The sequence below is a fragment of the Actinoallomurus spadix genome (assembly GCF_024055725.1).
In the GTDB taxonomy this organism is placed as follows: domain Bacteria; phylum Actinomycetota; class Actinomycetes; order Streptosporangiales; family Streptosporangiaceae; genus Actinoallomurus; species Actinoallomurus spadix.
Window position 1 is genome coordinate 1 of the sequence record NZ_JAMXMX010000014.1, and the last position, 55,589, is coordinate 55,589.

General features: G+C 72.2%; 56 protein-coding genes and 1 pseudogene. 39 read left to right on the top strand and 18 right to left on the bottom strand.

Translation table 11 applies throughout. From position 1 onward, the window contains the following. Window positions 1–996: pseudogene (locus NE235_RS21365) on the bottom strand (serine/threonine protein phosphatase); the annotation flags it as partial. 281 nt (window positions 997–1,277) lie between these two features. On the opposite strand from NE235_RS21365, the gene NE235_RS21370 reads away from it, so the two are divergent. The 3 genes from NE235_RS21370 to NE235_RS21380 all read left to right on the top strand — a co-directional run bounded on the left by NE235_RS21370 (window position 1,278) and on the right by NE235_RS21380 (window position 6,055). Continuing rightward, window positions 1,278–2,297 carry an SLAC1 family transporter gene (locus tag NE235_RS21370; protein WP_252805707.1) on the top strand — a complete coding sequence of 340 codons (1,020 nt, stop codon included), beginning with the start codon at window positions 1,278–1,280 and terminating at the stop codon, window positions 2,295–2,297. An 11-nt stretch (window positions 2,298–2,308) separates the two neighbouring features. Next, window positions 2,309–3,130: an alpha/beta fold hydrolase gene (locus NE235_RS21375; RefSeq protein ID WP_252805709.1), complete on the top strand. Its 822-nt coding sequence runs from the start codon at window positions 2,309–2,311 to the stop codon at window positions 3,128–3,130. Between the two features lie 126 nt (window positions 3,131–3,256). Then, window positions 3,257–6,055, top strand: coding sequence for a LuxR family transcriptional regulator (locus tag NE235_RS21380; protein ID WP_252805710.1), 2,799 nt, complete (start codon window positions 3,257–3,259; stop codon window positions 6,053–6,055). A 93-nt stretch (window positions 6,056–6,148) separates the two neighbouring features. Here NE235_RS21380 and NE235_RS21385 read toward each other — a convergent pair whose 3' ends face one another. From NE235_RS21385 to NE235_RS21395, 3 genes are all read right to left on the bottom strand, one after another. Further along, window positions 6,149–6,655 carry a PepSY domain-containing protein gene (locus NE235_RS21385; RefSeq protein WP_252805713.1) on the bottom strand — a complete coding sequence of 169 codons (507 nt, stop codon included), beginning with the start codon at window positions 6,653–6,655 and terminating at the stop codon, window positions 6,149–6,151. Window positions 6,656–6,747: 92 nt separating this feature from the next. Further along, window positions 6,748–8,028: a HAMP domain-containing sensor histidine kinase gene (locus tag NE235_RS21390; RefSeq protein WP_252805716.1), complete on the bottom strand. Its 1,281-nt coding sequence runs from the start codon at window positions 8,026–8,028 to the stop codon at window positions 6,748–6,750. Continuing rightward, the gene (locus NE235_RS21395) at window positions 8,025–8,711 is read right to left on the bottom strand and encodes a response regulator transcription factor (RefSeq protein ID WP_252805718.1); all 687 of its coding nucleotides are present in this window, start codon (window positions 8,709–8,711) and stop codon (window positions 8,025–8,027) included. Before NE235_RS21395 ends, NE235_RS21390 begins: the two co-directional genes overlap by 4 nt. Before the next feature lie 100 nt (window positions 8,712–8,811). Here NE235_RS21395 and NE235_RS21400 point away from each other — a divergent pair, with 100 nt between their 5' ends. The 4 genes from NE235_RS21400 (at window position 8,812) to NE235_RS21415 (ending at window position 11,888) form a co-directional block, all read left to right on the top strand. Next, window positions 8,812–9,303, top strand: a complete 492-nt coding sequence (locus tag NE235_RS21400; protein WP_252805720.1) for a hypothetical protein — start codon at window positions 8,812–8,814, stop codon at window positions 9,301–9,303. Window positions 9,304–9,530: 227 nt separating this feature from the next. Next, complete coding sequence (locus NE235_RS21405; RefSeq protein ID WP_252805721.1) at window positions 9,531–9,998, top strand: DoxX family protein; 468 nt, start codon at window positions 9,531–9,533, stop codon at window positions 9,996–9,998. Between the two features lie 70 nt (window positions 9,999–10,068). Beyond that, on the top strand, window positions 10,069–10,431 hold the full coding sequence (locus tag NE235_RS21410) for a GNAT family N-acetyltransferase (RefSeq protein ID WP_343886471.1): 363 nt from the start codon (window positions 10,069–10,071) through the stop codon (window positions 10,429–10,431). 227 nt (window positions 10,432–10,658) lie between these two features. Beyond that, complete coding sequence (locus NE235_RS21415) at window positions 10,659–11,888, top strand: acyltransferase family protein (RefSeq protein WP_252805725.1); 1,230 nt, start codon at window positions 10,659–10,661, stop codon at window positions 11,886–11,888. A 29-nt stretch (window positions 11,889–11,917) separates the two neighbouring features. On the opposite strand, the gene NE235_RS38735 is transcribed toward NE235_RS21415, so the two are convergent. Both NE235_RS38735 and NE235_RS21420 read right to left on the bottom strand, forming a co-directional pair. Beyond that, complete coding sequence (locus NE235_RS38735; RefSeq protein WP_406567613.1) at window positions 11,918–12,019, bottom strand: DUF397 domain-containing protein; 102 nt, start codon at window positions 12,017–12,019, stop codon at window positions 11,918–11,920. A 17-nt stretch (window positions 12,020–12,036) separates the two neighbouring features. Continuing rightward, window positions 12,037–12,921: a helix-turn-helix domain-containing protein gene (locus NE235_RS21420; protein WP_252805727.1), complete on the bottom strand. Its 885-nt coding sequence runs from the start codon at window positions 12,919–12,921 to the stop codon at window positions 12,037–12,039. Window positions 12,922–13,157: 236 nt separating this feature from the next. Between NE235_RS21420 and NE235_RS21425 the strand changes: the two genes are divergently transcribed. From NE235_RS21425 to NE235_RS21450, 6 genes are all read left to right on the top strand, one after another. Beyond that, complete coding sequence (locus NE235_RS21425) at window positions 13,158–13,463, top strand: hypothetical protein (protein WP_252805729.1); 306 nt, start codon at window positions 13,158–13,160, stop codon at window positions 13,461–13,463. 76 nt (window positions 13,464–13,539) lie between these two features. Continuing rightward, on the top strand, window positions 13,540–14,055 hold the full coding sequence (locus NE235_RS21430) for an ATP-binding protein (protein ID WP_252805732.1): 516 nt from the start codon (window positions 13,540–13,542) through the stop codon (window positions 14,053–14,055). A 6-nt stretch (window positions 14,056–14,061) separates the two neighbouring features. After that, window positions 14,062–15,465: an AAA family ATPase gene (locus NE235_RS21435; RefSeq protein WP_252805734.1), complete on the top strand. Its 1,404-nt coding sequence runs from the start codon at window positions 14,062–14,064 to the stop codon at window positions 15,463–15,465. Beyond that, window positions 15,462–16,103, top strand: a complete 642-nt coding sequence (locus NE235_RS21440; RefSeq protein ID WP_252805736.1) for a DUF4276 family protein — start codon at window positions 15,462–15,464, stop codon at window positions 16,101–16,103. The genes NE235_RS21435 and NE235_RS21440 overlap by 4 nt, the downstream gene beginning before the upstream one ends. A 459-nt stretch (window positions 16,104–16,562) precedes the next feature. Next, window positions 16,563–17,021: a universal stress protein gene (locus tag NE235_RS21445; protein ID WP_252805739.1), complete on the top strand. Its 459-nt coding sequence runs from the start codon at window positions 16,563–16,565 to the stop codon at window positions 17,019–17,021. 243 nt (window positions 17,022–17,264) lie between these two features. Beyond that, window positions 17,265–18,680 (top strand): dihydrolipoyl dehydrogenase family protein, encoded by a 1,416-nt coding sequence (locus tag NE235_RS21450; RefSeq protein ID WP_252805740.1) that lies wholly within the window; start codon window positions 17,265–17,267, stop codon window positions 18,678–18,680. A gap of 60 nt (window positions 18,681–18,740) precedes the next feature. On the opposite strand, the gene NE235_RS21455 is transcribed toward NE235_RS21450, so the two are convergent. The 3 genes from NE235_RS21455 to NE235_RS21465 form a co-directional block, all read right to left on the bottom strand. Continuing rightward, window positions 18,741–20,393: a beta-N-acetylhexosaminidase gene (locus NE235_RS21455; protein WP_289849000.1), complete on the bottom strand. Its 1,653-nt coding sequence runs from the start codon at window positions 20,391–20,393 to the stop codon at window positions 18,741–18,743. A 145-nt stretch (window positions 20,394–20,538) separates the two neighbouring features. After that, entirely contained in the window at window positions 20,539–21,159 is a 621-nt protein-coding gene (locus NE235_RS21460) for a DedA family protein (protein ID WP_252805741.1), read from the bottom strand. 62 nt (window positions 21,160–21,221) lie between these two features. Then, entirely contained in the window at window positions 21,222–21,467 is a 246-nt protein-coding gene (locus NE235_RS21465; protein ID WP_252805743.1) for a hypothetical protein, read from the bottom strand. Between the two features lie 128 nt (window positions 21,468–21,595). On the opposite strand from NE235_RS21465, the gene NE235_RS21470 reads away from it, so the two are divergent. The 3 genes from NE235_RS21470 to NE235_RS21480 all read left to right on the top strand — a co-directional run bounded on the left by NE235_RS21470 (window position 21,596) and on the right by NE235_RS21480 (window position 23,761). Then, a complete protein-coding gene (locus NE235_RS21470) occupies window positions 21,596–22,519 on the top strand; it encodes an aminoglycoside phosphotransferase family protein (RefSeq protein ID WP_252805745.1) in 924 nt (307 codons plus the stop codon). Between the two features lie 118 nt (window positions 22,520–22,637). Then, window positions 22,638–23,264 carry a hypothetical protein gene (locus tag NE235_RS21475; protein ID WP_252805747.1) on the top strand — a complete coding sequence of 209 codons (627 nt, stop codon included), beginning with the start codon at window positions 22,638–22,640 and terminating at the stop codon, window positions 23,262–23,264. Window positions 23,265–23,482: 218 nt separating this feature from the next. Next, the gene (locus tag NE235_RS21480; RefSeq protein WP_252805751.1) at window positions 23,483–23,761 is read left to right on the top strand and encodes a hypothetical protein; all 279 of its coding nucleotides are present in this window, start codon (window positions 23,483–23,485) and stop codon (window positions 23,759–23,761) included. Between the two features lie 31 nt (window positions 23,762–23,792). Here NE235_RS21480 and NE235_RS21485 read toward each other — a convergent pair whose 3' ends face one another. Further along, window positions 23,793–24,350, bottom strand: a complete 558-nt coding sequence (locus tag NE235_RS21485) for a hypothetical protein (protein ID WP_252805753.1) — start codon at window positions 24,348–24,350, stop codon at window positions 23,793–23,795. Between the two features lie 56 nt (window positions 24,351–24,406). Next, window positions 24,407–24,988, bottom strand: a complete 582-nt coding sequence (locus tag NE235_RS21490) for a helix-turn-helix domain-containing protein (protein WP_252805755.1) — start codon at window positions 24,986–24,988, stop codon at window positions 24,407–24,409. Window positions 24,989–25,131: 143 nt separating this feature from the next. On the opposite strand from NE235_RS21490, the gene speB reads away from it, so the two are divergent. The 14 genes from speB to NE235_RS21560 all read left to right on the top strand — a co-directional run bounded on the left by speB (window position 25,132) and on the right by NE235_RS21560 (window position 41,255). Continuing rightward, complete coding sequence (gene speB, locus NE235_RS21495) at window positions 25,132–26,106, top strand: agmatinase (protein ID WP_252805757.1); 975 nt, start codon at window positions 25,132–25,134, stop codon at window positions 26,104–26,106. A gap of 105 nt (window positions 26,107–26,211) precedes the next feature. After that, window positions 26,212–27,558, top strand: coding sequence for a 4-aminobutyrate--2-oxoglutarate transaminase (gene gabT / locus NE235_RS21500; protein WP_252805759.1), 1,347 nt, complete (start codon window positions 26,212–26,214; stop codon window positions 27,556–27,558). A gap of 20 nt (window positions 27,559–27,578) precedes the next feature. Continuing rightward, on the top strand, window positions 27,579–29,012 hold the full coding sequence (locus tag NE235_RS21505; protein WP_252805761.1) for an aldehyde dehydrogenase family protein: 1,434 nt from the start codon (window positions 27,579–27,581) through the stop codon (window positions 29,010–29,012). A gap of 175 nt (window positions 29,013–29,187) precedes the next feature. Then, window positions 29,188–30,141, top strand: a complete 954-nt coding sequence (locus NE235_RS21510; protein ID WP_252805763.1) for a hypothetical protein — start codon at window positions 29,188–29,190, stop codon at window positions 30,139–30,141. Between the two features lie 315 nt (window positions 30,142–30,456). Next, the gene (locus NE235_RS21515) at window positions 30,457–31,353 is read left to right on the top strand and encodes a hypothetical protein (RefSeq protein WP_252805765.1); all 897 of its coding nucleotides are present in this window, start codon (window positions 30,457–30,459) and stop codon (window positions 31,351–31,353) included. Window positions 31,354–31,575: 222 nt separating this feature from the next. Further along, window positions 31,576–33,834, top strand: a complete 2,259-nt coding sequence (locus NE235_RS21520; protein WP_252805767.1) for an Orn/Lys/Arg family decarboxylase — start codon at window positions 31,576–31,578, stop codon at window positions 33,832–33,834. Window positions 33,835–34,008: 174 nt separating this feature from the next. Then, window positions 34,009–36,144, top strand: coding sequence for a SpoIIE family protein phosphatase (locus tag NE235_RS21525; RefSeq protein WP_252805769.1), 2,136 nt, complete (start codon window positions 34,009–34,011; stop codon window positions 36,142–36,144). Window positions 36,145–36,182: 38 nt separating this feature from the next. Then, the gene (locus NE235_RS21530; RefSeq protein ID WP_252805771.1) at window positions 36,183–36,977 is read left to right on the top strand and encodes an SDR family NAD(P)-dependent oxidoreductase; all 795 of its coding nucleotides are present in this window, start codon (window positions 36,183–36,185) and stop codon (window positions 36,975–36,977) included. A gap of 59 nt (window positions 36,978–37,036) precedes the next feature. Next, entirely contained in the window at window positions 37,037–37,468 is a 432-nt protein-coding gene (locus NE235_RS21535) for a hypothetical protein (protein WP_252805773.1), read from the top strand. Then, a complete protein-coding gene (locus NE235_RS38285; RefSeq protein ID WP_252805775.1) occupies window positions 37,446–37,823 on the top strand; it encodes a hypothetical protein in 378 nt (125 codons plus the stop codon). The genes NE235_RS21535 and NE235_RS38285 overlap by 23 nt, the downstream gene beginning before the upstream one ends. Before the next feature lie 173 nt (window positions 37,824–37,996). After that, on the top strand, window positions 37,997–39,019 hold the full coding sequence (locus NE235_RS21545) for a S8 family serine peptidase (RefSeq protein WP_252805776.1): 1,023 nt from the start codon (window positions 37,997–37,999) through the stop codon (window positions 39,017–39,019). Between the two features lie 141 nt (window positions 39,020–39,160). Beyond that, complete coding sequence (locus NE235_RS21550; protein ID WP_252805778.1) at window positions 39,161–39,742, top strand: snapalysin family zinc-dependent metalloprotease; 582 nt, start codon at window positions 39,161–39,163, stop codon at window positions 39,740–39,742. Window positions 39,743–40,006: 264 nt separating this feature from the next. Continuing rightward, on the top strand, window positions 40,007–40,531 hold the full coding sequence (locus tag NE235_RS21555) for a response regulator (protein ID WP_252805780.1): 525 nt from the start codon (window positions 40,007–40,009) through the stop codon (window positions 40,529–40,531). Between the two features lie 31 nt (window positions 40,532–40,562). Further along, window positions 40,563–41,255, top strand: a complete 693-nt coding sequence (locus NE235_RS21560) for a TetR/AcrR family transcriptional regulator (protein WP_252805782.1) — start codon at window positions 40,563–40,565, stop codon at window positions 41,253–41,255. A gap of 45 nt (window positions 41,256–41,300) precedes the next feature. Here the strand turns inward: NE235_RS21560 and NE235_RS21565 are convergent, their stop codons facing one another. Continuing rightward, window positions 41,301–42,434 (bottom strand): FAD-dependent oxidoreductase, encoded by a 1,134-nt coding sequence (locus NE235_RS21565; RefSeq protein WP_252805784.1) that lies wholly within the window; start codon window positions 42,432–42,434, stop codon window positions 41,301–41,303. Window positions 42,435–42,676: 242 nt separating this feature from the next. Here NE235_RS21565 and NE235_RS21570 point away from each other — a divergent pair, with 242 nt between their 5' ends. Together NE235_RS21570 and NE235_RS21575 are read left to right on the top strand one after the other, a co-directional pair. Continuing rightward, window positions 42,677–42,850: a hypothetical protein gene (locus tag NE235_RS21570; RefSeq protein WP_252805786.1), complete on the top strand. Its 174-nt coding sequence runs from the start codon at window positions 42,677–42,679 to the stop codon at window positions 42,848–42,850. Between the two features lie 91 nt (window positions 42,851–42,941). Then, window positions 42,942–43,298 carry an arsenate reductase family protein gene (locus NE235_RS21575; RefSeq protein ID WP_252805788.1) on the top strand — a complete coding sequence of 119 codons (357 nt, stop codon included), beginning with the start codon at window positions 42,942–42,944 and terminating at the stop codon, window positions 43,296–43,298. Window positions 43,299–43,346: 48 nt separating this feature from the next. Here NE235_RS21575 and NE235_RS21580 read toward each other — a convergent pair whose 3' ends face one another. Both NE235_RS21580 and NE235_RS21585 read right to left on the bottom strand, forming a co-directional pair. Beyond that, window positions 43,347–44,069, bottom strand: coding sequence for a CHAP domain-containing protein (locus NE235_RS21580; RefSeq protein WP_252805790.1), 723 nt, complete (start codon window positions 44,067–44,069; stop codon window positions 43,347–43,349). A 158-nt stretch (window positions 44,070–44,227) separates the two neighbouring features. Then, on the bottom strand, window positions 44,228–45,211 hold the full coding sequence (locus NE235_RS21585) for an AraC family transcriptional regulator (RefSeq protein WP_252805792.1): 984 nt from the start codon (window positions 45,209–45,211) through the stop codon (window positions 44,228–44,230). Between the two features lie 80 nt (window positions 45,212–45,291). On the opposite strand from NE235_RS21585, the gene NE235_RS21590 reads away from it, so the two are divergent. From NE235_RS21590 to NE235_RS21600, 3 genes are all read left to right on the top strand, one after another. After that, complete coding sequence (locus NE235_RS21590; RefSeq protein WP_252805799.1) at window positions 45,292–45,897, top strand: anthrone oxygenase family protein; 606 nt, start codon at window positions 45,292–45,294, stop codon at window positions 45,895–45,897. Between the two features lie 77 nt (window positions 45,898–45,974). Continuing rightward, window positions 45,975–46,613, top strand: a complete 639-nt coding sequence (locus NE235_RS21595; RefSeq protein ID WP_252805802.1) for a maleylpyruvate isomerase N-terminal domain-containing protein — start codon at window positions 45,975–45,977, stop codon at window positions 46,611–46,613. Between the two features lie 37 nt (window positions 46,614–46,650). Beyond that, on the top strand, window positions 46,651–47,358 hold the full coding sequence (locus NE235_RS21600; RefSeq protein ID WP_252805804.1) for an RraA family protein: 708 nt from the start codon (window positions 46,651–46,653) through the stop codon (window positions 47,356–47,358). 24 nt (window positions 47,359–47,382) lie between these two features. Here NE235_RS21600 and NE235_RS21605 read toward each other — a convergent pair whose 3' ends face one another. Together NE235_RS21605 and NE235_RS21610 are read right to left on the bottom strand one after the other, a co-directional pair. Then, on the bottom strand, window positions 47,383–49,335 hold the full coding sequence (locus tag NE235_RS21605) for a potassium transporter Kup (RefSeq protein ID WP_252805806.1): 1,953 nt from the start codon (window positions 49,333–49,335) through the stop codon (window positions 47,383–47,385). Between the two features lie 76 nt (window positions 49,336–49,411). Next, window positions 49,412–50,485, bottom strand: coding sequence for an alkene reductase (locus NE235_RS21610; RefSeq protein ID WP_252805808.1), 1,074 nt, complete (start codon window positions 50,483–50,485; stop codon window positions 49,412–49,414). A 114-nt stretch (window positions 50,486–50,599) separates the two neighbouring features. Here NE235_RS21610 and NE235_RS21615 point away from each other — a divergent pair, with 114 nt between their 5' ends. Beyond that, entirely contained in the window at window positions 50,600–50,977 is a 378-nt protein-coding gene (locus NE235_RS21615; RefSeq protein ID WP_252805810.1) for a MerR family transcriptional regulator, read from the top strand. A 55-nt stretch (window positions 50,978–51,032) separates the two neighbouring features. Here the strand turns inward: NE235_RS21615 and NE235_RS21620 are convergent, their stop codons facing one another. Beyond that, window positions 51,033–51,407: a Rossmann-fold NAD(P)-binding domain-containing protein gene (locus NE235_RS21620; protein WP_252805812.1), complete on the bottom strand. Its 375-nt coding sequence runs from the start codon at window positions 51,405–51,407 to the stop codon at window positions 51,033–51,035. 194 nt (window positions 51,408–51,601) lie between these two features. After that, window positions 51,602–52,252 carry a TetR/AcrR family transcriptional regulator gene (locus NE235_RS21625; RefSeq protein ID WP_252805814.1) on the bottom strand — a complete coding sequence of 217 codons (651 nt, stop codon included), beginning with the start codon at window positions 52,250–52,252 and terminating at the stop codon, window positions 51,602–51,604. A 61-nt stretch (window positions 52,253–52,313) separates the two neighbouring features. On the opposite strand from NE235_RS21625, the gene paaZ reads away from it, so the two are divergent. The 3 genes from paaZ to paaB are packed head-to-tail and all read left to right on the top strand — an operon-like array spanning window position 52,314 to window position 55,581. After that, complete coding sequence (gene paaZ, locus NE235_RS21630) at window positions 52,314–54,368, top strand: phenylacetic acid degradation bifunctional protein PaaZ (protein WP_252805816.1); 2,055 nt, start codon at window positions 52,314–52,316, stop codon at window positions 54,366–54,368. Then, window positions 54,365–55,303 carry a 1,2-phenylacetyl-CoA epoxidase subunit PaaA gene (gene paaA / locus NE235_RS21635; RefSeq protein ID WP_252805818.1) on the top strand — a complete coding sequence of 313 codons (939 nt, stop codon included), beginning with the start codon at window positions 54,365–54,367 and terminating at the stop codon, window positions 55,301–55,303. The genes paaZ and paaA overlap by 4 nt, the downstream gene beginning before the upstream one ends. Continuing rightward, a complete protein-coding gene (gene paaB / locus NE235_RS21640; RefSeq protein WP_252805821.1) occupies window positions 55,300–55,581 on the top strand; it encodes a 1,2-phenylacetyl-CoA epoxidase subunit PaaB in 282 nt (93 codons plus the stop codon). Before paaA ends, paaB begins: the two co-directional genes overlap by 4 nt. Window positions 55,582–55,589 lie beyond the last annotated feature (8 nt).

Below are 55,589 nucleotides of genomic sequence, written 5' to 3' on the forward strand. Positions count from 1 at the left end.
GTAGAAGTCACCGCCGATCAGCTCGCTGCGCACCGACGCGCGGTACCCACCGGCGTATGCCACCCCGTGGACGAGCCGCAGTTGTGGCGGTAGCAGCTCGCGCATGAGGATCGCGGTGATCCCCGCCTGGTCGGCGTACACGCGGGCCGCCGACAGCGCCGCGCCCGCCCGCGCCGCGAACAGCCGGGCGAAGACCTCCTCATCGTCGTCGAATCCCCGCCGGTCGCTACGGCGCAGCAGGATGAGGGCGCCGGCCGGGAGGCCGTGCCCGGGCAGCGGCATCACCGCCACGGCGCCGGCCGGCCCGCCGAACCCCTCCGGCACGGCCCACGGCGCCAGGTCGCGCGGATCGATCCACCGGCATGGAGTGGGCGGGAAACCCTGCAGCGCCTCGCCCAGGCCCGGCACATCGGCGGGGTCCGCCCGCACCGTGCGGCGGGAGACCCGGCCCCCGCGGATCGCCTGCGCCACCGGCAGCCGTTTCCCGGCGAGGGGCGCGACGAGGACCGCGGCGTCGGCCAGGTGCTCGGTCGCCAGCCGGACCGCGACCTCCAGGCACCGGTCGAAGTTCAGCGTCGTCAGCAGGGCACCCGCCGCCTCCGCCCGAAGCGTCGCGCGCCTGCGCTCCGCCGCCAGCGCCTTCTCGGCCCGCCGCCGGGCGGTGTCCTCGACCAGCCACCAGATCACGTCGCCGTCCGGCGAGAAGGTCGCACGCGCCTCGAATCCGCGTTCCCCCGCCTCGCCCCGTACGGGCTCGCCCGGGGTTCCCGAGCGCACCACGGCGCGGTGCGCCTCCGCGAGCCACCCGGGCATCGTCTCGTCGAGGCTCGCCCCCGGCTCCGCGCGCGGGAACAGCCGGGCGGCCGCCTCGTTGAGTTCGACGACCCGGCCGCCGGCGTCGGCCGCCACCGCGGGGTACGGGGTCGCGGTCCAGGAGGTACCGGTCACCCGCCCGGTGACCTGCCGTTCCGTGGAGGCAGCGCTGGAGACGTCCACGCGTCGGGCCCACGGACGCGCGAGCCCTCACCACCTTCCCGATCGAGCGCCTTGCCGGACGACAACCGTCCCCCAAGTGAGGTATGGCGGATTTCGGTCTTTCCCCTGCCACGCTAGCCGCTCCTCCCGCGTGCCCGGTCCAGCGGCGTGGCCACCCACCATCAGGAGTCGCAAGTCATTCGACTTATGGACGTTTCACCATGTTGAGGGACATTAGGGACAACGGGACCCGCGGCCTCCGCCGACCCCACCTCCCCTCATCCGCATCACGAGGAGCCGCCGTGCCCGCCGACCACCCTGAGAACACGCGGCCCGCCACGGTCCGCCGGGTTCCGCTGAACCTGTTCGGCATGGCGTTCGGGATCGCCGGGCTGGCGGTCACCTGGCTCACCACCGCCCGCTACGGTCACGCCCCGCTGTGGGCGGGGCGGGCGCTCCTGGCGGTCTCGGCCGTGGTCTGGGCGATCACCGTGGTGCGCTACGCGCGGTACGCACTGTCGGTGCGCGGCGCGTTCGCCGCCGATTTGACCGACCCGGTCGCCGCCCCCTTCGCCTCCCTCGCGGTGATCACTCCGATGCTGCCGGCGGCGCAGGGCCTCCACGCCTACGACTCCCGCGCCGGAACGATCGTCTTCGACGTGTTCCTCGTGCTGACCGTGCTGTTCGGCGGATGGCTGACCGGCCAATGGATCTACGGATCCCTGAATCTCGACCAGCTCCACCCGGGGTACTTCCTGCCGACCGTGGCCGGCGGCCTGGTCGCGGCGGCCGGCGCCGCGGCGGTCGGACAGCGGACGCTGGGCTACGCCATGCTCGGCCTCGGTCTGATCTGCTGGTTCATCCTCGGCTCAATGATCCTCGCGCGGCTGTTCTTCCGCCCCGCGCTGCCGCCGGCCCTCTACCCGACGCTGGCGATCGAAGTCGCGCCCGCCGCCGTGGCGACCGTCGCCTACCTGTCACTGCGCGGCCCTCACGTGGACGTCTTCGCCGCGATCCTGGCCGGCTACGGCGTGCTGATGGTGCTCGCGCAACTGCGGCTGCTGCCCGCCTTCCTCCGGCTGCGGTTCGCCCCGAGCTTCTGGGCGTTCACCTTCTCCTGGGCCGCGGTCGCCACCGGCGTCGTGCACTGGACGCAGATCCTCCGCCCGCCCGGGTACCTCATCTACACCTACGCCGCGCTCAGCGCGGTCACCCTCCTGATCGCCGGCATCGCCGCCCGTACCGTGCTCGCCGCCTTCTCAGGGGGCGGTGTCCGCACCGGGCCACCCCATACCTCCACCGCGCTCGCCGAAGAACACTGAGAGGACCTTCCATGCCCACCATCACGACCGCCGACGGCACCCGCATCTTCTACAAGGACTGGGGCAGCGGGCGGCCCGTCGTGTTCAGCCACGGCTGGCCGCTGAACGCCGACGCCTGGGACGAGCAGCTGCGTCTGCTGGCCGAGAACGGCTACCGGGCCATCGCCCACGACCGCCGGGGGCACGGCCGCTCCGACCAGCCCTGGACCGGCAACGACATGGACACCTACGCCGACGACCTGGCCGCCCTCATCGAGCACCTGGACCTGCGGGACGCCGTTCTCGTCGGCCACTCGACCGGCGGCGGCGAGGTCACCCGCTACCTCGGCCGCCACGGCAGCGCCCGCGTCGCCAAGGCCGTCCTCCTCGGCGCCGTCCCGCCGGTGATGCTGCGGAGCGAGAGCAACCCCGAGGGCACCCCCATCGACGCGTTCGACGGCATCCGCGCCGGTGTGGACGCCGACCGCTCCCAGTTCTACTGGGACCTCAGCGAGAGTTTCTACGGTTTCAACCGCCCCGGGGCGGCCGTCTCCGAGGGCGCCCGCCGCGCCTTCTGGCTTTGGAGCATGCAGGTCGGCGTCAAGGCCGCCTACGACTGCGTCGAGCAGTTCTCCGAGACCGACTTCACCGAGGACCTCAAGGGCATCGACATCCCGGTGCTGATCGCCCACGGCGACGACGACCAGATCGTCCCCATCCAGGCCGCCGCCCTCAAGACCGCCGAACTGGTCAAGGACGCCACCCTCAAGGTCTACCCCGGCGCGCCCCACGGCCTCTACGGCACCTTCCGGACCGCATTCGAGAAGGACCTCCTGGAGTTCATCCGCGGCTGATCCGGCCCGAGCCGGGCCCGCGTCTCCTCCTCTGGACCGAACGCTCCTCGAACCATCTGAACCCGCCTTTTACTCTTGAAGCTCGCGATCGCGCGATTTCGCGGGTGACGGGACAGAGGAGCAGGAATGGTTCGCGGGGGCGATGCGGGCCCGCCCGTAATCGGGATCATCGGCCGGGAGGAGGAGCTCGCCCGCGTCCGCCGGCTGCTCGATCCGGCGGACACGGATCGTTCCCCCTCGCTGCTGGTCGTCGGCGAGCCCGGCTCCGGCAAGAGCACGCTGCTGGACGTCGCCGCCCATGAGGCCGAGGACCGGGGCCTGCGGGTCCTGCGGTGCCGGGGCCACGAGGCCGAGACCGGGCTCGTCTTCGCCGGACTGCACCAGTTGCTGGGCCCGAGGTCGGCCGAGATCCAGGAACTGCCCGGTCCCCAGCGCGACGCCCTCCTGCGGGCGTTCGGCCTGAACGAGGCCGAACCCGCCGGCGCGGCGGGAGAACCCGAGCGGCTGCTGATCAACCTCGCCGTGCTGACGCTCCTGTCCGACGCGGCCTACCGGCGACCGCTGCTGGTCGTCGTCGACGACGCGCAGTGGCTCGACGCGTGCTCGCTGGACGCGCTGGCCTTCGCCACCCGGCGGCTGGCCGGCGAACCGGTCTCCGTCCTCGCGGCCGCGCGGAGCGAGTCCGTACCCGAGCAGTTCGGGGCGGAGTTCCCCCGGCTGTTCGTACCCCCGCTCGCCGAGGCCGCCGCGGGCCGGCTGCTGGACGTCCAGCCGTTCCCCCCTGCGGGGCCGCTGCGCAGGCAGATCCTGCGGCAGGCGGCGGGCAACCCCCTGGCCCTGGTGGAGCTGGCCAGGGCGACGGCCGACTCGCCGGCCTCCCTCGCGGACGGCGCCGTCGAGAGACTCCCGATGACCGCCCGGCTGGAGCGCATCTTCGCCGACCGCCTGGCACGGCTCCCGGAGGACACCCGGCGCGCGCTGCTGTTCGCCGCCGCCGCGGACGACCCCGACCTGCCCGCCGCGCTCCTCGCGTCGTCGGCCGCCGCCCCGGACGGCGGGATCGAGGCGTGGCTGCTCGCGGAGAAGGCCGGCCTCGTCAGCCTGGACAGCGGCCGCGTCACCTTCCGTCATCCGCTGATGCGCTCCGCGGTGTACCAGGCCGCGTCGTTCGCGGCCCGCCGCGAGGTCCACCTCGCCCTGGCGGACGCGCTCGCCGGCAACCCCGACCGCCGCGCCTGGCACCTCGCGGCCGCGGCCCTCGCGCCCGACGAGACGATCGCCGCCGCCCTGGAGGCGACCGCGGACCGGGCGCGCCGGCGCGGCGGCTACCGCGTCGCCGCGGCGGCGCTCGAACGCGCCGCGCGGCTCAGCCCCGACCCCCACCGGCAGGCAGGACGCCTGCTGGAAGCCTGCGACCTGGCGATGCACGCGGGCCGGCCCCTGTGGGTGGAGCAGCTCACCACCGGAGTCGTCGCCGCCACCGACGACCCGGACCTGCTGACCGAGGCGGCGCTGTGGACCGGCTGGGCCCTGGGGGCCACCACGCGCCAGAAGGCCGCGCTGTCCCACCTGCTGCCGCTCGCCGCGTCGACCGCCGGCACCGCGCCGGCCGTCGCCCTCACCGCGGTCCGCCACGCGGCCATCGTCATCTACAACATGGGAGACGAGGGCTACCGCCGCGAGGCGCTGGACCTGCTGGCCCGGATACCGACGGACGCCGGAGAGGACCCCGATCAGACGTGGCCACGGGCGGCCCTCGACCCCTTCGGGGACCGGCCAGGCCACCTGCGCCTGCTGGACCGGGCCCTCGCCCTGCCGGACCTCGGCGCCAACGAGCTCAACGAGATGGGGGCGTGCGCCTGGGTCCTCGACGAGACCGCCACCGCCGTCCGGCTGTACGGCGAGTCCATGGAGCACCTGCGGCGCGTGACCACCGCCGGATCCAACGCCACCCTGGGACAGGCCCTTGCCATCGCCCAGTTCGAGAGCGGAGCGTGGGACGCGGCCGAGGTGACCGCCGACGACGCCCGCCGGGTGGCCGCCGAAAACGGCCTGGACATGGCAGGGCGGGCCGCGAGGTACGTCGGCGCGGCACTGCTGGCGCTGCGCGGCGACACCGGCCGGGCGCGCGAGCTGATCGACCGGGCGGTGGCCGGCATCGACCCCGCCGAGAGCCGCGCGCTGCAGGCACGCGCGCTGGCCGTACGGGGCGCCATCGCGACCGCCGAAGGCAACCACCCGCTGGCGTACGAGCTGCTGCGCGGCCTGTTCACGACGGATCCCGATCCGGTGCCGCTGCATTACCACGCCTCCTACTACGGCCTCGGCGACCTGGCCGCGGCGGCCGTACGCGCACGGCAGAGGAAGGACGCCGCGCACGTGGTCGACTCCGTCGAACGCCGGCTGGCGGGCCGGATGTCGACACGGCTGACCCTGCTGGTGCACCGGGCGCGGGCGCTGCTGGCCCCGGCCCACGAGGCCGAGGAGCACTTCCAGACCGCGCTGGCCGGCCCGGCGGGCGAGCAGTGGCCCTTCGAACGGGCGCAGACCCGCCTGGAGTACGCCGAGTGGCTCCGTCGCCGCCGCCGCACCGGCGAGGCCCGCACGGCGCTGACCCAGGCCCTGCCGGTGTTCGAGCGGCTCGGCGCGCGGCCGTGGGTCGCGCGCACCACCGCCGAGCTGCGCGCCTGCGGGGTGACGATGCCCGCCGGGAGGGAGCCGGCACGGCAGGTGGAGCGGCTCACCGCGCAGCAGCTGCAGATCGCACGGCTCGCGGCGAGCGGGCTGACGAACCGGGAGATCGGGGAACGCCTGCTCCTGTCCCCCCGCACGGTCGGCTTCCACCTGTACCAGGTGTTCCCGAAGCTCGGCGTCACGACGCGCGCGCAGCTACGCGACGCCCTGAACGACGCGGAGCTCGGCTGACGCGTCGCCGTGCCGGCCGGCGATCGCCGGAGGCCGATCGTCTCGATCGCTCCGTGCTGATCGCCGGCCGGATCCGGCCGACCGGCCGATGGCTCAGCGGCCGCCGCGGTGGTCGTCCCCGCCCGGGTGGTCGTGCCGGTGTCCGCGCGACGCGTGCCGGACCTCGTTCTTGATGATCTTCCCGGTGCGGGCGTCGATGAGGAGTTCCCGCTGGACGCCCTTCGCGGTCAGCTTGACCTCCCAGGCGGGAGCCCGCCGGTCGCCGTGGAACTCGGTCGAGGTGACGCGCGCTCCGGGGACCGCCTTGCGCGCGATCCTCCCGGCCTGCGCGGCGCTGATCCTGGCACTCGCCGCGGCGACCGTGTCGTCGTGGTGGCTTCCGGCGGTGTCGTCGTGGTGCCTTCCGGTGGTGGAGTCGTCCCGGTGACGGCCGGTGGTGGAGTCGTCGTGGTGCCTTCCGGCGGTGGTGGAGTCGTCACGCGTGGCGGCGACGGCGGTGGCCGGCCGGGGGTGGTGATCGTCGGCGAGTGCGATCCCGCCGGCGGTGGCGATGGCGGTGGCGGCGGCGAATCCGACGCCGAGGATGGTGAGACGGCCCATGGCGGGTGTCCTCCCGATGGTGGGGTTCGGTTACGGGAGTCAGATTGCCGCCGGGGACGATAAGCCCGTGCTGCGGCGTGGCTAAGGGCGGGCTAAGAGATCGCGGAAGGCGCGGGCAGCGTCATGGTGATCTGCGCGCCGCCGCTCGGGGAGCGGCCGAGGGTGAGGGCGCCGCCCGCGGCGTGGGCCGTACGCCGCGCGATGTCGAGGCCGAGTCCGGTGGAGGCGCGGCCGCTCCGGCCCCGGCCGGGCAGTCCGGCGCCGGGCAGGCCGGGGCCGTCGTCGCCGATGACGATCCGGGCCCCGCTCGTCGTCGCCTCCAGCCGCACGGTGAAGGCCGTGGCCTCCGGGGTGTGCGCGAAGACGTTCTCGAGCAGCGCGTCGACGGCGGCGGCCAGTTCGTCGCCGTCGACGGCGACCGGGACCGGGTGGCCGGGCAGGACGGTGCCGACGGGGCGGTCCTGTTCGTCGGCGAGCGCGGACCAGTAGGCGACGCGTTCGGTGAGGACCTGGCGCGCGTCGCACCGCCCGCCGGATCGGCGTGGGTGGCGCGTGTCGCTGATGATCTGGTTGACCGTCCGCTCCAGCGCGTCGACGACGGTGGTCACCCGCTCGGCCTCGGCGGGGTCCCGGAGCGATTCGGTCTCCAGCCGCAGCGCGGTCAGGGGGGTGCGCAGCCGGTGCGACAGGTCCGCGGCGGCCTCGCGTTCCCCGGTGAGCAGGTCGCCGATGCGGCCGGCCAGGTGATTCAGCGCGGCGCCGACGTCACGGATCTCCGGTGGCCCGCCGGGCTCGATCCGGGCGTCCAGGTCGCCGCCGGACAGCCGCTGGGACAGGGTGGCCAGGGCGGTGACGGGTACGAGCATCGACCGGGCGATCGCGTCGGCCACGACCAGCCCGACGCCCAGCAGCCCGATCCCGAGCAGGCCCAGGATCAGCCAGGCGCGCAGGACCCCGGCGCGCAGTTCGGCGGTGGTGACGAACGTGCGGATGACGATGGTGCCGGCCGGGGCGCCCTGCACCGCGACGAGGATCTCGCGTCCCCCCGGCGCCTCGGCGGTGACGCTACGCCCGCGCGCGGCCAGTTCCAGCGCCCGGCTGCGGGGCGCCGGCGCGCCGATGAGGCCACCGCCGGCGGGCCAGAACACCGTGATCGGGTACCGACTCGTCGCCCGGGCCTGGGACACGGTCAGCTCGACGGTTCCGCGATCGGCCGTCGCGACGACCGGTACGAGCGACTGGGCCGCGGTGGTGGCGGCCGTGGTCGCCCGGTCGGCGGCCACCTGGCGTACGAGAAGTGCCAGGGGCACCAGGAACGCGATGAGGACGAGGGAGGCGGTCGCGGCGACCAGCCGGAACAGGCGGCTCCTCATGCGCCCGGGTCAACGATCTTCACGCCTGCTCCCCGTATCGAGTGCAGGTAGCGGGGTTCTTTCGCGGTCTCGCCGAGTTTGCGGCGCAGCCATGCCACGTGCACGTCGACGGTCTTGTCCGCTCCCCCGTACGGGGTCCGCCAGACCTGGGTCAGCAGTTCACGCTTGCTCACCACCTGCCCGGCGCGGGCGGCCAGGTAGTGCAGGAGGTCGAACTCCTTGGGCGCCAGTTGGAGCGGCCGCCCGTCCAGGTCGGCCTCCCGGGCCCTCGGGTCGACGCGCAGCGCGCCGACGACGACCGGCCCCTGCTCGTCCTGACGGTCCTCGGCCCGGCGCAGCACCGCGCGGATCCGCGCGTCCAGTTGCCCGGCCCCGAAGGGCTTGACGAGGTAGTCGTCGGCCCCGGCGTCGAGTGCCCGGACGATCTCGCTCTCGTCGTCGCGCGCGGTGGCCACGATGACCGGCACCCGGCTGACCCCCCGCAGCATCCGCAGCACCTGCGTACCGTCCAGGTCCGGGAGGCCCAGATCGAGCACGACGAGGTCGGGCCGTGCGTCGACGGCCTGTTGCAGGCCGGTCATGGCGGTGGCGGCGGTGGTCACCGCGTGACCGCGTTCGGACAGCGCCCGTACCAGCGCCGTCCGCACCGACACGTCGTCCTCGATCAGCAGTAGTTGCGGCACAGACCAACCGTAACCAGGTGATCGGCGGCAGAGCAGGTCATAGCACTGCCTTATCAGCGTCTTATCAGGCTCTTAGCCGTGTTCGTGGCAGCCTGTCCCAATGACCAGACGCGTCCTGATCGGGATCACCGCCTGGGCGGCCGCCGCCGCGGTCTCGACCGGCATCGGCATCGCCGCGATCTCCGTGCTGGGCGCCGGCATCACCGATCGCGGTGTCCGCCCGCTGACGTCCGACCAGGTCGACCGGGCTCTGGCCGCCGCCACGACACCGGCGCCGGCGACCACGACGCCGGCCCCCCCGACCGCGACGCCGCCCCCTCACGCCACGGGCGGCGCTCCCACCGCCGGGACCACCCGGGCGCTGTCCACCTCGGGCGGAAGCGTGCTGGCCCGCTGCGGACCGGCCGACACCGCCTATCTGCTCTCCTGGACGCCGGCCCAGGGGTACGGGGTCGACGACGTCGACCGCGGGCCGGGAGCCCGCGCGTCGGTGAAGCTGGAGGCCGGCCACGGTCGCAAGCTCGTCATCCAGGTGACCTGCCGATCCGGCGTTCCGACCGCGACCACCACGGACGGCCGGCGGCACGACTGAGCGTGTGGCACGACCGAGCCGCGCGACGCGGTGCCGGGGCGCGCACGGGAACGCCCGGTACGGTTCCGCGTCGGTCAGACGATCTGTTCCGGCTCTTCCGCGTCCTGGGCGGGGGTGTCCGCGGGCCGGAGGCGGACGCAGCATTCGCCCGGCCGGGGGGCGAGGACGGCCCGGAGGCCGGTCAGCTGAGCGGCACCACGCTCCTCACCGCGAGGGATCGGGGATCCATGGACGCACTGGACCGCGCGCGACCGTACGTACTGGCGCTCTACCGGATCATCGTCGGCTTCCTGTTCGCCTGCCACGGCGCGGCCGCTCTGTTCGGCGTGCTCGGCGGCGCGCCCGGCCGCGGCACCGCGGTCCCGGCCGGCGTCTGGCCCTACTGGTGGGCGGCCCTGATCGAGTTCGGCGGCGGGATCCTGGTGCTCGTCGGCCTCGGTGGCAGGGCGACGGCGCTGCTCTGCTCGGGCACGATGGCGTACGCCTACCTCGTCGTGCACCAGCCCCGGGCGCTGTTCCCGCTCCAGAACGCCGGGGAGCCCGCCGTCCTGTTCTGCTGGTCCTTCCTGCTGCCCGCGGTGTTCGGCCCAGGCGCGTGGGCCCTCGACGGCGTGGTGCTGCGTTCGGCGGCCGTCACCGGGCACGGTCACGCCGGCGCGATCGAGCCCCGGCGGTTCCGGCCGGGCAGGCGATGACGCCACCGGCGTGAGACCGTGGTGCGGCATCACCGAGCGGGTGATGCGCGCGTCGAAGACCGGGAGCGGTATGCCGGTGTCGTGCCTCGACCGCACACCGTACGCAGGGAGGGAACGCTCCATGACCGCCACCGTCCGTGACAACCCGGCCGAGAACCGCTACGAGATCGAGGAGGACGGGCAACGGGTCGGGATCGCCGTCTACAGGCTCGACGGTGACACGATCGCCTTCACCCACACCGAGGTCGACCCCGCATTCGGCGGCCGCGGTCTGGCCCGGCGGCTCGTCACGACCGCGCTCGACGACGCCCGCCGGCGCGGGCTCGCCGTTCTCCCATTCTGCCCGTACGTCCGGAAGGTCATCGCCGAGAACGCCGAGACCTACCTCGACCTCGTCCCGCCTGCGCAGCGCCACCGCTTCCGGCCGGCCTGAGGCCACGGCCGCCCGCCCGCCGCACCCGGCGGCCGGCGGGCCGGCCCGCGTCCCGGACCGGCGCGACCTGCGGTGATGAGCGAACGCCCCGGTAAGGTGGCGCTAGATCAGCGCCGCAACGGCCGCTTCGGCGAAGCGGCTCTCACCGAAGGGGCCGTGGTATCCGCTTCGTCCTCCATCGCGCCGAGCCCGCCCGTGGGAGACCCCTCGCCTCGCCCGCTCCCCGGTTGGCCTGGCTCGACCTGCTGCGGGGGATCGCGGCCATGGTCGTCGCGCTGCACCACGCCACCTACTACTACGTCCCGCGATGGCGAGCGGGGCTGGGGATCGACTGGTTCGATCCAGGGCTGTACGGCGTCCTGGTCTTCTTCCTGGTCAGCGGCTTCATCATCCCCGCCTCGCTGGAGCGCCACGGGCAGGTCCGCCGCTTCTGGATCGGCCGGGTGCTGCGCATCCACCCCCTCCTGACGACCGCCTGCGCGATCACCCTGCTGCCCTACCTGCTCGGCGTCCGCGGCCTGCGCGCCGGACTGGAGGCGTACCGGCCGGGGACCGCCGTCCTGGCGCACCTCACCATGCTCCAGGACGTGCTCGCGGTGCCGAACGTGATCAACGTGCTGTGGACGCTGTCGTACGAGATGCTCTTCTACCTGCTGGTCGTCGCCCTGTTCGTCACCGGGACGCACCGGCTGTCCGCGCCGATCGCCGTGACGCTCGCGGCCGCCGCCGTCCTGGTCGGCGGGCTCCTGCCGATGGCGGCGCTGTCGCGAACGGCCGGGGTCGGGCCGGTCACCGCGCTGGCCGCGCTGGTCATGGTGACCGCGATCGCCGCGGCCGTCTCGGCCCGGCCGTCCGTACGGACCGCGGGCGGAATCCTCGGTGGCGTCCTGGCGATCGTCCTGGTCGGCGTGAACGGCCGCATCGGCCCGTGGGAGAGTCTGATCATCCTCGCCGTGATGTTCACCGGCACCGCGCTGTACCGCGCCGAACACGGCCAGATCCACTCCCGTACGGCGGTGCTCTCGGCGGCCGTCGTCCTGGTCTGCGCGGTGACCGCCGGTGCCCTGCACGCCCGGGTGAGCATGGCACCGGCACAGGCCGACGCCTTCGCGGTCTACTGGAGTGGTTCGCTGCTCCTGGCCGCCCTGACGTTCGCCGGGGGCCGGGCGCTGCGCCACCGCCGGATCCCCCGGTGGCTGACCGGCCTGGGCGCCATCAGCTTCTCGCTGTACCTGCTGCACCCGGTGCTGCTCATGCTATCCGACCAGTTCGGCGGCACCCCCGACCATGACGACGCGGTCCGCCTCACCGTCTTCGTCGCCGTCCTGATCGCGGTCAGCGCTCTGACCTACCGGTACATCGAGCTCCCGTTCCAGCGCCTCGGACGGCGCATCGGCCGCCGCACGGCCCCGGCCGCCCGGATCACCGAACCGGCGCCGGACAACGTGTCCTCATAACCTCAGCGCTGGCCCTCGCGCCACAGAGATCACCGGGCAGTCATAAGCTGCACCTCGACACAGTTGCCATTTTGGCTACTCCTGCTGCTCTTCCGCCACAAATCGTCGGAGAGTTCCGAATTCGGGGGCATTCGTCTACCTCTCTGCACTACTCGGAAAGATCCTTGGCCGCCTCACCGATGAGCGCTAGTGATTCATCGGGATGCAGGGCTGCGGCGACGAGTCGGTCGAATGCGACCGTATAGAGTGTAACGTCCTCGGGAGCTTCGAGATAGATCTCGCCGGCGAGGGTCTCGATATAAACCACGTTGGGATCGGCCGGTTCCGAGAAACCCAAGATGACGAACGGTCCGGTCGTTCCTGCGTGCGCGCCCGCATGGAACGGAACCACCTGAATCGTGGTCCTGCCCTCATCGGCGGCTTCCATGAGCCGGTACAACTGCTCACGCATGATCTTCGGGCTGCCGACGACGCGCCGGATGGCGGCTTCGTCGATGACCGCCCACAGACGAGGGCGCTGGGGCTGCTTCAGGATTCCCTGACGAGTTGATCTGACCTGCACACGGCGTTCCACGTCATCGCGGTCCAACTCGCGGGGACCCCCGTGAAACGTGGCCCGCGCGTACTCCTCCGTCTGAAGGAGTCCAGGGATGACCAACGGCTCGAAGTTTTGTACGGATGCGGCAGCAGACTCGAAGCCGATGTAGGCCGCGTAGGGGTCAGGCAGCACGTCGCGGAACGAGTGCCACCAACCGGGCTGACGAGCCTCGCGGGCAAGTTGGAGCAGACCTTCGCGCTCGGCACCCACGATGCCGTAGAGCTCCAGTAGCGCGCGCATGCTTCGGGGCTGTGGCACAGAACGACCGGTTTCGATTCGAAAGATCGTCGACGTCGACCATTCCAAGCGGCCGGCCACCTCTTCCCGGCTTAGATGCAAAGCTTCGCGCCGGCGAGCGAGTTCGAGTGCCAGCTGACGAGCGCGCAGCGTCGAACTGCGATTCGCTCCGTCTTGCCGGGATTGTCGCCGCGACATCCTTGATCCCTTCGCTCGATTCCGTTTGCACTATTGCATCGCCCTGCTCACGGTGCCATGCTGCCCACATGCTGTCACCGGCCGGATGCCGAGCGTGGCCTAGTTGATGAATGTCGATGTGAGCACCATGCCCTATCGCTCGATCACGGCCGATCAGCCTTAAGCAGAGAAATCCGCCTTGCGGGACTGTGACCACGGTCCGGCCTCCTTCCATGAATCACACAGAAAGGACGCTCATGGCATCTGTTCCAGTCAACGCTCATGGGTCACCCAGAGAAGGCATCGCATCTCTGGAGAGGCTCGCGGAGCGGCTGCGGGCGGAGGGGTGGTACGCGCGGGTCATCGCCTCCGAGGGACAGGCGGCTTTACTGCGGGTGGTGAACCCGCTCGCACCGCCGCTGAACGACGACCTCGCGCTGCGGCGGGACCAGGCGGGGCTGTGGTGGTTCTGCTGGTCGTTCGGCGACCGGATCGCCCACGTCGACAACCTCGACATCGCCGCCGCCCGCATCACCCAGGTCCTCGGCTACCCCGAAGCCTGAACAGGCCACCGCGGCGGCCGGGTCTCCCCCGATGCCCGGCCGCCGCGGTCACTCACACCTCCTGGAGGTCCCAGCCATGTCCCCCGAGTGCACCGCCGGCCCGTCCCGCGAGCAGCAGTGGTCCTGCCGTCTCGACGGCGACGCCTACGCCGTCGTCACCGCCCGCGCCCTGGCCACCGCCGTCCTGGTCGGCTGGGACGCCGACCTGGTCGAGGACGTCGTCCTGGTTACCAGCGAACTGGTCACCAACGCCATCGCCCACGGCGCCGCCCCCGTCGTCTACGCCCTCACCGTACGGAAAGGCGACGAGCCGGCCATCGTCGTCGACGTCACCGACGCCTCGGCGGACCTGCCCGTACAGCATCTGCCCGGCGAGGTCGGCCACTTCGGCCTGTGGATCGCCGAAGAACTCGCCCGCGTCACCGTCCACCCGAACCCGCCCGGCAAGACCGTACGCGCCACCTTCGACGTCATCAACGCAAGCCTCCTGCCGTCGCCTTGTAAGAGGCCGATTCGCTGCCCCTGCCGAGGCGGCACGCTGGCGGTACAGGACGACATGGCGCTGGGCGCGTGGGATGCTTATCGGGGGTGAGAAAAGATGTTGACGCGGCTTGAGGTCGACGGGTTCAAGAACCTGTTGGGCCTGGAGATCGATCTAGGCGCCTTCACCTGCATCGCAGGGGTCAACGCAACCGGTAAGTCCAACATCTTCGACGCAATCCAGTTCCTCAGTCTCCTAGCGGACAAAACGCTTTTGGACGCCGCGCAGGAGGTTCGCGGTGTTCACGGCGACCGCCTCGGTGACCCCCGTGACCTGTTCTGGAATGGCTACGCGGCCGGTGCGCACCGGATGAGCTTCGCCGCCGAGATGATCGTGCCGTTGCAGGTCGAGGACGACTTCGGGCGGTTCGCCAAGCCCACGACCTCCTACCTTCGATATGAGCTCGAGCTCGGTTACCAGCCGCCGAGCGGCGCGGAGAAGGTCGGCAGACTCGTGCTGCTCGCTGAGAACCTTCGGCACATCAACCTCGGAGACGCGGCCAGGAGGCTCCGTTTCCCGCACAGCGCGGGCAAGTTCCGCAAAGCCGTGCTCTCCGGCCGCCGTAGCGGCACGGCCTTCATTTCGACCTCGTGGGACAACGGGCAGCCGATCATCAGCATCCACCAGGACGGCGGCAGCAGGGGACAGCCCAAGCCAGCGGCGGCGGCACGTGCCCCGGCGACCGTCGTCAGCACGGTGACGAGCAGCGACGATCCGACGATCCTCAGCGCTCGCCGTGAAATGCAGTCCTGGCGGCGGCTCGCCCTCGAACCATCCGCGCTTCGTACCGCCGACCGGTACGTCGATCCGCAGGTCATGGATGTCACCGGACGACACCTGGCCGGTGCGCTGCACCGCATCGCGTACGAGGACGGCGACCCCGAGCGCGTTTACGCCAGAGTCGCCGGACGCCTCGCCGAGCTCGAAGGCGTCGCGGTGCGGTCATTGAAGGTCGAAGAGGACGATGTCCGGGAGCTCTTCACCGTCCACCTGACCGAGTCCGGGGGGCTCACGCTGCCCGCCCGGAGCCTGTCCGAGGGCACGCTGCGGTTCCTCGCCCTGTGCGTCCTCCTCGAAGACACGAGCGTCACCGGCCTGCTGTGCATGGAGGAGCCGGAGAACGGCATTCACCCCGCCAATCTGACCGCGATGGTCGACCTCGTTCGGGACCTCGCCGTGGACGTGAACGGAACCCCAGGAGATGACAACCCGTTCCGGCAGGTCATCATCAATACTCACTCGCCGAACGTAGTTCAGCTCGTGGACCCTCGCGACCTTCTGTTCGCTGACGCGGCGATGCGCCAGGCACCCGATGGCACCGTCACCCCCGCACTTCAGCTACGGCCGCTCGCCGACACCTGGCGTGTCGCAACGTCGACCATCCCCCCGGTGACACGCGCCGACATCCTCCCCTACTTGACAGAGCCACCCGGGGCCCAGTTGCGCCTGGAGATCGCGTGACGCTCAGAGTCCTGTTCCTCGGAGAGGGCACCAGCGATAGCGGCATCACCGTTCACGTCCAGCGAATCGCCACGGAGAGCGGCGTGGACGTAGTGATCACCGACCCGCTGATCGACCGCCTCGGTCGCCCACCGAACAAGACCGTCGCCGGAAAGCTTCAGGCGATCAAGGATATCGGAGGCGTCTACGATCTGGTCGTCATTCATCGGGACGGTGACCGCGACGGCCGAGAAGCTCGCGTAGCCGAGATCGAGCGGGCCGTCGCCGATGTCATGCCCGAGGCGGTTCACGCCCCGGTGATCCCGATCCGGATGACCGAGGCCTGGCTGTTGCTCGACGAGCGGGAGATTCGGCAGGTTGCCGGCAACCCGAACGGCAAAGCGGCACTCGGCCTGCCCGCTGTCCGCAAGGTCGAAACGGTCCCCGACCCCAAGGCGACGCTCAAGGAAGTGCTCTGCCGCGCCTCTGATCTGAACGGCCGTCGACTCGACAAGTTCAAGCAGCGATTCCCTCATCACCGACGACAGTTGCTGGAGCGCATCGATCCGAACGGCTCCATCGCCCTGGTGCCCTCCTGGTGCGACTTCGTCGCCGACCTGACGAAGGGACTGGAGATCGCCGCGACGAGGAACGGTTGAACGAAGGTCGTGCCACCGTCACGGTCTCGATGCAAGGCTGCTCCCGCCACTTCCTGGAGTCCTTGCCCTCGTGAAGCGGCGGGAGCGGCTGGGCGGGCCTGTCCGTTCTGAGTCACTGAACGATGCGCGTCCAAGGTGTCCCGGTGAGATGTGGCCGCAGGGACGGAACGTGTAGTCCGGCGGGATAGTCGGTCGACTTTTCCCTACCGAACGTTAACAATCTCGTTACCGTCAGTGATTGTCACTGGTCATCCCACCGAAGCCGGTGGCGACGGGGACTTGTCGTACCTGCTTAGGAGCGCGAGATGCCGGGACGCACGCCAATCGGGTCGTCGTTCGAGGGTTCGGTGCCCGGAGTCGCCCGTGCTCGCGTCGGCGCCGGGTGGCGTCGCGCAGGGCGCCGTTCCCGGCTCGGCGAGTTGCGGCCCGGGCGGGCGGACTTCGAGGCGATGCTCCGGCATGGGCGGTGAGACCGTCCTGGTGGGCGTGGACGGCGGCGACTCGGGGCGAGCCGCCCTGCGCGCGGCGGCGGCGTACGCCGCGCGAGACCGCGTCCGGCTGCGCGCCGTCCATGTCCGGCCCGGCCCATTGCCCGGCGAGTGGCTCGGCTGGCCGTCGATGGAGCTGTACGACACGGCCTGGCGTGACGCCCTCGAACTCGACGCGTGGCTATGCTGCACGCTCCTGCTCGGCGGGCAGGGCCTCGACTGGGAGTTCGTCGCCACCGAGGGGAGGCCGGCCGATGCCCTGCGCGAGCGGGTCCGGCTCGATGCCGCGTGCGCGGTGTACGTCGGCGCGCGGGTCCGTTCCCGCTGGGCGGCGCGCCTGCACCGGTGCACGGCGGTGGACCTGGCCCGCAGGTGCGCCTGCCCGGTACGTGTGATCCGCTTCGCGGGCCCCGGTTCGGTGACACCGTGAGCCGACCCTTCTCGAGAGACGCGCGGGACAGGCCGGGCTTGCCGTCTGCGCGGCGGCGCTCGTCGGTGTTCGCCTGACGGCCGCGACGCTGGAAGCGCGGCGGGGCCGATGGCCCGGCCGTCGCGGCGACGGCCCGACGGCCGGGCCTCGGGATTCCGCGTGACCCGTGCGTGAGAGGCTCGTGACCTGAGGCGGCTCCGCGTCCGAGCGGGGGTGGAGCGGGTGGAGCAGGAGGGACGAGCGGTGGACGAGTTCGATGTCGTGGTGCTGGGCGCCGGGCCGACCGGGGAGAACCTCGCGGAGCGGGCCCACGCGGGCGGGCTGACCGTCGCGATCGTGGAGAGCGAGCTGGTGGGCGGCGAGTGCTCGTACTGGGCCTGCATGCCCAGCAAGGCGCTGCTGCGCCCGGCGGCGGCGCTCGCCGACGCCGGGCGGGTCGCCGGCGCGCGCGAGGCGGTGACCGGGACGCTGGACGCGGCGGCGGTGCTGCGGCGGCGGGACGACTTCGCGTCGCACTGGAAGGACGACGGCCAGGTCGGCTGGCTGGACTCCGCCGGGATCACCCTGGTGCGCGGCCACGGCAGGCTGGACGGGGAGCGCCGCGTCGCCGTGGAAACGCCCGGCGGTGAGCGGCGCGTCCTGACGGCGAGGCACGCCGTGGCGGTGTGCACGGGCACGCGCGCGGCGCTGCCGGAGCTGCCCGGTCTGGCCGAGGCGCGGCCGTGGACCAGCCGGGAGGCGACGAGTTCGCCGCGCGTGCCGGAGCGGCTCGCGGTGGTCGGCGGGGGCGTCGTCGCGGTGGAGATGGCCACGGCCTGGCGGGCGCTGGGCAGTGAGGTGACCCTGCTGGTGCGCGGGGACCGCCTGCTGGCGAAGCTGGAGCCCTTCGCGGGCGAGCTGGTGGCCGAGAGCCTGCGGGCGGCAGGCGTCGACGTGCGGTTCGGCACGACGGTGACGGGGGTGCGCCGCGACGGCCCGGTGGTCCTGACACTGAACGACGGGCCGGACCTGACGGCGGACGAGGTGCTGTTCGCGACCGGCCGGGTTCCGGCGACCGCGGATCTCGGTCTGGAGACGGTCGGCCTGGAGGCGGGCAAGCCGATCGAGGTCGATGACACGGGCCTGGCGGCCGGTGTCGCCGGCGGCTGGCTGTACGCGGCCGGGGACGTCAACGGCCGGGCGCTGCTGACCCACCAGGGCAAGTACCAGGGGCGGATCTTCGGCACGGTGATCGCCGATCGCGCCGCGGGCCGGGAGCTCGACCGGGCGCCGTGGGGGCGCAGCGTCGCCACCGCCGACGAGCGGGCGCTCCCGCAGGTGGTCTTCACCGACCCCGAGGTCGCGGCGGTCGGACTCACCCTCGAACAGGCGGAACGGCGGGGTCACCGGGCGCGGGCGGTCGACTACGACCTGGGCTCCGTCGCCGGGTCCTCTCTCTACGCCGACGGTTATCAGGGTCGTGCCCGTGCCGTGGTCGATCTGGATCGGGAGACGCTGCTGGGGGTGACGTTCGTCGGCTCCGGTGTCGCGGAGCTGCTCCACTCGGCGACGATCGCGGTCGCCGGAGAGGTCCCGATCGCGCGCCTGTGGCACGCGGTGCCGTCCTACCCGACGATCAGCGAGATCTGGCTGCGGCTCCTGGAGACCTACCGCGGCTGACGTCTCCGGGGCCCGTTCGTCCCGGCCGGGGTCCGGCCGGGGCCCCCACGGCCGAGGGGGTTATGACGCGGAGTCCCAGGCGATCTCCGGCGAGTGGTAGAAGTTCACGCCCATGGCCGTCCAGCGCGGGCCCTGCGCGGCCAGCCGCGTCCGGTACTCCTCCCACGACCGGCCCTGCCGGGGCGACCAGCCGATCTCGGCGATCCCGGCGAGGCGGGGGAAGGCCATGTACTCCACCTCGTGGAGATCGGTGAGCGTCTCGCTCCAGATCGGCGCCTCCACGCCGCGCACGTCGTGCTCGGTCACGCCGGTGAAGATCGTGGTGGGATCCCACTGGTACGACTTGCGCACGCTCACGTAGCCGGCCCAGTGCAGGCCGTACGGCGAGTCCTTGTCGTACTGCATGTCCAGGTAGGCGTGGTTGGCGGGCGACAGGACCAGCTGGACGCCCTTCCGCACCGCCGCGGTGGCCAGCGGGTCGTCGACCGGCGTGGTCCCGTCGGCGATGCTCCAGTTCTGCGCCAGCGTCGCCGGGCCCGGTTTCACGTCCGCCTGCGCAATCTCGTTCCAGCCGACCATGTTCTTGCCGTGCGCGTGGACGAGGGGCTGCACGCGGTCGATGAACTTCACATAGTCGGCGAGCGGCGTGCTGTGCGCCTCGTCGCCGCCGATGTGGACGTACGAGCCGGGGGTCAGCCTCGCCAGCTCGCCGATCACGTCGTCGAGGAACCGGTAGGTGAGGTCCTTGTCGACGCACAGGGAGCTGAAGCCGACCTCCGTGCCGGTGTACAGCGGCGGCGCCTTACCGTCGCAGTTCAGGTCCGCGTACGACGCGAGCGCGGCGTTGGTGTGCCCCGGCGTGTCGATCTCCGGGACGACGGTGATGAAGTGCTTCCGGGCGTACGCGACGATGTCCTGGTACTCGGCCTGGGTGTAGTAGCCGCCCGCGCCCCCGCCGACCTCGGTGCTGCCGCCGTACGTGGCGAGTCTCGGCCAGCTCTTGATCGCGATGCGCCAGCCCTGGTCGTCGCTGAGGTGCAGGTGCAGCGTGTTGATCTTGTACAGCGAGATCTCGTCGATGTACCGCTTCGTCTCGGCCACGGTGAAGAAGTGCCGGGACACGTCGAGCATCGCGCCGCGCCAGCCGAAACGGGGCCGGTCGGAGATGTGCACGGCCGGGACGGTCCAGGGGCCGGGCCGTACGCTCCGCGCCTCGACCTTGGCGGGCAGCAGCTGGCGGAGCGTCTGGACGCCGTAGAACAGGCCGGCCGCGGTCGGGGCCTGGATCCGCACGCCGCCGCCGGTGACGTCGAGCCGGTACCCCTCCGTCCCGAGGCCGGACGCCGGGGCCAGGCTCAGCGTGATGGCGTGCGGCGAGCCGGCGGGTCCCGTGACGACCGGGAGCCGGTATCCGGTCGACGGGCGGACCAGCCCGGCAAGGTACGTCGCCACGCCGACGGCGTCGCGGGAGCGCGAGGTCACCACGATCCGGGTCGCGCGGGTGAGGGCGAAGGACCGTCCCGGCACGGTCCGCAGGGACGCCGGAGCCGGGATGATCCGGGGTGTGGCCGTCGCCGCCTCCGCCCGCACCGGCCCGGCCAGGCCCGCGATCAGCGGACTCGCCGTGGCCAGGGCCGCGGCGGCGGTGAGCCGTGCGCCCGGATGGCCGGCGCACCGCCGGGGCGTCAGTGCGTTGATGAGTTTCTTCACCATGTGTCAGATCGAACATAACCAACGAAACGCCGTCAAGGGGGCTGCGAGCGTTCCCGCACATCCGCCGACGACGCGGGCCCCCGGGGCGTTCTACATGTCGAGAACGGCTCTTCTCTGTTCGTCGTCCGGACCGCCGGGAGAACGATCAGTCGGCGCGGTGACGGTGGTACCGGTGGTACGCGAAGCGGGCCAGGAGCACGGCCGCCAGGCCGGCGAGCGCGTAGATCTGGTAGCGGAACGCCTGCTGGGAGATCGCCCCGATGTGCGTGCCGGCGGCGTACCCCAGGCCCGTCCACAGACCGGCCCACAGCACGGCGCCCAGCACGTTGAAGGCCAGGAACCGCGGCCAGCGCATGCCGATGATGCCGGCGAGGATCCCGTTGGCCTGGCGGAACCCTTCGACGAACCGGGCGATGGTCACCACCTTCCCGCCGTGGCGGGCGAAGAAGTCCTCCGCGCGCCGCAGGCGTTCGGGGGTCAGCAGCACGTAGCGGCCCCATCTGCGGACGAGGGCGCAGCCGCCGGTGCGGCCGATCAGGTAGCCGACGTTGTCCCCCGCCACCGCCGCCGCGACGGCGATGACGCCGAGGACGACGATGTTCAGCCGCCCGGCCCCCGCGTACACGGACGCGGCGACCAGGATCGTCTCCCCGGGAACGGGGATGCCGAAGTCCTCCGCGAAGACCAGCACCCCGACCGCGGCGTAGCCGTACTGGTCGAGGACCGGGGCCAGGTGGGCCAGCGGGCCGGGCAACGGCGGCGCCATGCCCCTTCCCTACCCGCTCCGGCGGGGGGGTGAGGTCGCGTCCGGTGGGTGTCCCCGGCCGCTCAGGCCTCCTCCAACGCCTCGCCCAGGGCGTGCAGCGCCCGGCGATGCCGCTGGTCGGCGAGCAGGTGGCCCGTACCGATCACCAGCGCGACCGGCCACTCCACCACCTCGAGCACGGCGAGGAGGCCGAGCCCGGCGTAGTAGACCAGTCTCTCGGGCGGAGGCAGCTCCACCCGTCCCAGGACCGGCAGCTCCACGCACCCGCCCAGGTGATGTTCGAGCCTCTCGATCGCGGTCTCCGCCATGGCACGGCACCTTCGGGTTCGGCATCGCCGTGTCCTCGGCGTACCCCTCCCGGCCGGACCGCATGCCCGGGAGACGGGCCGCCGCAAAAACGGTTGCCCGCCCAGGAGGCGGGGGTCACACTCCTCTGATGGCCGACACGACGTACGCGGACGGACGCGCGGGCATCGACGCCGGGCTGGTACGGCGGCTGATCGCGGCGCAGTTCCCGCAGTGGAGCGACCTGCCGGTCCGGCCGGTGGAGGTCGACGGGTGGGACAACCGCACCTACCGCCTCGGCGACGAGATGACCGTACGCCTGCCGACGGCCGCGGGCTACGCCCCGGCGATCGACAAGGAACACCGCTGGCTGCCCTACCTGGCCCCGTTCCTCCCGGTCGAGATCCCCGTTCCGCTCGCCAAGGGGACGCCGGGCGAGGGGTACCCCTTCAACTGGTCGGTCCGCCGCTGGCTGGACGGGCGGCTCGCCCGGCGGGAGCACATCGCCGACCTGCCCGCGTTCGCCGCCGGCCTGGCCGGTTTCATCCGCGCCCTGCAGCGCGTCGACGCCACCGGCGGGCCCGCGGCGGGCGCGCACAGCTGGTACCGCGGCGCCTCCCTGACGCACTACGACGAGGAGACCCGGCGCTGCCTCGCCGCGCTCGGCGTCCGCGTCGACGCCCGCCGCGCGACGGCCGTGTGGGAGACCGCGCTGGAGGCCGAATGGAGCGGCCCGCCGGTGTGGTTCCACGGTGACGTCTCCGTCAACAACCTGCTGGTCAGGGACGGGAGACTGGCCGCAGTCATCGACTTCGGCACCTCGGGCGTCGGCGATCCCGCGTGCGACCTGGTGATCGCGTGGACGTTCTTCTCCGGCGAGAGCCGGGAGACGTTCCGGGCCGCCGTCGACCAGGACGCGGCCACCTGGGCGCGTGCCCGCGGCTGGGTCCTTTGGAAGTCCCTTCTCGGCGTGACCGGCTCCGACGCCGCACTCGCCGCCTCCGACCACCGCGTGATCGGGGAGGTCCTGGCCGACCACGAAGCCGCGTCCCGTACGGCTCCCCCCACCGGGTGAGCGAAGGATCCGCCGGAGGGCCAGGGGATCCGGCCATTCGGGGGGAGGCCGCGGATCGCGCCGCCTGGGAGGTTCGAGACACGGGCGACACGGCCCGTACGTTCCTTAGGAGCCTTCCATGGCAGTCTCATTCGCGAAGGTCACGGCGGCCGGGATCGGCGGCGTCGTCCTCCTGACGGGCACCGCCTCCCAGGTCGCCTCCGCGTCACCCCGGGGACCGGTGGCCCACGCGGAAGGCCACGTCACCGGGGACGCGTGGGTGAGGTACCCGCTCGATCCCCAGAATCCCCTCCGGCGCTTCATCTTCGACGCGCACGGCAACGCCTTCCGGTTCGTCGGCAAGAAGATGGTCATGGGGGCCGCCCGCGGCACCGTACGGTTCGACCACCCCGTTCCGCAGCCGGACGGCACCGTCCAGCACTACTGGGGCACCGTACGGGTCGACTACCTGATGACCGCCGGGCCCGTCGCCGTCGTCTCGGGGACCAGCGAGGGCGTCATCGGCGAGGCGGACGGCACACGCATGGCGTTCAGCGTCTACGCCGACCCCCGCGGCCACCGGTACGACCGGGTCGGCTTCTCCTGGGGCGCCGTCGACGGCCGGTGCGTCCGCATGGGCCTCGCCCCGGCGCCGTTCACGGCGTACGCGTCCGGCCGGGGATACCGGGTCGAGCACGCCGAACTCCCCGCGATTCCGGAGGGCGCCGAGCCTCCTGTCGACCCTCCCGCCTGCACGCGGAACTGAGATGTGGGATCATTGTCCTTGCCGTCCTCGATGACCGAGGACGGCAAGGACCGGTAACGATGTCCTGACCTCCCCGTCTTCGGCGGACGGTGTCACCGTCCGGGGCCGTGCGACCACATGGCCCATCGAGGACATCTCGGGCGAGCAGACCGCGCTGATGACCACGGGCGGAACCCTGGTCGGCGGCCCCGCCCCGGACTCGACGGCGAGTCCGAACGATGGTCATCGCCCTCGGTGGTGTCCATCAGGTTGAGGTCGGCACCCTGCTGTTACCGGCTGATCCACAGGAAGAGCCAGTGAAAATCCCCCGCGATCTACGACAACTTGCCCGGCGCGCCGAAGCCGCCGGGTGGACCATCACCCTGACCAGCAACAACCACCTCGCCTGGAAGCCGCCGTCAGGGCGCACCGTCTTCTGCCCGTCGACGCCGTCGGATCACCGCTCCGTCCAGAACGTCATCGGCAAGCTCCGGCGGGCCGGGCTGAACACCCGCTGACGTTGCGACGGCTCTGGAGCGTCCGTACGCCTCATCGCGCCGGGCAGCGCGCGAGGCGGTCGAGGACCCGCGCCAATGACGCGTTAACGAGATCACGAACCGGCGCGTACTCCCGCTCCGGATACTGCCGGGGCCCGTTCTCCACCAGCATGATCAGGTAGAGGTACGCGCGGTAGAGGTCGAGACGGACCCGGGCCGCCGGGGTCAGCTCCAGCGGCGTCACCTCGCGGTAGCCCGCCAGCAGCGGGTCGTCCTCCTCCAGGTCGCCGAAGATCGTCGGTGTGACGAACTCGGCCAGCGGGTCGCCCCAGAACGCCCGCTCGTGGTCGATGATCGCCTGGATCCGCGGCGTGGCGTACGCCTCGGCCTCGGTCCGCAGCAGGAAGCGCTCGTAGCCGAGCTGTTCGAAGTCCGGTGGCGGTGCCAGTTTGAGCACCACCTCGCGGCCGTCGTCGAGGGTGAGCCGCCAGACCGCGTTGGCGTACCCGTCCGTCAGCTCGGTCGACGCGACCACGCCGGCCCCGAGGGCCCGCCGCGCCAGCCCGTCGAGCTCGGCGCCGCTCAGTCGCCGTTTCGTCCTGCTCTCCACGGCATGATTGTGCGGCCCGTCCGGCCGCCGGTCCACCGCTTCCCATCGTTGGCCGGTCAGGTGCTCCAGGAGGCGGGGGCGATGACCCACAGCGCCTCGGCGACGGCGGTCTCGTCCGGGTTGAGCCAGCTGTGCGGTTCACGGCCGGAGAACGTCAGCGTGTCGCCCTCGGCCAGCAGCACCGCCGAGTCGCTGAATCGCACCTCGACGGCGCCGCGCAGCACGTGGACGACCTCGACCTCGCAGTTCAGGGTGTAGAGCTCGTCCCCGCCCGTGCTGCGGGGCTCCATGACGGAGCGGATCAGCTGGAGCCGTCCCTGGCCGCGCGGGGTCAGCAGGCGCTCCTCCGCGCCCTGCCCCGTGAGCTGGATCTCCGGGGCGACGTCCTTGCGGATGACGTCGGTCTTCGGGGCGGTGAACAGCTCGCCGACGGGCAGCGACAGCGCGGCGCAGACCGTCACCAGTGTCGCCACGCTCGGCGAGGTGACGTCGCGCTCGATCCGGCTGATGAAGCCCTTGGTCAGCCCGGTGCTCTGGGCGACCTGGTCGATCGTCAGCCCCTGGCGCCGCCGCGCGTCGCGCAGCCGGGCGCCGATGCGCGGCTCCTGGCCACCGGCGGCGATCGGCACTGACTTCATCCGGTCCCCTCATCCTGTCGCCGGCCCGGGCCGGCGGCGCGGCGACGGCGGCCGATCGAGGTCACCGTCGGCACCCCACAGGTTTCTTGGCAGGAAACTGCTGTTGCCTTATGGTTATCACGCCAGGTGGCTGGGAGGAACCCATGTCTGACGATCCGCCGCGCACGATCGAGAACGGGCACGTCGGTCCCGTGGTGGCCAGTGTGGTGCCGCGCTTCGCGGGCCCCGCGACGTTCGCCCGGCTGCCGCGACTCGACGAGGTCTCCGACGTCGACGTCGCCGTGGTCGGCGTGCCCTTCGACTCCGGAGTGAGCTACCGGCCGGGCGCCCGGTTCGGTCCTGCGCACGTGCGGGAGTCGTCCCGGCTGCTGCGGCCCTACAACCCGGCGCTCGACGTCAGCCCGTTCGGGCGGCAGCAGGTGGTCGACGCGGGCGACATCGCGGTCAACCCCTTCTCGATCGACGAGGCCGTACGGCAGATCGAGGCGGGCTCGGACGCGCTCCTCGACCGCGCGGGCCGGTTGCTGACCATCGGCGGCGACCACACGATCGCCCTGCCGCTGCTGCGGTCGCTCGCGCGGCGCCACGGCCCGGTCGCGGTCGTGCACTTCGACGCGCACCTGGACACCTGGGACACCTACTTCGGCGCGGCGACCACGCACGGCACCCCGTTCCGGCGGGCGTCCGAGGAGGGCCTGCTCGACCTGTCCGGCTGTGTGCACGTCGGCATCCGGGGCCCGCTGTACGGCGCGGCGGACCTGACCGACGACGTCGCGCTCGGCTTCCAGACCGTGCACGCCCGGGAGCTGGAGGACCTCGGCACGCGGGGCGTCGTGGAGCGGATCCGCGAGCGGGTGCGGGACCGCCCGGTCTATGTCTCGGTCGACATCGACGTGCTCGACCCGGCGTTCGCGCCCGGCACGGGCACTCCGGAGTCCGGCGGGCTGCTCAGCCGCGAGCTGCTCGCCATCCTCCGCGCCTTCGCCGGCCTCAGGCTCGTCGGCGCCGACATCGTCGAGGTCGCCCCGGCCTACGACCACGCGGAGATCACCGGTATCGCCGCCGCACACGCCGCCTACGAGCTGCTGTCGGCGATGGCCCTGAGCGACGGGGCCTGACGATGGCACGCGCGTACGGCGCCGGGGGCCGCCCTCGAATCGGACACCTCGCGCCTAACATCGCATATTGAGCCGTATAAACCGCCTCACCTGGAGAGTCACAGCATGACCCCGCCCTCCGGCATCGAACAGCGCCGCATCCTCAAGACGGCGATCCCCGGTCCGCGTTCGGCCGAACTGCACGCGCGCAAGAACGCCGCGGTCTCCGCGGGCGTCTCCACCGGCCTCCCCGTCTACGTCGAGCGCGCCGGCGGGGGCATCCTGGTCGACATCGACGGCAACCAGCTCATCGACTTCGGCTCGGGCATCGCCGTCACCACGGTCGGCAACGCGGCGCCGCGCGTGGTCGAGCGCGTCCAGGAGCAGGTCGCCGACTTCACCCACACCTGCTTCATGATCACCCCGTACGCCGAGTACGTCGAGGTCGCCGAGGCCCTGAACGAGCTGACGCCCGGCGAGCACGAGAAGCGCTCCGCGCTGTTCAACTCCGGCGCCGAGGCCGTCGAGAACGCCGTCAAGATCGCCCGCTCGTACACCGGCCGGTCGGCCATCGTGGCCTTCGACCACGCCTACCACGGGCGTACGAACCTGACCATGGCGCTCACCGCGAAGAACATGCCCTACAAGCACCGCTTCGGGCCGTTCGCCAATGAGATCTACCGGGTGCCGATGGCGTACCCGTACCGCTGGCCGACCGGCCCGGAGAACTGCGCCGACGAGGCGTTCGAGGCGTTCGTCTCCCAGCTGCACGCCCAGGTCGGCGAGGAGAACACCGCCGCGGTGATCATCGAGCCGATCCAGGGTGAGGGCGGATTCATCGTGCCGCCCGCCGGCTACCTCGCGCGGGTCGCGGAGTGGTGCCACGACAACGGCATCCTGCTCATCGCCGACGAGATCCAGACCGGCTTCTGCCGCACCGGCGACTGGTTCGCCTGCGACCGCGAGGGCGTCGTCCCCGACCTGATCACCACGGCCAAGGGCATCGCGGGCGGCCTGCCGCTCGCCGCGGTGACCGGGCGTGCTCAGGTGATGGACGCCGTCCACGGCGGCGGCCTCGGCGGCACGTACGGCGGTAACCCCGTCGCCTGCGCGGGCGCCCTCGGCGCGATCGAGACGATGAAGGCCGAGGACCTGCCGGCGCGCGCCCGCGCGATCGAGGCGCTGTTCGTGCCCCGGCTGCGGGAGCTGGCCGCGAAGTACCCGCAGATCGGCGACGTGCGCGGCCGCGGCGCGATGCTCGCGGTCGAGCTGGTCTCCGACCCCGGGGCCAAGACCCCGGACGCCGGGCTGACCGCCGCGGTGAACCGCGCGTGCCACGCCGCCGGCCTGGTCACCCTCACGGCGGGAACATACGGCAACGTGCTGCGGTTCCTTCCCCCGCTGTCCATCACCGACGAGCTGCTGGCCGAGGGCCTCGACATCCTCGAAGAGGCCTTCGCCGCGTCCGTCTGAGCTCCCTGAGGACGAAAGTCATGTCAGACGTCACTCCGTTCTTCCTGTCCGGCGTGCCCACCACCGGTGCGGACACCCTCGAGGTGACCTCCCCCTGGGACGGTTCCGTCGTCGGCGTCGTCTCAATGCCGACCGACGCGCAGGTCGAGCAGGCGGTCGCCGACCTCGACGCCGTACGCCGGGAGGCGCAGGCCACTCCCGCGCACGTACGGGCCGCAGCTCTCGACCACATCTCGGCGCGGCTCGCGGAACGCGCCGAGGAGATCGCCCGGCTGATCACCGCGGAGAACGGCAAGCCGCTGGTCTGGTCGCGCGGGGAGGTCTCCCGCGCGGTCTCGACGTTCCGCTGGGCGGCCGAGGAGGCCCGTCGTTTCTCCGGTGACCTGCAGCGCCTGGACACCGACGCGGCGGCGACCGGACGGCTCGCCGTCGTAAGGCGCTTCCCGCGCGGGCCGGTGCTGGGCATCGCGCCGTTCAACTTCCCGCTCAACCTGGTCGCGCACAAGGTCGCCCCGGCCATCGCGGTCGGCGCCCCGATCCTGGTGAAGCCGGCGCCGGCCACGCCGCTGTCCGCGCTGCTGCTCGGGGAGATCATCGCGGAGACCGACCTGCCGCCCCGGATGGTCTCGGTGCTCCCCGTGCCGAACGACCGGATGGCCGCCCTGGTCGACGATCCACGGCTGCCGGTCATCTCCTTCACCGGATCCGGCCCGGTCGGCTGGGCGATCCAGCGGCAGGCGCCGCGTAAGCACGTCACTCTGGAGCTCGGCGGCAACGCCGCCGTCGTGGTGAACGACGACTGGCCGGATCTGGCCGGAGCGGCCCGCCGGATCGCGCTGTTCGCCAACTACCAGGCAGGCCAGTCCTGCATCTCCGTCCAGCGGGTGCTGGTGCACGCCGGTATCTACGACGCGTTCGTCGCCGACCTCGTCGCCGAGGTGGAGAAACTGCCGACCGGCGACCCGACGGCCGACGGCGTCCAGGTCGGCCCGGTGATCAACGACGCGGCGGCCGAAAGGATCACGGACTGGATCGACGAGGCCCGCCGGGGCGGCGCGTCGGTCCTGACCGGCGGTGACCGCGACGGCCGTACCGTGGCGCCGACCGTCCTCGCCGACGTCCCCGCCGGGTGCGCGCTGGCGGAGGAGGAGGTCTTCGGGCCGGTCCTCACGGTCGCCCCGTTCCGCGACCTCGACGAGGCGTTCGACACCGTCAACGCCTCGAAGTACGGGCTGCAGGCGGGGATCTTCACCACCGACGTGCGGGCGGCCTTCCGCGCCCACCGCGACCTGGAGGTCGGCGGCGTGATCGTCGGAGACGTCCCGAGCTTCCGCGCGGACCAGATGCCGTACGGCGGCTGGAAGGACTCCGGCGTGGGCCGGGAGGGCGTCCGGGCCGCGATGAACGACCTCACCGAGGACCGCGTCCTGGTCCTCACCGGTCTCGACCTCTGACGACCGGTCCGGCGGCTCCCGCTCCGGCGGCCGGGAGCCGTCGCACGGGCGCTTCAACGGCCATTACCCGGCCTGACAAAATCAGCAAGTGCAGTCCGCAAAGTCGCCGGTGTGCCGTTTCCGGCCGCGCCGGGTCCGACCTGAGCGGGCGCGCCGACGTCCTAACCTCGACCTCATGGGCATCGAGGACGATGAGGGCGAGGCCCCCCGGATTCCGCGGGCGATGAACGCTTCCGGGAGCCATTCCTCCGGTGTGACGGAGTTCTCCGGCGCCCTGCGAACGGCGATTCAGAACAGTGGTCTCACGCTGGAAAGCCTGCGCACCCGGCTCCGGCAGCGGGGAATCCGGGTCAGTGCCGCCACATTGAGCTACTGGCAGGGCGGGCGGAGCCGGCCGCAGCGCCCCGACTCCATCGCCGCCGTCGGCGTGCTGGAACAGATCCTCGAACTTCCGGCCGGCACCCTGACCGACCTGCTGCGACCGCGCCGGCGCCGCGGCCAGGCGGGCGGCGGCCCCCTGCACCCGGCCCGCCTCTGGTCCGACCCGCGCCCCGTCCTCACCATGCTCGGCCAGCTCGACCGGTCGTCCGACCACCGGCTCGAATGGCTCGCCGTGCACGACGTCTACGAGGTCGGCGCGGACCGGCGCCCCCGGTCGCTGGTGGTACGGCAGGTGGTGCGGGCCTCGGGCGACGACGTCGACCGGGTCGTCGCCGTGCATCGCGCCGAGGCCGAGACGGACCCTCCCCCGGCGCTCGGCGACCTCCGCCACTGCCGGCGCGGGCGGGTACGCCACGAGGCGGGGTTCATCGCCTTCGAGCTCTTCTTCGACCGGGTGCTGGCACGCGGCGACACGGCGGTCGTGGAGTACGAGCTCGGCTTTCCGGGAGACCGGCCGATCACGCGATTCCACGAGCGCCGTTTCCGGCATTCGGTAAAGGAATATCTGGCCATCGTTCGGTTCGACCGGCAAGTGTTGCCGGCACGTTGCTACCGGTACGACCGCGACACCGTCGATGTGCCACGGCGCCGCACCGCCGAGCTGTGGGTCGGATCGTCCGGCGGCGTCCACATCACGAGGAGCGGTGTGGCGGGCGGAATCACCGGCCTGGAATGGGAATGGGAGTGACCCCGGGCGGGGCGCGTTAACCGGCGTTAACAGTGAATTCTGTACGCCCTGAAAACGTTGACGTCCGCTCGCCGTGGCCAGCACTATTCCTCCATCCGCCCCACTCCGCGGGGAGGACCGCACGTCCCGACCGGATCACCCCGGACCTCGACTCCCCGCCTGCCGAGGTACGGGGTGATCGCCTTTCCCGGGACCTTGCCAACCGGCGGCTCTACTGAGATCTTTCATGGCGTACACGACGCTGTCCGTACTTCAGTCAGGCCAGGCCGGGGGTGGCCGTCCTCAACCGGAGGCACGCGAACAGTGCGGAGCACGGTGGAGGATGATCTCCTCCAGACGATCCGGAGTGGCCCCTTCGACGTGGCGCTGCAGGCCGCCATCCAGGCTCGTGGCCTCACGCTGGAGACCCTCCAGCGGCGGCTGCGGGAGCGGCGCATCCACGTCAGCCTCTCCAGCCTCAGCTACTGGCGGCGCGGCCGGACCCGGCCGGAACGCGCCGACTCGCTCCGGGCGGTGCGCGGCCTGGAGAGCATCCTCGACCTCCCGCGCAACTCCCTCATCACGCTGCTCAAACCGCCGGACGGCCGCCCGGCCGGGACCCGGTCGCTGGACGAAATCTTCCCGACTCCCGGAGCCCTCGACCTGCTGGACGAGATCGGCGAGCGGGTGGACGGCCGGATCACCTGCCTGAGTCTCCACGACCGGTACGTCCTCGGCCCGGACCGGGACCTCCTGTCGGCGCAGACCCGCGCGGTGCTTCAGGCACAGCGGCCGGGAGTGGACCGCTGGATCTGCCTCTACCAGAACGAACACGGCGTGCTGCCGACGCGCAAGGACGCGAGCCGCTGCAGGTTCGGCCGGATCCGCACCGACGAGGCGAGCGCGATCATGGCGACGGAGCTGCTGTTCGACCGGCCACTGGCTCGCGGCGAGACGTACCTCATCGAGTACGGCTTCGGCTTCACCTCGCCGGGGCCGCCCGACACCGAGGAGGGCCGGGGCTTCCGGTACCCCCAGCACGAGTACCTCCTGGAGATCGAGTTCCATCCGTCGGCGATCCCGGCCCGCTGCTACCGGACGTGGCGTCCGGACGGCGCCGCCCGGACGGCGGAGGAGACCGACCTGCGGCTGTCCAGTTCCCACACGGTCCACGTCATCGAGTTCGGGCTGCAGGCCGGCGGATACCTCGGGATCGGCTGGGAGTGGGAGTAGCCCGCCCGGAGACGTGATCTCCCGCGTCACGAGAACGGGAGCCTCCGGGACGCGGCCTACTGCAGCGCGGGACCGCACCCCCGAGATATGACCTTCCGCGACTTTGCCGACACTTTCCGTCGCCAAGGACGGGTGTTACAGTTCGCAGTGATCCGAGCACTCTGAGTGTCGACCGGCGGTGTCCTGCCGCCGGCGTGTCCCGACCCAGCGGAGGTCCTGGCCATGGAACGCGCGATCCTTCTCGCCGTCGACGAGCGACCCGACGCCGACTCGGCGGTCGCCGAACAGCTGCGCCGCCTCTGCACGGCGATGGACGAGCACGGCCTGCAGGTGCGCTGGACCCACCGCAGCGCCGACGCGCTGGCGGTGATCCGCTCGGACGCGACGCTCACGGGACTGCTGGCCGGCTGGGGTGCTCCCGGCGCCGAAGAGATCATGAAGGCGGTGACCGAACGCTTCAACCGCCTGCCGGTCTTCCTGCTCACCGCCGACCACGAGCCGCGCGACGTCCCCCTGTGGGTGTACGAGGTGATCCAGGGCTACGTCTTCCCCCTGGAGGACACCCCCGGCTTCATCGCCGGGCGCATCGCGCACGCCGCCGAGGAGTACACCGAGCAGACGCTCCCGCCCTTCTTCGAGGCGCTGCGGCACCTGGAGGACCACCACCGCTACTCCTGGCACACCCCGGCCCACGCCGGCGGCGTGGCGTTCCTGAAGTCACCCGTGGGCCGGGCCTTCTTCGACTACTACGGCGAGCGGCTGCTGCGCACCGATCTGTCGATCTCGGTGCCCGAGCTGGGCTCGCCGCTGGAGCACACCGGCCCGATCGGCGACGCCGAGCGCAACGCCGCACGGATCTTCGGCGCCGAGCGGACGTACTTCGTCATGAACGGCAACTCGACCGCCAACCGCATCGTCGGTCACCACGCGGTCGCGCGCGGCGAGCTGGCGCTGGTCGACCGCAACTGCCACAAGTCGATCCAGCACGCCCTCGCCATCAACGGCGCCCGGCCGGTCTACCTGGTTCCCGAGCGCAACGGGCTCGGCCTGGCCGGCCCGATCCCGGCCGGGAGCCTGTCGGCGCCGGCCGTCCGCGGCCGCCTGGGCGGCCATCCGTTCACCGCGGACGCGGTGGCGCCGGAGCCCACCTACGCGGTGGTCACCAACTCGACCTACGACGGCCTGTGCTACGACGCCGTGCGCGTCGCGGAGCTGCTCGGCACGTCGGTCCCCCGGGTGCACTTCGACGAGGCGTGGTTCGCCTACGCCCGGTTCAACCCGCTGTACGCACGCCGGTACGGCATGGCCGTCGACGAGCGATCCGTCCCAGGGCCGGACCGGCCGACCGTGTTCGCCACCCAGTCCACGCACAAGCTGCTGGCGGCGCTGTCACAGTCGTCGATGCTGCATGTGCGCCCGGCGCCGCGCGCGCCCGTCGACCACGACCGGTTCAACGAGACCTACCTCATGCACGCCAGTACGTCACCGCTCTACCCGATGATCGCGTCACTGGACGTGGCCGCCGCGATGATGGACGGGCCGTCCGGGACCTTCCTCACCGGGGAGGCGATCGTCGAGGCGATCCGCTTCCGGCAGGCGATGGTGCGGCTGGCCGGCCGTATCCGCGAGGACGGCACCCGCCCGGACTGGTTCTTCGGCGTTTGGCAGCCCCCGCAGGTGACCGATCCCCGTACGGGCCGGCCGGTGGCCTTCGAGGACGCCGACGTGGAGCTGCTGGCCACCGAGCCGGGCTGCTGGACGCTGCGGCCCGGCGCCGCCTGGCACGGATTCGACGGCCTGGACGACGGGCACTGCATGCTCGACCCGATCAAGGTGACGATCACCTGCCCCGGCGCGGACGCCGTCGGCGGCACCACCGAGTGGGGGATCCCCGCCAAGATCGTGGCCGCCCATCTCGAGCGGCGCGGCATCGTCGTGGAGAAGACCGGTGACCACACGCTGCTGGTGTTGTTCTCGCTCGGCATCACGAAGGGCAAGTGGGGCACCCTGATCGACGCGCTCATCGACTTCAAGAACGCCTACGACAGGGACGCGCCCCTGGCGGAGGTGCTGCCCGGCTTCGGCCCGTCCGGGGGGACGCTGCGCGCCCTCTGCGCCCAGGTCCACGGCAGGCTGCGGGACGCGAAGCTCGACGTCCTGCTCGACGAGGTCTTCACCGACCTGCCGGAGCCCGTCCTCACCCCGGCCGACTGCTACCAGGCGCTCATCCGGTCCCGCACCGAGCGGGTCCCGCTGAGCGAGCTGGCGGGGCGTGTCTCCGCCACGGTCGTCGTCGTGACACCGCCGGGCATTCCGATGCTGATGCCGGGCGAGTCCACCGGCCCCGACGACGGGCCGGTCATGAGCTACCTGCGCGCCCTGGAGGACTTCGACCGGGCGTTCCCCTTCATCGACACCGACATCCACGGAGCGCACCGCGACGACACCGGGCGCTACTGGATCGAGTGTGTCGCCGATTAGGACGACGCCCGCCGCCGCCCGCTCCTGGCCGAGTGCGTGCTCGGCCGGGAGCCGGCCGCCCGGCGCGGTTCTTCCGGGCGTACGGCCGTTGATGCGCTATTGACACTGTTGGACGTATCGTCCCTATATGGGGAGTTCCTGCAGGTCGGCTTCGAGGGACCTGCGAGGCGCACCATGACCGAGTGCGGTGACGAGATCGACGCCGCCGAGTCGCTGGACCGAGCGCTGGACGGGGAGCTGGCCGCGATGGTGCGCCGTACGGGCGCCGCGACCGGGAGCGTCTACCTGTGCTCGGATGGGCGGCGGGACCTGCGTCTGGCCGCGATCTGCGGCGTGCCGGAGGCGCTCATCGCGCCCTGGGAACGCATGCCGCTGGACCGGTCATGCCCGCTCTGGGACGCCGTCCGGGAGGACCGCCTCGTCTGGGTGTCCGGCCAGGGGGACATGGTCCGCCTGTATCCGAGACACGCGGCCGCGATGCCCTATCGGTACGCCCTCGCCGCCCTGCCACTGCACGGCACGCGCGGGCTCTGGGGGGCACTGGTGATGACGTGGCCCGCCGAGCACCCGGCACCCCTGGACCACCGTGAACGCGCCGGCATCGAAGCCGGTGCCGGGCGTATCACCCGGTCGCTCGACGACGCGGGCCCCCCTCCCTGCCTCCCCGACCGGCCGCGGATCGTCTCCATCCAGCCGGACGAGCCGCGTCCTCCGCCGCTCGCGGCCGTCGACTTCGCCGAGCGCCTGCCCGAAGGCGGTCTCACGCTCGACCTCGACGGCCGCATCACCTTCGTCACCACGACCGCCGCCGTACTGCTCGGCCGGGACGCGGAGGACCTGCTGGGGACCCGGCCGTGGGAGTCGCTGCCCTGGCTGGACAACCCGATCTACAAGGACCGGTACCGCACCGCGGTGATCAGCCGGGAACCGGTCCGCTACACCGTCCTGCGGCCACCGGACGTCTGGCTGGATCTCAAGCTCTATCCGGACGCCGGCGGGATCAGCGTCCGGGTGATCCGGAGCGACACGAAGGCTGGACGGCCGGGCGGCCACCGACCGGCGGACGCCGCTCCGGCCGCCCCCTGGGCCGACACCGATCGCATCGGGCGACTCTACGAACTGGTGCACCTGGCCGCCGCGCTGACGGAGGCCGTCGGCGTACGCGACGTCGTGAACCTGGTCGCCGACCAGGTCCTGCCCGCGTTCGGCGCCCAGGGCATGCTGATCTCCGTCGCCGAGGGCGGCCGCTTCAAGATCATCGGCCACTGCGGGTATCCGTCCCAGGCGATCGAGCGCTTCGACGGCGTATCGGTGGACATCATCGACAACCCCGCCGCCCTCTCCGTCGCCAGCGGCGCTCCCCGATTCTTCGCCGATCCCGCGGAGATCTCCGCCGTCTATCCCGAGGGCCCCGGCGTCGGCGGCAAGCAGGCCTGGGCGTTCCTGCCGCTGATCGTCTCAGGCCGGCCCGTCGGCTGCTGCGTCATCTCCTACGACGAGCCGCACACCTTCAGCCCCGACGAACGCGCGGTCCTCACCTCACTCGCCGGCCTGATCGCCCAGGCATTCGACCGCGCCCGGCTCTACGACACCAAGAACGACCTCGCCCACGGTCTGCAGCAGGCCCTCCTCCCGCACAGCCTCCCCCGCATCGCCGGGCTCGACGTCGCCGCCCGCTACCTGCCCGCGACCCACGGCATGGAGATCGGCGGGGACTTCTACGACCTGGTCCGCCTCGACGACACGACCGCGGCCGCCGTCATCGGCGACGTGCAGGGGCACAACGTCAACGCGGCGGCCCTGATGGGGCAGGTCCGCACGGCGGTGCACGCCTACGCCGCCGCGGGCGCGTCACCGGACGAGGTCCTGGGGCACGCCGACCAGATCCTCAACGATCTCGGGACCGACCTGTTCGTCTCCTGCCTCTACGCCCAGATCGATCTCGCCGGCGACGAGGTCGCCCTGGCCAGCGCCGGGCACCCGCAGCCGATCCTGTGCTGCCGCCCCGGCCAGCCCCCGGCCGCCCAGCCGCTCGAGGTGGAGCCCGGCCCGCTGCTCGGCATCGGGGATTCGGCCTGGTTCCCGGTGACCATGGCGCCTATGCACCGGGGAACCACCCTCCTTCTCTACACGGACGGTCTCGTGGAGGTCCCCGGCATCGACCTCACCGAGAGCACCGCCGCGCTGGCGCGGCGGCTCTCCGACGCCGCGGACCTCCCGCTGGACGACCTCGTCGACGAACTCATCCGCACCAGGACGATCGGCCGGCACACCGACGACATCGCCGTGCTCCTCCTGCGGAGGACGTGACCCGCATAGCCGCGGGCGGAAGGGGGAACGCCGAAGCGATGGACATCGACCTGTCGGGCCGCCGGGCCCTCGTCTCCGGATCGAGCCAGGGCATCGGACTCGCGATCGCCACGGAACTCGCCCGCGCGGGCGCCGCCGTCATCGTGAACGGACGCGGACAGGACAGGACCGCGCGTGCCGCCGCGACCATCACCGAGCGGCTGCCGGACGCGGACGTCACCGCCGTCGCCGCCGACCTGGCGACGGCGGAGGGCGCGGCCGGGCTGCGCGACAGGGTGCCCGACGTGGACATCCTCGTGAACAACCTCGGCATCTTCGGCGCCCGGCCCGTCCTCGAAATCGACGACGACGAGTGGCGCCGGTACTTCGAGGTGAACGTCCTGTCGGCCGTCCGCCTCACCCGTGCGTACCTGCCCGGCATGATGGAGCGCCGCTGGGGGCGGGTGCTGAACATCGCCAGCGACTCGGCGATCGTCATCCCCGCCGAGATGGTGCACTACGGCATGACGAAGACGGCGCTGCTGGCGGTCACCCGGGGCTTCGCGAAGGCGGCCGCGGGCACCGGCGTCACGGTCAACTCCGTCATCGTCGGCCCCACCCACACCCCGGGCGTGGAGACCTTCGTCGGCGAACTCGTCGGCGAGGACCTGCCCTGGGACGAGGCCGAGCGCCGTTTCATGCGCGAGCACCGTCCGGACTCCCTCATCCAGCGGCTCATCGAGCCCACCGAGATCGGCAACGTGGTCGTCTACCTGAGCTCGGAGTTCTCCTCGGCGACGACCGGCGGCGCCGTCCGCGCCGACGGCGGATACGTCGACGCCATCCTCCCCTGAGCGTCTCCGATCCGCTGAGGGTCACTCGCCGGCGAGTGAAGATCATTAGACTTCCGCGGGTGCCAGACGATCCCGAGGCCGCGGACACGACCGGGGAACCCGCCGAGGACGACGCGCCCGCGTCCGCGGCGCCGTGGGCTCCGCCGGACCCCGCACGATCGAAGCCCCGATCCCCGGACCACGCGCGACCGGAGCCGGCACCGCCGGACACCGGAGGGCCGGAGCCGGCACCGCCGCCCCCTGCGACCGGTGGGAGAGGCGCTCCCGGCGAGGACGGCGCTCTGGGCGATGCTCCGCCGCGACGCCGCGGGCGCCGCAGATCCGTCGTCCTCGCGATCGCCGGCGCGATCGGCCTCATCGCGGGCGTGACCTGCCTGGTGCTGGAGTTCGATCGGGCGCCGACCGGGGCCGAGCGAACCGCCTCCGTGTCGAAGGAACTGGCCGCCCGCTGGCGTATCCGCACGGCGGGTGAGATCTTCGTACACCGATGAGTCCCGCACGCTCCTCACCACGGTGGGAGTCGCCGTCATGCCGGACCAGAACCACGTCGACGCCGCGCTCGGCTCCCTGTCCGTAGGCGGTCACGAAAGGGCCGGTCTGCGGGTGGTGCCGTTCCCGCACACCGTGGCCGCCGACTGGAGCGACGCGCGACGACAGGAGACGTCTTCTCGATCCGGTCCCATGCCCTACGCCATCCTGCAGGTCAGCGGATGGGCCGACGGGAGGACGATGCCCGAACTCGCCGACGCGGAACCCTTCCGGCACGCGGACACGCTGCTCGATCACCTGTCGGAATTCTTCGTCCACACGGAACGTCCGTGCGAGGAACGAGGAGTACGGTGCTGACCGGCGACCGAGCGACCGGGCGGGGTCGCCGGCTCACGGCACTCGCGCTGGCGGGACTCGTGTTCGCGGCCGCCGCCGGTACGCCGCGGCCGGCGCACGCGGCATCGGATGACCCGCAGGTGCGTCTTCGGGCCGAGATATCGCTGGCCCACGACGTCGCCAGGGGTGATGGCGTGACCGTCGCCGTGCTCGCCTCCGGCGTCGATCCCCGCGTACGCCCGAGGTCCGGCGTCCTCCGGCAGGGGACCGATCTCGTTCACCTGCCCCATCCCCAGCGAATCGAGGGGACGCTGCTCGCCACCCTGATCGGCGGCGACCGCTCGGTCCCCGGTCTGCCCGCCCTCGCCCCTGGGGTCGGCATCCTGCCTGTCCGGATCTTTCCGGAGAAAGGCGACCACGGGGAGGATGACTGGCGGGAGAACACCAACTCCTGCGAAGTGATCACGCGGGGGATCCGGTACGCCGTCGACCATGGCGCGGGCGTGGTGCTGGTGGGTGATGCCTGCTCGGACGGCACCAGCAGAGACATGGAAGCGGCACTGGAGCGCGCCCGGAGAAGGAACGTCGTGGTGGTGGCGCCGAACGAGCCGATCGGCTATGGAGATCCGCCGCCGATGCCGGCCTCCCTCCCCGGTGTCATCGGCGTCGGGACGCTCGCCAAGGACGGCACCCGATGGCCGAAGTACTCCCTCAAGAGCAGCGTCACGATGGTCTCCGCGCCCGGCACCGCGACCACCGCGGTCGGGCCGGACGGGCGGAGCGGATGGACGTTCTGGGGATCTCAACCCGCCACGGCCTGGGTGGCGGCCACCGCCGCGCTGGTCAGGTCGAAGTTTCCGCGGCTGACGCCGTCGCAGGTGGCCCAGGCGATCGCGGTCTCCGCCCACCACCCCGAGGGTGGCTACAACGCCGATGTCGGGTTCGGAGTGGTGAACCCCGTGCAGGCCCTGAGCGCGGCGAAGGACTTCGAGCGGCGGCCGGTCGCCCCGACCGCCACCGGCGTCGGCGACGACGCCCACTTCGGTGGCCGCCAGGGCACGATCGATGCCGCCCGGCACGATCCCGCGTTGCTGGCGGGCCTCGGCGGCCTCGTCCTCGTGAGCGCCGGCGCGCTCGCCGCCGCGGCGCTCCGGCTGCGTGCCGCCCGCCGCGACGCCGAAGCCGTGCAGGCTTACCCGTGGATCTCGGCGACCTGACCACGCGAGATCATCCACTTATGGACGGACGACGATGCGGTTTTCCGGTCCTGACAGACCTTGTTGAGTCGGAGGCCCGGACTTAAGATCAGGCCGACCTGACCCGGGACAGAGCCGTCCCGCCAGAGGAAGGCCCCGCCAATGCCGTTCCGTACCCCCGCCCTCGCCCTCGTCGGCGCCCTCGCCCTCTCCATCGCCGCCGCTCCCGCCGCCGGCGCTTCGGCGGCGACCGCTCCCCAGCACGCCGCCGCGCTCGCCACGACCACCCTCTACTACGACGACAGCCAGGCCGCGGAGTTCAAGAGCGCCGTGGTCGCCGGTGCTCAGGTGTGGAACGCCAACGTCCGCAACGTCCGGCTGGTCGAGGCCCCCGCCGGCACGACCGCCCAGATCCGGATCATCGCCTTCGACGGCTGGCCGCAGTCGACGCTCGGCCCGGTGCGCCCCGGCGGACGCGGCACGGTGTACTTCGGCCGGGAGGCGGTCGACGAGGGGTACAACACCACGCGCATCGCCGCCCACGAGCTCGGCCACATTCTCGGACTGCCGGACGCCAAGCCCGGCCCGTGCTCGTCCCTCATGTCCGGCTCGACCGGTGGCGTCTCATGCACCAACGCCACGCCGAACGCCTCCGAGCGCGCCGCCGTCGAGCGGAACTACGGTGGCGCGGTGGCCGCCGCGGCACAGCCCGTCGCGGGCGGAACCGTGACGGACGCGCCGTGACCCCCTGACCGTCCGCTCGGCGACCGCGTCACCCCACGTCATCCCACGGTCGAGGATGGGTGCCCGGGGAGCCCCGGGCACCCGTCGCCGCCTGTTAGGGTCATCGCGCTTCATGAAATAGGATTCCGTAAAACGACGTCAGAGGTCGTCGGACGGCCGGCACTCGCCCTCAAGGGCAGGCGGCCCATGCCCACCACAGCACCGACCCGAGCCGCCCGTTCCGCCATCCCGCACCCCGACCGTCGAATCGAGGAACTCCGCACCGTGTTGATCCGACAGGACGACGAGCAGGCCCCGGCCGCTCCCGGCCCCGCAGAGCCCGCGGCCGGGAGCGGGACGCGCCGCCGGTCCGTGCACATCCTCGTCGTCGAGGACGACCCGGGCGATCAGATGCTGATCGAGGAGGCGTTCTCCGAGTCCGAAGGCGGCCCGCCGCCCCGGCTGGCCATCGTTGAGGACGGCGAGGAGGCGCTCGACTTCCTCCACCGGCGGGGAACGCACACCGGCGCGTCCCGGCCGGACCTCGTGCTGCTCGACCTGAACCTCCCGAAGTACAGCGGGCGCGCGGTGCTGGAGCAGATCAAGACCGACACGGATCTGCGGTCCATCCCGGTGGTCATCTTCACCACCTCCGCCAGCGCCGACGACGTCGCCGCGACCTACCTCCTGCACGCCAACGCGTACGTCACCAAGCCCGTCGACCTCGACGGCTTCACCACGACCGTCCAGCGGATCAACAGCTTCTTCACCCGGACCGCGCGCCTGCCGGAGCCGCCGGTGGCCGCCTGAGCGGACCGAACGTGTTCGCTACCGTGGGCGCATGACAGGTCATTCCACGGCACCGCGCAGCCGCCGGGAACGGCCGGCCAAGCCGGCCCTGACGCGGGACGGCATCGTCGCCACCGCGGTGGAGATCCTCCAGGCCGAGGGCCTGAAGCGCGTCACGATGCGGCGCCTGGCGCAGGAGCTGGACACCGGGCCGGCGTCACTGTACGTCTACGTCCGCGACACCGCGGAGCTGCACGCCGCGGTCCTCGACCGGCTCCTGGGAGCCGTGGACCTCGGTCCGGTACGGGCCGCGGGCGACTGGCGTGAGCGTCTGGAGACGGTGCTCACCTCCTACCTGACCGTGCTGTTCGCGTATCCCGGTCTGGCCCAGGCCGCGCTGGTGGCCCGGCCCGACGGAGAGCACTACCTGGACCTGATCGAGGCGCTGCTCGCGCTGCTCGACGAGGGCGGCGTCCCGCCCGGCCAGGCGGCGTGGGGCGTGGACCTCCTCCTGCAGTACGCCACGGCGACCGCGGCCGAGCACGCGCCGCGCGCCGGGGGCGACGCCGCCCGGTCCGAGGGGGACTGGAGCGCCCTGCTCGACGCCGTGCTCGCCACTTCGCCCGCCACCCGCCCCCATATCGCCGCCGTCGCCGGCGACCTGCTCTCCGGGGCGCCCGGGTCCCGCGTCTCCTGGGGATTCCGCACGTTGATCAACGGAATCGCGCAGACTCCTCGCCCCTGATCGCCGCCCGCCCGGCCGGACCGGCGGACCGCAGCCGGCGGCCGGTCAGCGCGCGCCGGCGAACAGGGCGAGCACGCCGTGCGGGGCGTCCGCGCGGAAGGACAGGTCGAGACCCGCCAGCGATTCGGCGGCGGCGCTCTCGCCGCGCGGGAACATCGCCCGCTCGTAGGCGGCCAGCGCGGCCTCGGTGTCGCCGGGGTGCGCGGCCAGGGCCTGGCCGAGTTCGGCGCCGTCGAGCAGGGCCAGGTTCGCGCCCTCGCCGGCGAACGGCGGCATCAGGTGGGCGGCGTCGCCGAGCAGGGTGACGCCTGGGACGCGCTCCCAGCGATGGCCGGCGGGCAGGGTGTACAGCGACCGCGGGACCAGTGGCCCGTCGGCGTCGGCGATCAGGGCCCGCAGGCTCTCGTCCCAGTCGGCGAAGTGGCCCAGCAGTGCCGCCTTGGCGGCGTCGGTGTCGGAGAAGTCGATCGCCGCGAGCGTCTCGGGCGGGGTCCGCAGCGCGATGTAGACGTGCAGGCTCCCATCGGGCTCGCCGTGGGACAGGAAGCCCTTGCCGGGGCCGAGCGCCTGGGTGAAACCGCCACCGAGGAGGGCGGCGTGCCGGGGGTGGCGCACGCCGGCGTCCCGCAGATCGGCCTCGACCAGGGACACGCCCGCGTACGCCGGGGCGGCGCCGGAGACGAGGGGGCGGATGCGGGACCAGGCACCGTCCGCGCCGACCAGCAGGTCGGTGGTGAAGGCGGAGCCGTCGACGAGGGTCACCTCGTGCCGCCCGCCGCCGAGCGGGCGGGCCCCGGTGACCCTGGCGTTCCAGCGGACCGCGTCCCGCGGCAGCGCGTTCAGCAGGAGGTCGCGCAGGCGTCCGCGGTCGACCTCGGGGCGGCCGCCGTCGCCGTTGTCGTCCTCGTCGAGGTGGACGACGGCGTCCTTGTCGAGGACGCGCATGGCCTGACCACCGTGGTGGACGATCGCCCGGAAGCCGTCGTAGAGACCGGCGGCCCGCAGGGCGGCCTGTCCGGAATCCTCGTGGATGTCGAGCATGCCGCCCTGCGTCCGGACGGCCGGTGACGCCTCTCCTTCGTAGACCGCCGCGGAGATGCCGTGGACGTGGAGCACGCGGGCGAGGGCGAGGCCGCCGAGGCCGGCGCCGACGATCGCGATGGGGTGATGCGTGGTCATGGGGGACTCCTCAGAAGGGCGATTTCTGTCCCCATCAACGTAACGAACATGTTCGTTACGAACAAGTTCGTCGAACCCGAGAACGGGTCCTATCCGGCGGGCGGCGTCCGGGGCGGCGGCTCATGGGGCCGCAAGCTTTGCGCATCTGACCAGATATCTACGCAGGTCAGACGAAGCTCTCCTTCTCGGCTGGGCACGGCAAATGGTGCAGAGATGGCGCGGCACGGAGGAGGGTGTGCCGGATGCTGATCACGGCACTGGTGGCACCTGTGATCATCCCTATCGCGGCGCTGCTCCTGGTCCTGGGCCTGGCCCGGCTGGAGCGGATGCTCGTCGACGAGGGCGACCGGCCGGTACCGGCGGCCGACGACCGGCCGGAGAGCCGGACCGAGAGCGCCGGTGCGACCCCGGCCTGAACACCCGGCGAGCGGCGGAGGCGTCGGTTAGGGTCGCTGTGGCCGTCGAGCCGTCAGGACGAACCGATGCCGCAGGAGGCCCGCCCCCGCCATGGAGATCTGGATCAACCCACGCTGTTCGAAGTGCCGGTCGGCGATCTCGCTCCTGGACGCCGAAGGGGCGGACTACACGGTGCGGCGCTACCTGGAGGACCCTCCCACGCGCGAGGAGCTCGAGAAGGTATTGAACCGTCTCGGCCTCGAACCGTGGGACATCGCCCGTACCGGTGAGGCCGTCGCCCGCGAGCTGGGCCTGGCGTCCTGGGAGCGGGAGCCCGCCGCCCGCGGCCGATGGCTCGACGCCCTGGCCGCGCACCCGATCCTGATCCAGCGGCCGATCATCACCGCCGACGACGGCACGGCCGTGATCGGCCGTACTCCCGAGTCGGTCAGGTCGGTCCTGGAGTGACCCGGGCGGGGCCCGGAATCACCGGAACGGGCCCCGCAGGTTCCGGGCTCAGAAGTGGAGGTAGTTCCCGACGCTGCTCGCGCTGATCGTCCGGGTGTCGTAGTTGTGCGCGCTGAGGTAGTTGTACTCCTCGACCAGGATCGTTCCGTCGCTGTTGACCCGGGCCACGTAGGCGACGTGGCCGTACGTTCCGGTGTTCCACTGCGCGACGGCCCCGACCTTGGCGGTGTGGTCGACCTTGACGCCCGCGGACAGCGCGGCGTTGTCCCAGTTGATCGCGTTGCCCCAGTGGACGCCCCGGTAGGAGTTGGTGAAGTCGACACCGAGCCGCTGCCGGACCCGCCACGCGGCGAACGAGACGCACTCCCGCTTGTAGAAGAGCCAGGGGTCCGCCTCGCTCGACGAATCGGACTTGTACGGATAGTCGTTGGTCACCGTCTGGACGCAGGGCGGCGCGACGGTGCCGTCCGAACCGGTGTAGACGTAGGCGTCCGCGACGTAGCCGGCCGGACTGGTGATCTTGTCCCAGACGCTGCTGGTGCCGTACGTGCCGGTGACCGTCGTTCCCCGCGTCTGGCAGCTGATGGTGACGCTCGCCCCGTCCGCCACGCTCCCGGTCGCCGTGTAGCCGGTGCCCGCGCCGGAGCGCACGGTGAGGGCGACGCCGCTGGTGTTCACGGTGCCGGTCGCCGCGCTCGCGGCCGGCACGCCCAGCATGACCCCGGCGGCGGCCGCCAGGACCGTCAGCCCGCTTCGCCTGATCCACGCCATGTCGGACCCCTTTCTGACGGGGAAGATCCGATCAGACGGTAAGTGATCAACTAACGCACTGGAATTAGCGAATGTGACAAATTAACGGCCCTCTGCTGGCAACCCGTACCACCGCCGGAGGTCCGGGCGGGCCGCGCCTCAGCCGAGCTGAGCTCCGGTCAGGCGGGACGACGCCAGGGGCCGGTCGGCGCCACCGGCCGCTGGTCGCGGGCCGCGGCGGCGCGGTGCTCGCGCGGGCTGACCCCGCGGACGCGCTTGAACGCGGCGCTCAGCGCGAAGGAGGTGCCGTATCCGACCCGCTCGGCGACCTGGCCCACGGTCAGCGCGGGGTCGCGCAGCAGGTCGGCGGCGAGCGCGAGACGCCAGGCGGTGAGGTAGGCCATCGGCGGCTGCCCGACCAGGGCGGTGAAGCGGCGGGCCAGGGCCGCCCGCGAGACGTTGACGGCGGCGGCCAGGCTCGCCACCGTCCACGGGCGCTCCGGGGCGTCGTGCAGGAGCCGCAGGACCGTGCCGACGACCGGGTCGCTCTGCGCGCGGTACCACGGAGGCGGGTCCGCCTCCGGCCGGGAGAACCACGTACGCAGGGCGGCGACCAGCAGGAGGTCGAGGAGCCGGTCGAGGACGGCGTCCTGGCCGGGCTCCTCCTTGACGACCTCCGCCGCGAGCAGGGGGACGAGCGGGCCCTCCCACGCGTCGTTCCGCAGGACGACCAGCGGGGGCAGCGCGTCCAGCAGCGGACGGCAGATCTCGCTGAGCACCTGGTAGGTGCCGGTCACCAGCACCGTGACACCCTCGGCGGCGTTCCCCCACGTGCGGACACCGAGCTCCCCCAGGTCCGCCAGGTCGCCACCGTCCGGGGTGGTGCAGCGCTGGCCGGGGTGGATGACCGCCCGCGGGGCCGTGCCGGGGTCGTCGGCGAAGGTGTACGGGTCGGGGCCGCGCAGGATCGCGACGTCGCCGGGGCCCAGCTCGGTCGCGCCGCCGCTCTCGGGGATCACCCAGGCCGTGCCGCGGACCGTCGCGACGAGCGTGAGCGGCGCCTCGTCCCGCACGCGCAGCGACCAGGGAGGTGTCAGGGAGGACCGGAGCAGGAAGGCTCCCTGCGCCCGGGGCCCGTTCAGAAGGCCGGCCACGATGTCCATGCCGCGACTGTAGACGAACGCGCATGTTTCCGAGAGCTTCGGCCATGGGCCGTCTCGCTCGCGCGTCGTTCAATCGAGCCATGACCCAGAAGAGCTTTCAAACCGTCCTCCTGGTGCTCGGGACCGTCACGACCGGGCTCATGGCCGGGCTGTTCGCCGCCTTCGCGTACTCGGTGATGCCCGGGCTGCGCCGCAGCTCCGACCGCGCCTTCGTCGAGGTGATGCAGAACATCAACAAGGCGATCCTCAACGGCTGGTTCATGTCCTGCTTCGTCGGATCGCTGTTCCTTCTCATCGGCGCGGCCCTCCTGGCCTGGCGCGGGCACGGCCGGCCGGCCCTCCCCTGGATCGTCGCCGCCCTGGTCCTGTATCTCGTGATGTTCTTGGTCACGAGCGGGGTGAACGTCCCGCTCAACGACCGGCTCGCCAGGGCCGGCGACCCCCGGCACATCGCCGACCTGGCCGCCGTACGGCAGCGGTTCGAGGCCCGGTGGGTCGCCTGGAACGTCGTCCGCGCCGTCGCGAACCTCGCCGCCTTCGCCTGCCTCGTCTGGGCCCTGGTCGTGTACGGCGCGCACCGCGACGACCGGGCCTCCGCCGGCCGGTCCTCGGCGGCGACGCCGGACGTGGCGCGAACGGCGGGGTACGCGGCGCCGCACGTACCCCACGGGGACCGCGGGCTGTGAGAGGCTGTGTCGCGGCGCGCGGACGGCCGGTCGGCGGGCGTCTCGCCGCCTCCTGCGACGATGCGAGGAGGTGGGAGTTGACGCGTACGGCGGACGACTTCCTCACCGTGGCCCGCTCGGCGGCGGCCCTGCTGCGCGACCCGGCGGTGGCCGAGCGGTGGAGCGGGCCGAGCGCGCTTCCCGGCTTCCGGGTCAGCGGCCTCGCCGGCCACCTCGCCTACCAGGTCCTCGCCGTCCCGCGAATCCTGGCGCAGCCGGTCCCGGCCGAGCCGACGATTCCCCTGCTGGAGCACTACGCCCGCGTCGACTGGGTCGACGCGGGCCCCGACGCCGAGATCAACGTCCGCATCCGGCAGGGCGGCGAGGAGGCCGCCGCCGGCGGGCCGGAGGCGCTGGCGGCGGAGGTCGACGCCGTCATCGAACGGTCAGCGGCCGGCCTCGCGTCCGCGCCGGACCGGCCGGTGCGCATCCCCTTCTGGGGGCCGTGGTCGCTGACGCTGGACGACCTGCTGATCACCCGGACGATGGAGCTGGCGGTCCACTCGGACGACCTCGCGGTCAGCGTCGGGATCCCGGCCCCCGAACTCCCCGAAAGCGCCGCCGAAACGGTGATCGGCCTGCTGACCCGCCTGGCCGTACGCCGGCACGGCCCGACCGGCGTGCTGCGCGCGCTGAGCCGCGCCGAGCGGGCCCCGGCCACGATCGCGGCGTTCTGACGGCCGGATGCCGAGCGAGAGCAGAAAGGATCGACGGATGGACGACAAGGAACTCCGGCGGCGCTTCGAGACGCTGACCACCGCGCATGCGGCGGACGCGTGCATCCGCGCCGGCCTGCCCGTGCGGTGCGCCCCCGCCGCGATGAGCGCCGTCGAGCCCGGAACCCGCCTGCTGGGCCGCGCGCGTCCCGCCCGGCACCTCGGCAGCGTCGACATCTTCCTGGAGGCGTTCGAGGAGGCCGCGCCCGGCGAGGTGCTGGTGGTCGACAACGGCGGGCGTCTCGACGAGGCGTGCGTCGGCGACCTGGTCGTCCTGGAGGCGGCGGCCGCCGGCCTCACGGGCATCGTGATCTGGGGTCTGCACCGCGACACCGCCGACATCCGCGCGATCGGGCTGCCGCTCTTCAGCCTGGGGGCGATCTCGACCGGCCCGCTCAGCCTCCGTGACCGGCCCGCCGGCGCGCTCAGGTCGGCCACCGTCGGCGACCAGGTCGTGAGCGCGGACGACCTCGTGCTCGGCGACGACGACGGCGTGCTGTTCGTCCCGGCCGCCGACGCCGAGCGCCTCCTGACGATCGCCGAGCGCATCCGCGACACCGAACGCGCGCAGGCGGAGCGGATCCGCGCGGGCGTCACCCTGCGCGAGCAGGTCGGCTTCGCCGCCTACCTCGCCGCGCGCCGCGAGACGCCGTCGCTGACGTTCCGCGAGCACCTGCGCTCCGTGGGCGGCGCCATCGAGGAGTGAACACGCACCCCGGGAGGGGAACGCTCAGAGCTCCACCTGGGTCCCCATGACGACGGTGCGCCCCTCCGGCAGGCGGAAGTACTCGGCGGGGCTCGCGGCGTTGTTCGCCAGGGTGAGGAACAACCGCTTGCGCCACCGGCTCATGCCCGGTTCCCGGGTGAGGCGCAGCGTGCCGCGCGACAGGAAGTACGAGGCGTGGTCGGGGTCGATGTCGAGCAGTTCGGCGTCCCGGGCCTCCGCCTGGGAGGCGGCGAGCCGCAGGGCCCCGGGGATGTCCTGGTCGTCCTGGAACCCGTACTTGATCGTGAGGTGCACGATCCCGTCGTCCCGGTAGCCCAGGTCGTCGACGACGATCCGCTGCTCTCGCGGAACGTGCGGGATGTTCTCGTACGTCACCGAGACGATCACGACGTGCTCGTGGACGACGTGGTTGTGGTCCAGGTTCGCCCGCAGCGCCAGGGGCGTGGTCTCCTTCCCCGGGTGCGGGAAGACCGCGGTGCCGGGCACGCGCGGCACCTTCGCCGTGCGCAGCTTCCGCACGAGCTCGGGCAGCGCGCCCTCCTTCTCGGCCCGGCGGGCCGTGACGATCTCCCGGCCCCGTTCCCACGTCTTCATGACGGTGAACACGGACACCGCGATCAGCAGGGGCAGCCAGCCGCCGTGCGTGACCTTCGTCAGGTTGGCCGCGAAGTAGGTGATCTCGGCGCCGCCGATGACCACGCCGATCAGCACGAGCCGCCACGCCGGCCACCGCCACTGGGCCCGGGCGATGACCAGGAAGAGGATCGTCGTGATGATGAGGGTCCCGGTGACCGCCACGCCGTACGCCGTCGCCAGGTGCTCCGACGACTTGAACCCGAACATCAGCGCGAGCACGCCGATGAACAGGATCCAGTTGACCGCCGGGACGTACACCTGCCCGATCTCGCGCGGCGAGGTGTGCCGGATCCGCAGGTACGGCAGGAAGCCGAGCCGTACGGCCTGCCGGGAGACCGAGAACGCCCCGGTGATCACGGCCTGGGAGGCGATCACCGTCGCCACGGTCGCGAGGATCACCATCGGCAGCCGTGCCCAGCCCGGCAGCAGCAGGAAGAACGGATTCGCGACGCTCTTGGGGTCGCGCAGGATCAGCGCGCCCTGGCCCAGGTAGTTCAGCGTCAGGGCCGGGAAGACCACGCCGAACCAGGCGCGCCGGATCGGACCGCGGCCGAAGTGCCCCATGTCGGCGTACAGCGCCTCGGCGCCGGTGATCGCCAGGACGACCGCGCCCATCGCGATGAAGGCGATGTAGGGGTGGTCGAGTATGAAGGCGCCGGCGTACGTCGGCGACAGCCCGAGCAGGATGCGCGGTCTCCGGACCACCTCGCCGAGCCCCGCGAGGGCGATCGCCGCGAACCAGAGCACCATGACCGGCCCGAACAGGTTGCCGACGCGGTGCGTGCCCCAGCGCTGCGCGAGGAACAGCAGGGTGAGGATCGCCGCCGCGATCGGCAGGACCAGGTGGGAGACGGCGGGGCTGGAGACCTTGAGGCCCTCCACCGCCGACAGCACCGAGATCGCCGGCGTGATCACGCTGTCGCCGTAGAAGAGCGAGGCGCCGAACACGCCGAGCGCCATCGCCACCACGGCCCTGCCGCGCACGCCGCCGAGCACCCGCCGCACCAGTGCGGCCAGCGCCATCACGCCGCCCTCGCCCTCGTTGTCGGCGCGCAGGATGAAGATGACGTACTTCACGGAAACGATCAGCGTGACGGACCAGAACACCAGGGAGATCACGCCGTAGACGTCGCCGCTCGTCGGGCGGACGGCCCCGTTGTCGATGCGGAACACGGTCTGGAGGGAGTAGAGCGGGCTGGTGCCGATGTCGCCGTAGACGACACCGAGGGCACCCAGCATCAACGCCAGGAGTCCGGACCGGTGCTCGGAGGCGCCCGGCCCGGACTTCGACGCGGTGTCCCGCACCGCAGAATCGGCCATGAGCCCATACCTACCTGACCGCGGGAAGGACCGCACACTCGGGTGGCGGATGGCCGGGCGGCCACTGCCGGCCGGGTCAGGCCGCGTGCTGGTAGGTGGAGTAGGTCAGGTATCCCTTGTCGCCGCCCTGGTAGTACGTGGCCTCGTCGACGGGGGCGATCGGGAGCCCGATGCGCAGCCGCTCGACCAGGTCGGGGTTGGCGAGGAACGCGCGCCCGAAGCTGATGAGCTCGGCCCCGAGCCCGAGCCAGTGGTCGGCGTCCTCCCGGCCGGTCTGCTTCGGCCCCATCGGAAGGACCGGGTTCATGATCAGGGTGCCCGGCCACGCACGGCGCAGGCCGACCAGCACGTCCTCGTCGGCGGTGGCCTCGACGTGGACGTACGCGATCTCCAGCCGGGCCAGTTCGGTCAGCAGCGCGGCGTAGAGCTCGGGAACGTCGGTCTCCTCGACCCCCCAGAACGTGCCGCCCGGGGAGAGACGGATGCCGGTCCTGGCGGCGCCGACGGCCTCGACGGTCGCGGTCACCGCCTCGACCGCGAACCGGATCCGGTTGGCGACCGGGCCTCCGTAGCGGTCCGTGCGCAGGTTGGCGTTGGACGAGAGGAACTGCGAGATCAGGTAGCCGTTGGCGCCGTGCAGCTCCACACCGTCGAACCCGGCGTCGACGGCCCGGCGCGCGGCCTCGGCGTACGACCGTGCGTGCTCGGGCACCTCGGCGGTCTCCAGGGCGCGTGGTACGGGCGCGGGTTGCGGCCCGGCCGGGGTGAACACGTCACCGACGGCGGGGACGGCCGAGGGCCCGACCGGCTGGAAGCCGGTGGTGTCGGGGTGTGAGACCCGCCCGCCGTGCATGATCTGGGCGAAGATCCGCCCGCCGTTGACGTGCACGGCGTCCGTCACGGGCCGCCAGGAGGCGACCTGCTCGTCGGTGTGCAGTCCCGGCGTGCCGGGGTTGGACTGCCCGATCAGGCTCGGCTGCACGCCCTCGCTGATGATCAGGCCGGCCGTCGCCCGCTGGGCGTAGTACGTGGCCATGGACGGCGTCGCCAGGCCCCCGGCGGCGGCCCGGACCCGCGTCATCGGCGCCATCACCAGCCGGTTCGGCAGCGTCAGGTCACCGAGCCGGTAGCTGCTGAAGAGGGACGTCATCTCAGGACTCCTTCGCTCCGCCGTGCCCGGATCTCGGGCACGGCGATACGCTAAAACCTGACATTGACGTCAGAGGCAAGCGTTGTGGCGCGAGTCACAGCCGGAGGAGACGACATGCGCATCGGAGAACTCGCCGCACGGGCCGGCGTCAGCGTCCGGTCTCTGCGCTACTACGAGGAGCAGGGCCTGCTCAGGAGCACCCGCAGCACCAGCGGGCAGCGGCACTACACGGAGGAGGAGGTCGAGCGGGTCACGTTCATCCAGCGGATGTACGCCGCGGGCCTGTCCAGCCGCACCATCGCCGAAGTGCTGCCCTGCGTCGAGACGCCCAGCGAGGAGCACTCCGACGCCGCGCTGGAGCGGATGGCGCAGGAACGCGACCGGCTCTCCGAGCACATCGCCGAGCTCACCCGCACCCGGGACAAGCTCGACGAGCTGGTGGCCGTCGCCCGAGCGTACCGCGAGAGCCTCCGCCTGCCGGCCGCCGGCTGATCGCCTCGGCGCGGCGCACCGAAACGATCGAGCCGGCGGCCCGCGCACACCCCGCTCAGCCGCGCCGGAAGTAGTGCCCCTGCTCCAGGTCATCGAGGAGGCCCGGATGCGCCGGCTCCCACCCGAGCGTCTTGCGCGTCACCTCGCTGGAGGCCGGGTTGTCCACGCCCACGGCGGGACCGAGGAAGGCGAGGCGCTCGGTGGCGTCCGCCGCGGAGATGCTCGCCGTGGAAACGCCGAGGCCGCGTCCGATGGCCGCCGCGATGTCACGGAAGGGGATGCCCCCGTCCCCCACGTACGCCGACACGCCTGCCTGACGGGCGATGCCGATCAGGATGTTCACGAAGCCGTGGTGGTCGAGCGGGCTGTGCACGATCGGGGGCAGCCGGACGACGGAGGACCGCACGCCGTGCTCGGCGAGCCCGGTCACGCCGTCGCGGTCCGCGACCGGACATCGCGAGCAGCGATTACGACAACTCCGCCGCACGTGGGGGCGTCGACCGTATGGGCAGGTCGAGATCGACACCTCCGACCGCCTCGAAAAGCTCGAGAAGCGCCGTGATGAGGCCCTCGGACTCGCCCACCTCCATATTGTCCGACACTAGCGTCCAACGAAGGCGGGCGCTAAGCCGCCGGGCGGGGGCGGAGGCCGTCGAAGGCGACCTTCGTGACGGCGTCCGCGAGGTCGGGGCCGCCGATGTCGCCGCCGTGCGGGCGGTACCACTCGATCAGTGAGTTGACCATGCCGAACAGCAGGCGGGCGGTGGTGGCCGGGTCGACGTCGCTCCGCAGGTCGCCGTCGGCGACGGCGTCGGCGACGAGGCCGGCCACGATGCGGTCGAACTCCCGCCGCCGTTCGAGGGCGTCCCGCTCGACCTGGGTGTTGCCGCGCACCCGCAGCAGCAGCGTGACGAACGGCAGCCGGTCGACCAGGACGGTCACACTGCCCCGTACGAGGTGCTCCAGGCGGTCGACCGCACGCCCGGGGACGGAGTCCAGCTCGCCGACCAGCGCGAACAGCCCGTCGAGGGCGCGGTCGACGGCCAGCCGCAGCAGCTCCTGTTTGCCCGGGACGTGGTGGTAGATCGCGGCCTTGGTGACGCCGAGCTCACGGGCGAGGTCGTCCATGCTCGTGCCGTCGAAGCCGCGCTCGTTGAACAGGCCGACCGCGACCCGCAGCAGGGACTCCCGGTCGTAGCCGGGCCGGCCCCGCCGGGTCCTCCGCCCCGCCGTCCCGGCCGTACGGTCCCCCGGTCGCCCTCTTCCCTCCACCATGGTCGCACGGTAGCATTAATTACCTACCATTCGGTCAGTTATTCCTCTGGAGGCCGGCTCGATGACCGCACTGCACAGCTACGTCGGCGGCCGGTGGCAGGCGCCGACGGGCGAGGGGATTCCGCTGCACGACGCGGTGACCGGCGAGGAGATCGCCCGCGTCTCCACCGCGGGGATCGACCTGGCCGCCGCCCTGGAGTACGGCCGCCGCGTCGGCGGGCCGGCGCTGCGCGAGCTCACCTTCCACCAGCGCGCCGCCCTGCTGAAGGCCCTGGCCTCGCACCTGCGTGAGCACCGCGAGGAGCTGTACGCGCTGTCGGCCCGGACCGGCGCGACGCTGAACGACTCGCGCTTCGACGTGGACGGCGGCATCGGCGTGCTGTTCGCGTACGCGAGCCGGGGCCGCCGCGAGCTGCCGAACGACACGGTCTACGTCGAGGGGGCCGTCGAGCCGCTGGGCAAGGGCGGCACGTTCGCCGGGCAGCACGTCTGCACGCCGCTGCGCGGCGTCGCCGTCCAGATCAACGCGTTCAACTTCCCGGTGTGGGGGCCGCTGGAGAAGCTCGCCCCCGCGTTCCTCGCCGGGATGCCCTGCCTGATCAAGCCGGCGGAGCAGACCGCGTACCTCACCGAGCGGCTGGTCCGGCTGATCGTCGACTCCGGCCTGCTGCCGGAGGGCACCGTACAGCTCGTCTGCGGCCCGCCCGGCGACCTGCTCGACCACGTGACCGACCAGGACCTGGTCGCGTTCACCGGCTCGGCCGCCACCGCGCGCAAGCTCCGGGCGCACCCGGCGATCGTCCGCGACGCGGTGCGGTTCACCGCCGAGGCCGACTCGCTGAACTGCTCGATCCTCGGGCCGGACGCCCGGCCCGGCACGCCCGAGTTCGACCTGTACGTCAAGCAGCTCGTCACCGAGATGACGGTGAAGGCCGGGCAGAAGTGCACCGCGATCCGGCGGGCCCTGGTCCCCGCCGAGCTGATGGACGACGTCGCGGCGGCGGTGCGGGAGCGGCTGGCCAAGGTCACCGTCGGCGACCCGTCGCGTGAGGACGTCCGGATGGGGGCCCTGGCGAGCCTCGACCAGCGGGAAGAGGTCCGCCGGTCCGTCAAGGCCCTGCGCGGCGCCGCTCACCTGATCTTCGGCGACCCCGACCGCGTCGAGGTGCTGGGCGCCGACGCCGACCGGGGCGCGTTCATCTCCCCCCTGCTGCTGCGCTGCGACGACCCCGACCGCGCAGAGCCGCACGAGGTGGAGGCGTTCGGGCCGGTGTCCACGCTCCTGCCGTACGCCTCGGCCGAGCAGGCGATCGAGCTGGCCGCGCGCGGCCGGGGCAGCCTCGCCGGCTCCGTGGTCACGGCCGACACCGACTTCGCCCGGGAGATCGTGCTCGGCCTCGCGCCGTGGCACGGCCGGCTGCTCGTCCTCGACCGCGACGACGCGAAGGAGTCGACCGGGCACGGCTCGCCGCTCCCGGGCCTGGTGCACGGCGGGCCGGGCCGCGCGGGCGGCGGCGAGGAGATGGGCGGCCTGCGCGGCGTGCTGCACCACATGCAGCGCACCGCCGTCCAGGCCGACCCGAGGACGCTGAGCGCGATCACCGGCCGCTGGGTCGCGGGCGCCCCGCGGCGTACGCACGTCTCCGGCAGCGGCGAGGGCGTTCACCCGTTCCGCAAGTCCCTGGCCGAGCTGCGGGTCGGCGACGCGGTCACCGCCGGGCCCCGCACGGTGACCCTGGAGGACATCGACCACTTCGCGGAGTTCACCGGCGACACGTTCTACGCCCACACCGACGAGGAGGCGGCGCGGGCGAACCCGCTGTTCGGCGGGATCGTCGCGCACGGCTACCTGGTCGTGTCGCTGGCCGCCGGGCTGTTCGTCTCCCCCGAGCCGGGCCCCGTCCTCGCCAACTACGGCCTGGAGAATCTCCGGTTCCTCACACCGGTCAAGCCGGGCGACGAGCTGACCGTGACGCTGACCGCCAAGCAGATCACCCCGCGCGCGAACGCCGACTACGGCGAGGTGCGCTGGGACGCCGACGTGACCAACCAGACCGGGGAGTCGGTCGCCAAGTACGACGTGCTCACCCTGGTCGCGAAGGAGAAGACGTCATGACCGTCGTGGCCGAGGAGGGCCTGGAGCGGCACTTCGAGCACACGATCGAGCGGGACCAGCGGATCGAGCCCCGGGACTGGATGCCGGACGCGTACCGCGCCACGATGATCCGGCAGATCGCGCAGCACGCGCACTCCGAGATCATCGGGATGCAGCCGGAGGGCGACTGGATCACCCGGGCGCCGTCGCTGCGGCGCAAGGCGATCCTGCTCGCCAAGGTGCAGGACGAGGCGGGTCACGGCCTGTACCTCTACTCCGCCACCGAGACCCTCGGCGTCGACCGGGCCGACCTGACGACCCGGCTGATCGAGCGGCGGCAGAAGTACTCCTCGATCTTCAACTACCCGACGCTGACGTACGCCGACGTCGGGGTGATCGGCTGGCTCGTCGACGGCGCCGCGATCTGCAACCAGGTGCCGCTGTGCCGCAGCTCGTACGGCCCGTACGCCCGCGCGATGATCCGCATCTGCAAGGAGGAGTCGTTCCACCAGCGGCAGGGTTACGAGCTGCTGATGACGATGATGCGCGGCACCGGCGCCCAGAAGGAGATGGTGCAGGACGCCGTGAACCGCTGGTGGTGGCCGAGCCTGATGATGTTCGGCCCGCCCGACGCGGACTCGCCGAACACCGCCCGGTCGATGGCCTGGAAGATCAAGCGGCACACCAACGACGAACTGCGCCAGCGGTTCGTCGACATGACGGTCCCGCAGGCCGAGGCGCTGGGCGTCACGCTCCCCGACCCCGACCTGAGGTGGAACCCCGAGCGCGGCCACCACGACTTCGGCCCGATCGACTGGGACGAGTTCAAACGGGTGCTGAGCGGCGATGGACCGTGCAACGCCGAGCGCGTCGCCCGGCGCCGCCGCGCCCACGAGGAGGGCGCGTGGGTCCGCGAGGCCGCAGCCGCCCACGCCGCGAAGCGGAGGACGCGATGAGCGAGACGTTCCTGTACGAGGTGTTCGTGCGGGGGAAGCGCGGGCTGAACCACGTCCACGTCGGCTCGCTGCACGCACCGGACGACGAGATGGCCCTGCGCAACGCGCGGGACCTGTACACCCGCCGCAACGAGGGCGTGAGCATCTGGGTCGTGAAGGCGTCGCACATCGCGGCGTCCAGCCCCGACGAGAAGGATCCGTTCTTCGCGCCGTCGGCGGACAAGGTCTACCGGCACCCGACCTTCTACGACATCCCCGACGACGTGCCGCACATGTGATCGGAGCG

Excerpts from the sequence above, each read along its gene's own strand:
- paaB (WP_252805821.1), top strand. The coding sequence starts at position 55,300 with ATGAGCGAGACGTTCCTGTACGAGGTGTTCGTGCGGGGGAAGCGCGGG.
- NE235_RS21480 (WP_252805751.1), top strand. The coding sequence starts at position 23,483 with ATGGTCATCGCCCTCGGTGGTGTCCATCAGGTTGAGGTCGGCACCCTG.
- NE235_RS21410 (WP_343886471.1), top strand. The coding sequence starts at position 10,069 with ATGCCGGTGTCGTGCCTCGACCGCACACCGTACGCAGGGAGGGAACGC.
- NE235_RS21375 (WP_252805709.1), top strand. The coding sequence starts at position 2,309 with ATGCCCACCATCACGACCGCCGACGGCACCCGCATCTTCTACAAGGAC.
- NE235_RS21575 (WP_252805788.1), top strand. The coding sequence starts at position 42,942 with ATGGAGATCTGGATCAACCCACGCTGTTCGAAGTGCCGGTCGGCGATC.
- gabT (WP_252805759.1), top strand. The coding sequence starts at position 26,212 with ATGACCCCGCCCTCCGGCATCGAACAGCGCCGCATCCTCAAGACGGCG.
- NE235_RS21430 (WP_252805732.1), top strand. The coding sequence starts at position 13,540 with ATGTCCCCCGAGTGCACCGCCGGCCCGTCCCGCGAGCAGCAGTGGTCC.
- NE235_RS21385 (WP_252805713.1), bottom strand. The coding sequence starts at position 6,655 with ATGGGCCGTCTCACCATCCTCGGCGTCGGATTCGCCGCCGCCACCGCC.
- NE235_RS21510 (WP_252805763.1), top strand. The coding sequence starts at position 29,188 with ATGGGCATCGAGGACGATGAGGGCGAGGCCCCCCGGATTCCGCGGGCG.
- NE235_RS21615 (WP_252805810.1), top strand. The coding sequence starts at position 50,600 with ATGCGCATCGGAGAACTCGCCGCACGGGCCGGCGTCAGCGTCCGGTCT.
- NE235_RS21565 (WP_252805784.1), bottom strand. The coding sequence starts at position 42,434 with ATGACCACGCATCACCCCATCGCGATCGTCGGCGCCGGCCTCGGCGGC.
- NE235_RS21560 (WP_252805782.1), top strand. The coding sequence starts at position 40,563 with ATGACAGGTCATTCCACGGCACCGCGCAGCCGCCGGGAACGGCCGGCC.
- NE235_RS21380 (WP_252805710.1), top strand. The coding sequence starts at position 3,257 with ATGGTTCGCGGGGGCGATGCGGGCCCGCCCGTAATCGGGATCATCGGC.
- NE235_RS21460 (WP_252805741.1), bottom strand. The coding sequence starts at position 21,159 with ATGGCGCCGCCGTTGCCCGGCCCGCTGGCCCACCTGGCCCCGGTCCTC.
- NE235_RS21420 (WP_252805727.1), bottom strand. The coding sequence starts at position 12,921 with ATGTCGCGGCGACAATCCCGGCAAGACGGAGCGAATCGCAGTTCGACG.
- NE235_RS21530 (WP_252805771.1), top strand. The coding sequence starts at position 36,183 with ATGGACATCGACCTGTCGGGCCGCCGGGCCCTCGTCTCCGGATCGAGC.
- NE235_RS21490 (WP_252805755.1), bottom strand. The coding sequence starts at position 24,988 with ATGAAGTCAGTGCCGATCGCCGCCGGTGGCCAGGAGCCGCGCATCGGC.
- NE235_RS38735 (WP_406567613.1), bottom strand. The coding sequence starts at position 12,019 with ATGCCCCCGAATTCGGAACTCTCCGACGATTTGTGGCGGAAGAGCAGC.
- NE235_RS21590 (WP_252805799.1), top strand. The coding sequence starts at position 45,292 with ATGACCCAGAAGAGCTTTCAAACCGTCCTCCTGGTGCTCGGGACCGTC.
- paaZ (WP_252805816.1), top strand. The coding sequence starts at position 52,314 with ATGACCGCACTGCACAGCTACGTCGGCGGCCGGTGGCAGGCGCCGACG.
- NE235_RS21580 (WP_252805790.1), bottom strand. The coding sequence starts at position 44,069 with ATGGCGTGGATCAGGCGAAGCGGGCTGACGGTCCTGGCGGCCGCCGCC.
- NE235_RS21435 (WP_252805734.1), top strand. The coding sequence starts at position 14,062 with ATGTTGACGCGGCTTGAGGTCGACGGGTTCAAGAACCTGTTGGGCCTG.
- NE235_RS21445 (WP_252805739.1), top strand. The coding sequence starts at position 16,563 with ATGGGCGGTGAGACCGTCCTGGTGGGCGTGGACGGCGGCGACTCGGGG.
- NE235_RS21405 (WP_252805721.1), top strand. The coding sequence starts at position 9,531 with ATGGACGCACTGGACCGCGCGCGACCGTACGTACTGGCGCTCTACCGG.
- NE235_RS21520 (WP_252805767.1), top strand. The coding sequence starts at position 31,576 with ATGGAACGCGCGATCCTTCTCGCCGTCGACGAGCGACCCGACGCCGAC.
- NE235_RS21570 (WP_252805786.1), top strand. The coding sequence starts at position 42,677 with ATGCTGATCACGGCACTGGTGGCACCTGTGATCATCCCTATCGCGGCG.
- NE235_RS21600 (WP_252805804.1), top strand. The coding sequence starts at position 46,651 with ATGGACGACAAGGAACTCCGGCGGCGCTTCGAGACGCTGACCACCGCG.
- NE235_RS21525 (WP_252805769.1), top strand. The coding sequence starts at position 34,009 with ATGACCGAGTGCGGTGACGAGATCGACGCCGCCGAGTCGCTGGACCGA.
- NE235_RS21550 (WP_252805778.1), top strand. The coding sequence starts at position 39,161 with ATGCCGTTCCGTACCCCCGCCCTCGCCCTCGTCGGCGCCCTCGCCCTC.
- NE235_RS21465 (WP_252805743.1), bottom strand. The coding sequence starts at position 21,467 with ATGGCGGAGACCGCGATCGAGAGGCTCGAACATCACCTGGGCGGGTGC.
- NE235_RS21605 (WP_252805806.1), bottom strand. The coding sequence starts at position 49,335 with ATGGCCGATTCTGCGGTGCGGGACACCGCGTCGAAGTCCGGGCCGGGC.
- NE235_RS21390 (WP_252805716.1), bottom strand. The coding sequence starts at position 8,028 with ATGAGGAGCCGCCTGTTCCGGCTGGTCGCCGCGACCGCCTCCCTCGTC.
- NE235_RS21585 (WP_252805792.1), bottom strand. The coding sequence starts at position 45,211 with ATGGACATCGTGGCCGGCCTTCTGAACGGGCCCCGGGCGCAGGGAGCC.
- NE235_RS21425 (WP_252805729.1), top strand. The coding sequence starts at position 13,158 with ATGGCATCTGTTCCAGTCAACGCTCATGGGTCACCCAGAGAAGGCATC.
- NE235_RS21625 (WP_252805814.1), bottom strand. The coding sequence starts at position 52,252 with ATGGTGGAGGGAAGAGGGCGACCGGGGGACCGTACGGCCGGGACGGCG.
- NE235_RS21610 (WP_252805808.1), bottom strand. The coding sequence starts at position 50,485 with ATGACGTCCCTCTTCAGCAGCTACCGGCTCGGTGACCTGACGCTGCCG.
- NE235_RS21475 (WP_252805747.1), top strand. The coding sequence starts at position 22,638 with ATGGCAGTCTCATTCGCGAAGGTCACGGCGGCCGGGATCGGCGGCGTC.
- NE235_RS21455 (WP_289849000.1), bottom strand. The coding sequence starts at position 20,393 with ATGGTGAAGAAACTCATCAACGCACTGACGCCCCGGCGGTGCGCCGGC.
- NE235_RS21400 (WP_252805720.1), top strand. The coding sequence starts at position 8,812 with ATGACCAGACGCGTCCTGATCGGGATCACCGCCTGGGCGGCCGCCGCC.
- paaA (WP_252805818.1), top strand. The coding sequence starts at position 54,365 with ATGACCGTCGTGGCCGAGGAGGGCCTGGAGCGGCACTTCGAGCACACG.
- NE235_RS21470 (WP_252805745.1), top strand. The coding sequence starts at position 21,596 with ATGGCCGACACGACGTACGCGGACGGACGCGCGGGCATCGACGCCGGG.
- speB (WP_252805757.1), top strand. The coding sequence starts at position 25,132 with ATGTCTGACGATCCGCCGCGCACGATCGAGAACGGGCACGTCGGTCCC.
- NE235_RS21505 (WP_252805761.1), top strand. The coding sequence starts at position 27,579 with ATGTCAGACGTCACTCCGTTCTTCCTGTCCGGCGTGCCCACCACCGGT.